Origin of the sequence: Caldanaerobius fijiensis DSM 17918 (genome assembly GCF_900129075.1) — a bacterium.
GTDB classification, from domain to species: Bacteria; Bacillota; Thermoanaerobacteria; order Thermoanaerobacterales; family Caldanaerobiaceae; genus Caldanaerobius; species Caldanaerobius fijiensis.
In genome coordinates this window covers 58,604-116,274 of the sequence record NZ_FQVH01000001.1, presented here as the reverse complement: position 1 = coordinate 116,274, position 57,671 = coordinate 58,604, and the positions used below count along the sequence as shown (strand labels likewise).

Genomic DNA, 57,671 nt, shown 5'->3' with positions numbered 1-57,671 from the left:
GGAGGTGCGAAGATGTACGCAATTATTCAAACCGGTGGGAAGCAGTACAGAGTCCAGGAAGGCGATGTATTAGAGGTTGAAAAGCTAAACGCTGAACCCAATGATGTGGTTGAGTTTAATGAAGTCTTAGCTGTGTCAAAGGATGACAATTTACAAATTGGCAGTCCGTATGTGGAAGGCGCTAAGGTGCAAGCCAGAGTGCTGGAACACGGTAAGGGCAAAAAAATAATCGTGTTTAAATACAAACCTAAAAAGAATTATCGCAGAAAAAAAGGGCACAGACAGCTTTTTACGAGAATTGAAATTCAGAAAATACTTGTCTAATAGCTGATATGATAGAGGTTGTTATAAATAGAAATTGCGATGGAAAGATATTAGATTTTAAGGTTACAGGACATGCTGGATATGGTGAATATGGAAAGGATATAGTTTGCGCAGCTGTTTCCGCTGTTGTGCAAACAGCACTATTGGGTGTAAAAGAACTTACGAGGGCACACGTTGAGAAATCTGTAGCTGAGGGAAAAATTGTTTTTAAGATAATAGAGGTTTCGTTTGAAGATAGGGTGAAGATGGACAGTATACTGGAGACTATGGTACTTGGCCTTAAAGATATTGCTGAAGGGTACGGTAAATACTTAAAGGTTGAGGATAGGAGGTGTTAGATATGATGAATCTTCAGCTTTTTGCCCATAAAAAAGGTGTTGGAAGCTCTCGAAACGGAAGAGATAGCGAGTCTAAAAGGCTTGGCGTCAAGAGAGCAGATGGTCAATTTGTCAAGGCGGGTAACATACTGGTAAGACAGAGAGGTACAAAAATACATCCGGGTAACAATGTCGGAATGGGTAAAGATCACACTCTTTTTGCATTGGTAGACGGCATTGTGTCTTTTGAAAGAAAAGGTAGAGATAAAAAACAGGTAAGTGTTTATCCCCAGGTTGCGACGGTTGAAGGTTAAGCTGTAAATAATATATATTTGTAAAAAAGGCTCTGCTCTCAGCAGGGCTTTTTTTACAAATATTTTTTGAAGCCTAAAATAAGAAAGTGGATGGAAGTGAGGAAGTGAGCGTTTTGGATGATGAAGAAATGATACGCATATACAGGCAGCAGCGGCATGATTTTTTGAATTATATACAGATAATATTGGGATACCTGCAGATAGATCAAAAGGATAGAGCAATTGATTATATACATAAAATTATAGATGAAATAAATGAAGAAAGGAGTATTTTTCTATTAAATACGCAGTCTATTATAAGGCTTTTGAAGCTGAAATACGAACTAAAAAGACGTGGCATAAATTTATCTATAAAGATTGATGATATTGTTGAGGATATAGATGTTGACGCAGTTTCTATAAAAGCTATAGAGGATTATAGTCCAGACGTGCAATTACATATAAAACAAGGTAAAAATGGTATAGAGTATATTTTGAGCAGGAAAGAAGGTGATTAAATGTTTGTAGATGTGGCGGAGATATTTGTTAAAGGTGGCAATGGGGGCAATGGAGTCATTTCTTTTCGAAGAGAGAAGTATGTTCCCATGGGTGGACCTGATGGAGGCGATGGGGGAAAAGGTGGTGATGTGATATTAGAAGTGGATCCGGGTTTAAGGACGTTGATGGATTTCAGATATAAAAGGAAATATGTAGCACAGAATGGTGAGCATGGTAAAGGCAAAAATATGACCGGGAAAAACGGAGAGGACCTGATAGTTAAAGTACCGCCAGGCACAATTATAAAAGATGCAGAGACAGGTGAAGTGCTGGCAGATTTGGTGGCAGAAGGTCAAAGGGCTATAGTTGCCAAAGGTGGCCGTGGAGGAAGAGGAAATGCCCGCTTTGCCAGTGCTACAATGAAAGCACCAAGATTTGCTGAAAGTGGACAACCCGGTGAGGAGCATAGGCTTATATTGGAATTAAAATTGCTGGCTGATGTAGGTCTTTTAGGATTTCCCAATGTAGGTAAATCTACTATTTTGTCTGTTGTGACGGCAGCACGGCCGAAGATTGCAGATTATCCCTTTACTACATTGACGCCGAATCTGGGCGTTGTAGATAGGGGCGAGGATAGCTTTGTTATCGCAGATATACCAGGGCTTATAGAAGGGGCTCATGAAGGAGTAGGATTAGGGCATGAATTTCTAAGGCATATAGAGAGAACAAAGGTATTAGTGCATGTGCTTGATGTATCGGGCTTAAGCGGTCGGGATCCTGTTGAAGATTTTGATAAGGTAAATGAAGAACTGGCTTTATATAGCCAAAAGCTAATGGAAAAGAAGCAGATAATAGCCGCCAATAAACTTGACGTAACAGGAGCTGATAAGGTTTATGAAAGGGTAAAGCGGGAGCTTGGCCTGAGGGGTTACGAGGTATATGGTATATCGGCGGCTACAGGCATGGGGATAAATAAACTGATGGATAAAGTTGTTGAAGTTTTAAAAGAAGAAATCAAAACTGAGCACAAGGAAGATGCCCCGATTGTAAATCAGGTCATAGAAGTAGTATATAAAAAGAAGGAGCGCCCCGAATACGAAATTCACAGAGACGAAGAGGGGAGATATGTCATAGAAGGAGCTTTTGTTGATAGGGTGATGTCCAGGGTAAATACTCAGGATATTGATTCTATAAGGTATTTACAGGCTTCTCTGCAACGGAAAGGTATTATGGATGAATTATTAAATATGGGTATAAAAGACGGCGATATTGTAAAGATAAAAGAATACGAGTTTGAATATAGAGCGTAATAAATTTTTTATATTAATTGCGGGGTTAAAATCCCGCAGTTTTTTATTTTATATGTAAAAAACGGAGAAAATTCAAGAAAATGCAATTAATATTGAGAAAAAAGAAGAAAACACATAAATATTTATTGTTTTTAAGTGAATTTAAGCTTTGAAAATGTTTTTGTTACAAGTTAAAATAGATATAAACAAACATAAATACATAACAATAAACATAAATCAGTGCTATATTGATTATGATTTAATACAAGGGGGGTTGGATAACAATCAAAAAGACGCCAAATTAAAATCAATCTAAAAATCTATAAAAAGTGTTGAAATCAAAAGGGGGACTATGCATGCTATTTAAAAGGTCTAGATTCATGTCTATTGTACTTATTTTAATTGTTGTGTTAAGTTTTACGTTCTCAGGCTGTGGAAGTAAAACAAAAAGCACAAGTATAAACAACAATTCAACAAAAACTTCTCAGGTATCAGACGATGAGAATAGTCCAAAAGTGAATAAGCAGAAAATATTCCGAGAAGGTCAATGTGGTTGGCCAAAACCGCCGTTATATCAAGGGAATCCTTTTGCTTCTGGAGGAATTGGTTGGCCTGCCAGTGCAGCTATTATGGAAGGTTTGTATCAATTTGTAAGGACTTCTGATAAGATTTATCCTAGGTTAGCAGAGAGTATGCCTATCCACGAAGGAAATAAGAGTATAGTAAAAATAAGAAAAGGTGTAACTTGGAACGATGGAAAACCTTTTACAAGCAAAGATATATGGGCATATTATACGCTTAACAATGGAGAATTTATAACCAAAATGTTAAAAGCTATAGAGACACCTGATGATTATACGGTTGTATTTGTCTGGAACGACCCTCAACCGATTGATAAAATAAAAAATCTTTTGATTGCTCAGCCGTCTCAAGGTACGATACCATATCACATATATGGAAAATACGTAGATAAGGCCGCGGAGCTTTTGAAAAAAGGCAAGCCTGCGACAAGCCTGGATAAAAGAGGACCTTTCGGAATTGATCTAGTTGACGATAAACAGTTAAATGATGAGCTTACAAAGAATTGGCAGGCATTTATTAAAGAAAATCCTAAATTACCTATTGGTACGGGTCCATATAAGGTGGAAAAAGTAACTGCATCTGATATGATACTGGTTAAAAGACCGGATTACTGGAATGCAAAGAATGTAAAATTTGATAAGATCATATGCAAGCAGGTCCCTGATTTATCTGGACAATATGCTATGTTAAGGGGTGGACTCTTCGACAGGTATGATGGTACTCAGCCAAAAGATATACTGGAATCGATCTTAGCGGCTAATAAAGATTTAATACATTACAAGATGCCAAACTATTCTGACAGAGGATTTGTTTATAATATTCAAAAACCTCCATTTAACGATGTGAGATTTAGAAGAGCCTTGACGTATGTATTTGATAAGTCAAAGATAAGGGAAGTGGGCAATTATTATGGTATTGAGTCTACAGGTTATTCGATAATGGGTATGCCTCTTCAGTTTGTAGAATGGTTTGTGCCCCAGGATATAAAGGATAAGATGACAAAATTCCGTTATGATCCGGCGGAAGCTGAAAAAGAATTAAAGGCTATCGGTTGGTCAAAAGGAAGCGATGGTATCTGGCGAGATAAAAATGGCAAAATGCATGAGTTCGTAATAGGTGCTAATAATGGTAACTTTTCTATAGTTACATCTGCTGAAGTAAGTGCTGAACAGCTTACGAAATTCGGATTTCCGACTAAAGTAAAGTCAGCCGACTCCTCCATATTTTACGCAGCGGCTCAGGATAAGCATGAATATGACATGTCTGCAGATACGCTAGATGTTTCGTGGGCATTTAATGTACCATGGTGGCCTCTTTCCAATTTTTATTGGGGATATGAGAGCAAAGCTGGTAATTTCCCCAGAATACAGAGCGGCCCACAAGCTGGTAAACTCAATATGGTTTATCCCGGCCCTGATGGTAAAATGGTAGATATAGATAAAATGCTCAAACAAATGCTGTATATGAGTGAAGAAGACATGAATAGAGCTGCCGGCGTATTAACATGGATTGCTAATGAAAATGCTTTTGGACTGGACTGGTTCCAGAATACAACAGGTACATGGTTTAACATGAAGACGGTTAAGATGAAGGGTGGCTGGCCTATGGCAGATCAAATTCAAAAATATAATAGAGATATGCCTATTCCTACGGATCAAAAAGATTTGGATAGGATTATCGAAACAAATATAGGTTTTGGTGGGTTTGAGCTGTTTGTCAATGGAGAATTGATGCCCAATTAAAAATTTATTTATATAATGGAGGAAGTAACCTATCTTTTAGCGTTGTAAGGTGGGCTACTTCCTTCATTATAGCGACAATATATCGCAAAAAGTAGGTACAAAAAAAGACCTTCTTCAGGCCTTTCTACTTCAAACAATTTATAGTCACATTACGATCACAATGGAGGGAGATGGATTCGAACCATCGAAGGCTGAGCCAACAGATTTACAGTCTGCCCCCTTTAGCCACTTGGGTATCCCTCCCTGTTGACGATTTATATATTAACATGAATATATGAATTTGTCAATACGAAAGTTTTTGAATCACGGTATGTTCTTTCCACTTACCATTTTGTAAGCGTATATAATATAAAATCCCGCGGATAAGCCAATCAATGAACATACCCAACCATACTCCAACTACACCCATTTTTAACGGTATTCCTAATATGTAGCCCAATGTGATTCTGAAAACCCACATACCTATAATAGAAGTAACCATTGTATATTTCGCATCGCCAGCACCTTTTAAACCTGCAGGTAAAACAAAAGCCAACGACCATACAGGTAGCCATACTGCATTCCACTTAAGCAGAGTTGCAGCAAGAATTATTATATCATTGTTTTGAGTATATAAAGATACCAGCATTTTGGCAAGCGGAAACGAAAATGCGCCCAATATCGTAAGACATAAAGTTGATAGTTTCGTCAAATACCACATAGAATCTTTTGCCTCATCGCTATTTCCTTTGCCCATATCCTGACCAACAATGGTAGTTGCAGCTATGCTCAATGCTGATCCTGGTATGTTTAACAAACCAGCCACAGAACCGGCTATGTAGTTTGCTGCAATAGATATAGTGCCCATATCTACTATATAAATCTGTGTTATTAATTTGCCCCCATTAAAGAGCAATGATTCTATACTGGCAGGAATGCCTATATTAAATATTGATTTAAGGAGTATAGTATTTAATTTAAATCTTTGCATCTGAGTCAGTTTAATAATTTTTGAACCCCTTATTAAAACTAACATTATTGCAACTGTCCCGACGATCCTAGCACTGGCAATTCCCAACGCTGCGCCCCTGACTCCCAGACCAACGAAAAACATATGTAAGAACAAGAGATTAATTCGTAAACCATAAATTAACAGATAGCTTAAGATCACGTTAATTATATTCATTATAATTGTAATCTTCATAGGAGTTTTAGTGTCACCAGCACCTCTAAGCACACCACTAGCTATAAGTTGTAATGAAATGAGCGGATATGTCAACAGGGTTATGGTCATATATATGTTGGCATTATTTATAACACTTAGTTCTGCTGAACCAAATAGCAATGTAATCATATATCGACGGAAAATCCACATTACTGTTGTAATTATTAAAGATAATAACGTCCCTGAATAAATAGCCTGCTTTGCCGATTCATTGGCATATTTCACGTTACCTTGACCTATGTATTGTGCTACTACTACTGTACCACCTACTGCTAATGCAGAGAAAAATGCGATAAATATGTTATTTATAGAATCAACCATTCCTATTGCTGAGACAGCTTCTTTTCCCAGACGACTAGCCATAATGGTATTTATAACACCCATAGACATTACAAATGTTTGTTCAGTGATAATGGGTATAGTTAGATTTAAAACATCTTTTCGAATTAACATTTTCATGTCTCCTTGATTATCAATAAAATTAAATTAAAAAATTATTTAATTACGCCACTATCATAACGATGCTCTACCTATAATAGGGCTATATAATAAACATGAATATTTTACAATAGAGCATTTAGAACATGACATAGATTAAAATATCACTTTATTTTAAAAAAGTCAACAATTCCAGGGCGCAGTGTTCTTGACATTTGACGATAGATATTGTATACTATAAAAGTCGTTATTGATATTAAGTGATAAGCGAAAACATCGATATTATGGAGGGATACCCAAGTGGCTAAAGGGGGCAGACTGTAAATCTGTTGGCTCAGCCTTCGATGGTTCGAATCCATCTCCCTCCACTATAAAAGAGAAAATAATAAATAGCCCGTACATTACGTGACGGGCTATTTATTATTTCGGTTTATATATTGCATGTTACATCCTGGTGTTTATAAGGTTGCCGGATTCGTACTTCTTTAGCCCCTTTTCAAAGATGATAAAAGCTATGGTTGTATAAAGTAGGACAAACGCCAGAAGGATCAAAATTTTTTCTGTTGAAAATGTCTTTATTATGTTGACGGGGATATATGTGATAAACGCTGCCGGTATTATTGTATACAGTATAAATAAAGTGAGGCCCTTAAAAATTCCCTCAGGATAAATAGTAAAACTGACTATAAATTCTTTTATGGTTTCAGCCAAAAACCCAGCATTACCCAAGTAAAACGAAAAAGAATGGGCTACGACCATCAGCCCTGTGTGTAACAGAGCCCCTGTGATACAAAATAAAGTAAATAACAGAAAGGCCTTTATATTAAACCCCTGCGATATGAAAAAGAGTATATAACCGTATGTTAAATCGCCCCATGCTGATACCATGGTGTTTGAAACCAGGAGATTTACCAGAACGTTTTTAGGCTGTAACAAATATATATCCAGTTCCCCATTTACTATTATATTTGTTATGTTTCTTATATTGCCAAATACTATATGGGCCATACCGTAAGAAGATGAGGCCAAACCCCAGAGGAGTAAAACCTCCTTTAGTCCATATCCTCCCACATTGCCTACTTTTTCAAAAAGCAGCCACCAGAAAACCAGGAAGGCACTGTTGTTTAAAGCCATACCCAGAACCTGCAGTATAAAACTTACCCTGTATTCCATGGCACTGGAAAGGTTCAACAGGAAATACCTAGCAATTAACTTTAAATGGCTTTTAACCTCCGTTAACATTCAAACACCTGCTTCCTAATTTAAATAAATATATAGAAAGAAACATGAAAGTCAGAAGGTATACCAACTGATATGATAAGATTTCTATGGAGATATGGGGGTCGAAACTTACAAGTAATTTGGCTGGGCCATATGTGACGTATGCAAATGGTAATTTAAGGGATATAGCCTTGAGCCAACCTGGAAACATTTCTATAGGTATCAGCATTCCTCCGACTATAAATATTAGCTTGGTGTATATCCAGAAAAAGGCCGTGTTTTCTTCGAACCAGAAAGATGTCAGCGAAAGTGCTGTGGTTATAAAAAAATTTATGGATATACTCATAAACATTGACAGAGCAATTACTGGTAATATAGCTATATTAACTTTTAAAGGGCCTACAAAAGTATAAGTTAAAACACCTGCTGCGATTATGTTCGTTAGTGTTTTCAGTATAATTTCACCCCAGGCGTTAAAGTAATTGTAAAAGATATAGTTATAAGGCTTATTTATGAGATAAGCAATATTACCGTTTTTTACGTCTGTGTTTATGGTTTTAAAGATGTCGGTTTTGGCTAAGGATATGACCTCTGTCATAAATAGATACCAGAGAAGCTGCTTAAATGTAAAACCAGAAATTACACTTTTGTCTTTGTAAATATTTGACCAGAGGTTTACATAGATAAACAGTATAAACATAACAAAAATATTGCCCGATATGAAATTAGTCAAGTATACGAGGTTGTTAGAGATACTTATGCTAAATACTACCCAGTATTTTTTGAACCGATTCATAAGCATCATCTCCTTTATCCGATTGTCTGTATATCATTGATATGACCTCTTCCAGAGGTATATCTTCAATGGTTATATCAGCTACTTTACCTGCCTTCATTAGCTGTGAGACTGCATAATCTATAGATGTGATGGCTGTATCTATTTCAATCTTAAGTGATTGCCCCGAGTCTTTAACCACGTGGAAGTTTTTAAAATCATACTGTGGCTTATCATAATATCGTATACCAACAATTTTTTTACTGAAATAATTGTGTTTGAGGTTTTTTACTGATTCATCCAGTACGATACTCCCGTTGTTGATTATAATAACTCTCTTGCATACCTGTTCGATGTCACCTATATCGTGGGAAGTTAAGAATACTGTGGTTTTTTCCTCTTTGTTCATAAGTCTGATGAGTTCCCTTATTTTTTGCTTTGCTACCACATCAAGTCCTATTGTAGGCTCATCGAGAAAAATAATATCAGGTTTGTGCAGAAGAGAGGCCGCTATTTCACATCTTATCCTTTGCCCAAGAGATAATTTCCTCACGGGTATATTCATGAGGTCCCTAAGTTCAAAGACTTCTGAAAGATATGAAATGCGCTGGTTTAACTTTTTGCTGTCTATTTCGTATATACTGCCCAGGAGTTTAAAAGTATCTATGGGAGGTAAGTGGAACCACAGCTGTGATTTCTGGCCAAATACCGTGCCTATCCTGTAGCTCAATTGACTTCTCTGAGTAATAGGGTTCAAACCAAGAACACTGATACTACCGCTGGTGGGGTTCAGGATACCTGTCATCATTTTTATGGTGGTGGATTTTCCTGCTCCATTTGGTCCAATAAACGCAATAATTTCTCCCTCGTTTACAGTAAAGCTGAGTTCATTGACGGCATTGATCTCCTTGAATTCAGGTTTAAGAATGGACCTGATGCTTCCCTTAAAACCCTCTCTTTTTATTTTTGTTTTAAATACTTTTGTGAGTTTTTCAACTATTATAGCTTCCATCAGCATCCCCCCGTAGAGTAAATAAATTTTAAATATTCTAACACATATGTGAAAAATATGCAACAAAAATTAACGGAATTTTCGCAGTTCACGCAGAATTGCAGTATCTCTACCATTATGGTATCATAATGGTAGATTGAACAATGATTATGATAAAAATTGGAAGGGAGATTTTTTATGCCTGACATTATTTCAATAGGTGAGATATTGATAGACTTTGTTTCAATGGAATCGGGCGTCACGCTGGCTCAATCTCCGGGCTTTTTAAAAGCTGCTGGAGGGGCTCCTGCCAATGTGGCTGTAGCAGTTTCAAAATTAGGAGTGAAATCCGGCTTTATTGGCACGGCAGGAAATGATCCTTTTGGCCGTTTTTTAAAAGATACGTTAAACAGCTACGGTGTTGATACTTGTCATATGGATTTGACGGATGAGGCCAGGACTACGCTGGCATTTGTTTCACTGACAGCGGACGGAGATAGAGATTTTGTCTTTTACAGGCATCCGGGAGCCGATATGATGTTGAGAAAAGAAAAGATTTCTGAAGATTACATAAAATCTGCCCATATATTTCACTTTGGATCCATTTCTTTGATTGATGAACCAGCCAGAACAGCTACTCTTTACGCCATTGATATAGCCAAAAAACATGGTCTTATTATTAGCTATGATCCTAATTTGAGGCTTAATTTATGGCCTGATGAGGAAACGGCAAGAAAGACTATATTGTCGACGTTGAACCTACCTGATATTCTCAAAGTGAGTGAAGTGGAATTGGAGTTTTTGACGGGTATAAGGGATATAGATAGCGGCTTGAAAGCCTTGAAAGATAAAACTTCTGCGTCCCTTATTCTGGTAACGCGAGGTATAGAAGGCGTTGATTATGTATACAGGGGAGAGAGAGGACATGTAGAGACATTCAAGGATGTAAAGGCCATTGATGCCACTGGAGCAGGGGATGCGTTTGTAGCAGGTGTGCTGTACGGCATACATGAGCGCATAAATGAATTTAAGGATGGACATATGACATCTAAAGCTTTACAGGATATTTTGAGAATCGCTAATGCCTGTGGTACTATCACGGTAACTAAAAAAGGTGCAATACCAGCGTTGCCGACAATTGATGAAGTGAAAAGATTTTTATCAGAAAGATTAGAAAGGTGATGCTCAGAGTGCATAGGCGTGAGGCATTAAAAGAGATGCTGGATAAATTAAAAAAATTAATCATATATAGAGGAGTTGCTAATCAACCTTTAGTTAAACATGCAACAGGTATTTTATATGAGCTTTTAAAAGAAAATCCTTCCATCGATGTTATTTATTCTCTCTATGGCAATTTCTATAGTGAAATTATGGAATATGCCATACAAAATCGCGTATCGCGAAACATCTGGAGCAAAATTTTGACGGAATATATAGCTTATGATGAAAATGTGTTTAGCCTCGCATCAGAAATATATGGCATTAGTGCTATAGGTGATCCTCTTGCCAGGGCTGTTTCACAGGAAATCAATGTGTTGCGGTCTTTAAGCCGTATAGATATTGTACGTATCGCAAAAGAATTAGCCGATATAGATCTTCCAGCTCATGAAGGGTGCTTTGAGGAGTTGCCAAAGCAGCGATCTTCGGTAAATAAAATGCTGGCTTTAGCGAAGTTATGGGATTTAGAAGATGAAGGTAAAATCGTTGAATATCTGTCTGATTATTACCGCTTAAATGGATGCGGGATTTTTGGTAAATACACAGCTTTTCGCTGGATTGCAGAAGGTGTCAGAGGACACTTAGAAGGGATTAGCAATGTAGATCCTGTAACCTTTGATGACTTAATAGGATATGAAGAAGAACGAAAGATAATCATCGATAACACCAAAGCCTTCCTTAAAGGTTTGCCCGCCAGCAATGTGCTTTTGTACGGGGAAAGAGGCACAGGTAAATCTTCCACAGTTAAGGCCTTGCTCAATGAATTTAGCAGCCAGGGATTGAGAATGGTAGAGGTAAGCCTGAACGATGTGATGTATTTATCTGATATAATTAACTATGTTAAAAATCGCGGGCTTAAATTTATATTATTTTTTGATGACTTATCTTTTGATGAGACAGAAATGAGATATAAGGAATTTAAATCTATATTGGAAGGCGGCATTGAAATCTTGCCACCTAATGTAATAATATATGCGACATCCAATAGGAGGCATATTGTAAAAGAACTTACCTCGGATAATGAGCTGAATAATAGGGATACAAAGGAGGAAAAATTATCACTGGCTGATAGATTTGGCATAACCGTTACGTTTACGACTCCTGATCAGAAAAAATATCTTGATATTGTACGGGGTCTCGCCCAACGGTATTGCATAGATATGGATTGGAATATATTAAGAGAAGAGGCATTGAGATGGGCTATGTGGCATAACGGCAGGTCTCCACGCAGTGCCAGGCAGTTTATAGATTATATGAGATATAAACTGGCGCAATAAAGTGTCAGTTGCTGGTTTCACGTTAGACATCAGATGAGATATGTGGTATAATAAAAACATGTTTATATTTAAATATGCAAATATTTTTATTTATTTTGGATTATGGGGTTGAGGTAGTTTGGAAGAGATATTGTCTATGGTAGAGATTTTTAAGGCTTTAAGTGATCCGATAAGGCTTAGGATATTAGATTTATTGTTGAAGCAGCAAAAAGGCGATGAATATTGCGTATGCGATCTGGCGGATGAAATAGGTATATCACAGCCTAATGTCTCTCACCATTTGAAGATCTTAAAATCTGCAGGCCTTGTGAGATGTGAGAAATCAGAAGGATGCTCTTATTACGTAGTAAATGCGGAAAAGTTAAGGGAACTATGCCAAAATTTAAATAGGACTTTTTTGGGGGATGAGTATGAGTGCCATTGAAAAAGAAGAGATCCTGAAAAAAAGGTTGAAAGAGATGGGTTCTGTCGCTATAGCTTTTTCGGGAGGTGTTGATAGCACTTATCTGTTAAGAGTGGCTCACGATGTGCTGGGCGATAAGGCTATCGCCGTTACGGCAGTTTCTCCTACATATCCCGAAAGGGAATTTCATGAAGCAACAGCTTATACTCAAAGTATAGGTGTAAGGCATATCATCGTACATTCCAATGAACTGGACAACCCAGAGTTTGTACAAAACCCTGTAAACAAGTGCTATATATGCAAGAAGATCCGGTTTTCAAAATTGATAGAAATCGCTAAAGAAAACGGTGCAAATTATGTTCTGGATGGTTCTAATGTCGATGATGCAGGCGATTTTAGACCTGGCATGAAGGCTGCTGAGGAGCTTGGAGTTATAAGTCCACTTAAAGATGTAGGCATGACGAAGAAAGACATAAGGGAGCTCTCAAAAGCCTATGGTTTACCCACGTGGGACAAGCCATCTTATGCGTGCCTTGCTACCAGGGTGCCTTATGGGGAAGATATTACAGAGAAAAAATTAAGTATGATTGAACAGGCAGAAGAATTTTTGATGAGGTTAGGATATAAGACGTTGAGGGTAAGGCATCATCAAGGAGACATAGCCAGGATAGAAGTTCCGGAAGAAAACATAAAGGATTTTATGAATGATGAGCTTAGAAAGAAAGTAGTGGATGAGCTATCAAAAATAGGTTATAAATATATAGCAATTGACTTAAGTGGTTATAGATCCGGCAACATGAATAAAGGTATAAAAGAGGCGATATTATCATGAATGAAAAGTCATTAAAGGAACTTTTGTTGAAAGTAAAAAACGGGCAGATGACCATAGAGGATGCTATCCAGGAGCTCAAAGTATTGCCTTTTGAGGACCTGGGTTATGCCAAAATTGACTTCCACAGAAATATAAGGACAGGGTATCCCGAAGTGATATTCTGTCAGGGTAAAAGGATAGAGCATATAGTGGGCATTGTACAAAAAATGCTTCAAAGAGAGAATAACATATTGGCGACCAGAGCCACACCAGAAGTATATGAAGCCATAAAAGAAATAACTAACGATGCGGAATACTACGAGCTGGCGAGAATAGTGGTAGTAAAAAGACGAGAACTGGAAAAGACTAAGGGAATTATTTTGGTGGCTACCGGGGGTACTGCGGATATTCCTATAGCAGAAGAAGCGGCGGTGACGGCGGAGGTATTGGGGAATACCGTTGACAGGTTGTATGATGTAGGAGTGGCGGGAATACACAGGCTTTTGATGAATTCAGAAAGGCTGATGCGGGCAAGAGTAATAATAGCCGTTGCTGGTATGGAAGGGGCGCTGGCTAGCGTGATAGGTGGATTGGTAGATTGCCCGGTAATAGCTGTGCCTACCAGTGTAGGATATGGAAGCAATTTTAACGGTTTGTCTGCATTACTTACCATGCTGAACAGTTGTGCCAGTGGAATAGGTGTGGTAAATATAGATAATGGATTTGGGGCTGGTTATCTGGCCAGCATGATAAACAAGATAGGAGAACGGGGGCAAGAAAGGTGAAGGTACTCTACTTTGATTGTTTTGCAGGTATAAGTGGTGATATGACTATTGCAGCTCTGCTGGATCTAGGGCTTGATAAGGACGAATTTTTAAGGAAATTGGGGCTTTTGAACCTGGATGGATATATTCTGGATATAGGCAAAACATCTAAAAACGGCATAAGTGCTACGTATTTTAAAGTTAACCTTTTACATGGTAATGATCGTAATGACACAGATGAGCATGAACACCATATAGATCATGAGCATCATGAAAACGAGCATCATAAACATCATCAAGGCGAGCATGTACATAGAAATTTTGCACAAATAAAGGAACTTATAGAAAACAGCGAGCTGGAAGCGGATGTTAAAGATATGGCAGTACGCATATTTGAAAACCTGGCCCAGGCGGAAGGCAAAATTCACGGTAAGCCTCCTCAAGAAGTGCATTTCCATGAGGTTGGTGCCATAGATTCTATAGTAGATATTGTGGGTACGGCTTTAGCTATAAACATGTTAAAACCTGATATCATATGGTGTTCGCCATTACCCATAGGAGGCGGCATGACTCATAGTATGCACGGAGTTATACCTGTGCCTGCTCCTGCTACGGTAGAGCTTTTAAAGGGTATTCCTGTATATGATAATGGAGTAAAGAAGGAGTTAGTTACACCTACAGGGGCAGCTATTGTGAAAACATTGGCGGAAAAATTTGGCAGTTTACCAGCTATGACGATGGAGAAGATCGGATATGGCGCCGGAACAAGAGATATGGAGATTCCCAATGTATTAAGGGTTATCTATGGTGAGCTGCAGGAGGAAAAAAAAAAACGGCGATGTGATTAGCCTTAATGAGGTAGAAGAACTGGTACTTTTAGAGACCAATATCGATGACATGAATCCCGAATATTATCAGTATGTGATGCAAAAATTATTTGACAACGGTGCACTGGATGTATTTTTGACGCCTATAATAATGAAAAAAGAAAGACCTGCTGTTAAGTTTTCTGTTTTGTGCAAGCTTGATGATATTTCTGTTATGAAAGATATACTGTTTAGAGAGACCACGACCTTTGGCATAAGGATATTGAAGATACAGCGGGAAAAATTAAACAGAAGTTTTACAGAGATAGATACCCCTTATGGGATTGTGAGAGTAAAGAATGGATTTTTAGGAGGAGAATTGATAAAATCTGTACCTGAATATGAAGACGTAAAAAAAGCCTCTATAAATAGTGGCATACCTATAGGTACAGTTTACAATGAAGTGATGTTTAAAGCTAAGGAGAGAAACTACAATGGTTGAATCTGACTACGTACCTGATGAGAGCACATTAGATTTGATAAAAAAGGCTTTTAATGCTAAAAATAATGCTTATGCCCGATATTCTGGTTTTAAAGTTGGAGCTGTGGCATTGACAGGAGATGGATCTATATTTACAGGATGTAATGTAGAGAATGCGTCTTATGGTCTGACGATGTGTGCTGAAAGGGTAGCGCTTTTTAAAGCGTATTCAGAAGGGAAAAGGGATATTAAGACCATCGTGGTGATTGGCGAGACCGACGATCCCATTTCACCCTGTGGTGCCTGTAGGCAGGTCATATTGGAGCTGGCGCCAGAAGCAGAAATTGTATTAGTGAATAGAGATATGACGAAGATTTTGAAATTTAAGACGGCGGAATTACTGCCGTATGCATTTAAATTGTGATAGCTTGCTGTTTAAGGGGCGATAATGGTGTTTGTACCTGAACTTATTCAGAAAAAACGCGATGGCATAAGCCTCACTGCAGAGGAAATAGAGTATCTGGTAAATGGATATGTAAGAGGAATTATACCCGATTACCAGATGGCGGCATTTCTTATGGCTGTGTATTTTAAGGGTATGAGCTATGAAGAAACAACGGCATTGACGTTGTCTATGGCCAGATCTGGTGAAGTAATGGATTTGAGTTCTATAGAGGGCATAAAAGTAGATAAGCACAGCAGTGGAGGAATCGCCGATACCACGACCCTCGTGTTATTACCTCTGGTAGCTTCAGCCGGTGTAAAAGTGGCAAAGATGGCTGGGCGGGGTTTGGGTTATACCGGTGGAACTATAGACAAGCTGGAATCTATTCCAGGTTTTAAAACCCAGCTTACAAAAGATGAATTTTTAAAAAATGTCATGACAGTAGGAGCAGCTATAACGGCGCAATCAGAAAATTTGGTACCTGCTGATAAAAAGCTTTATGCCTTAAGAGATGTAACTGCAACAGTAGAGTCTATACCTCTTATTGCCAGCTCTATTATGAGCAAGAAGCTGGCAGGAGGTGCTGACAAGATATTGCTTGATGTAAAGTTTGGCAAAGGAGCATTTATGAAGACTTATGAAGAGGCGTTGGAGCTGGCAAAGACTATGGTGAAAATAGGATATCTGGCCGGCAAAGAAGTGGTGGCATATGTGACGGATATGGATCAGCCTCTGGGTCTGGCTATAGGTAACGCACTGGAAATAATAGAAGCAGCGGAAGTTTTAAAGAACAATGGACATCAGGATCTTAGGGAACTTTGCGTGAGATTTGGCGCAGAGATGATGGTTTTAGCAGGTATAGAAAAAAATCTGATAAAGGCTCAACATGTTTTAGAGGAAAATATAGATAATGGTGATGCTTTAACGAAATTCAAAGAAATAATAGAAGCACAGAGCGGAGACCCAAGTGTGCTGGATGATTATACAAAATTACCCCAAAGTACCTTTGTGCACAGCCTAGTGGTAGATGAAGATTGTTATATAAAAGACGTAGATGCCTTTAAACTGGGAGTATGTGCAGTGAGATTAGGAGCAGGTAGGGAGAAAAAAGAAGACAAAATTGACCATTCGGTTGGCATCGTCCTGGGAGGCAAAGTAGGAGATAAATTGAAAGAGGGCCAGGCTTACGCTACGATATATGCTAACAGTTATGAAAAACTGGAGGATGCCATAAATATGGTTAAGGATTCTTTCCAGTTTTCTAAGCTTCCTGTACAAAAGAAAAAATTGATTTACGCCAGGATTACCCTGGAAAGTATAGAGGCTTAGTTTTATTTTCACAAAATAGAGTAATTTGCAATAGAATATATTGTAGTCAATCGTTGTTTGAGGAAGTGATTTATATGTTGTGTGCTTCCGATGAAAAAGAGGAAGATGTAAAGCGTGATATATTGTTGCTCATAGTATATTTGCTGGTTTTCTGGTTTAGTATGGGTTTTGCAGGTCCTTCAGAACAACCCTTATTTCCAATAATCGTCCCATAGGTCTTGAGGGGTGAACAAGGTGTTTTCTTCTGAATATATAAATTTGCTCCTAAAAAATATAGCAAAAGACATGAATTTAACAGGTAATAGCCAGAGAGATAAGCTTCACGGCGATGATGATGAAGGTGAAGGTCCCAAAAAAAAGAAGGAAAGCGGTATAAACATAACGACCTCTCAGGCACTGGTGATATTAGGGTTATTAGCCGGAGTGCTAGAACCCATTTCTATTTTAATAGATAGAAATCAGACTGTTCAAATCATCCTTTCTGGTTCGTTAAAACAGGAAACCCAGTTAGAAAAGATTATGGATCAAGTAAGAAAGATGCCTTTTGATGAAGTGATGAGAGCTTTACTTGGACAATGAAATCCATTTTTTTATAAAGTGTACAATCAGAGCTGATACTGGTATTATTATCTGTATTGGAATATGTATATAAACAGGAGTCCATTCCAGGCCTAATTGGATGTGCTGAGGGTAGTTTTTGGCAATCAATATTGAAAAAATTATTATGCCTATGCCAAAAGGTAAAGCCAGATATTTGGGGTCCTTTAATTTTATAAGCTGTGCTGTACCCAGCATAGACGCGTACATAAAAATACTAATTTTAAAAAGACCTCCTAATGCCATGATTACAACGAGTAGTATATCTAAGCGCTCTATAAAGCCTACCTTTATCAGGCGTAATGTTTCCAAAAGGGGGAAGAGGGCAGTAGTTGCAAAATTTATTCCTAATGATGCTATGTATATTATAGTATTTACTGTAAGGAGTATTCCTTCAAATATAATGGCCATAAAAGCGGCTTTTCTAACCTTTGATGGTTCGTTTACAGATGGGTATATCATAGCAAATGTTACAGTTTCTCCAAAAGGAAAAGTGATGAGAAGCCAGCCTGCTTTTATAACGTGGATTATACCGTTTTCAAGGACAGGTTTTAAGTTATCGAATTTTACTACACCAGGAGTAACGAATAATAATGCGTATTCGGTTATAAACACAAATATAGATATAGGCAAAGCTATCTGAGCGGCGCGGGCGAGGTTTTCAAGTCCTGTAAATACGGTATAAGCAATTGCTGACATAAACATTGCAGAAGCTACAATTAAGGGTGTTTCAGGCATTATAGCAATCAATGAGAGTTCAGCAAAATCCCTCAGGACCCTTGCAGCAAGGTATGCGAAATATGTAATATATACGATGCTCAGTATGTACCCTATAAATCTACCGAAGATTTTGGGTAGGTACGTGACTATGGTATCATCAGGGTATTGATAGTATAGAGTAGTGTATATAAGCTGCAATAAAATGCCCGCAGGTATGTATACTAGCATTGCTATCCAGGCATCTTGTTTAGCTTCAGGAGTCAAAAAGAAGAGTATAGTACTGCCTAAAGGATGCAATATCATAGCTGCGAACATTTGATATACTGAAATCTTTGTTTTCAAGTTTATCCCTCCTATCAATATAAAGGTCTGGATATGGTTCCGATTCGTCGCAGGTGAGAATTTACTTTTATCTCTACATCAAGATAAGGAAATATTACATCCCATTTTTTTTCGATTTTTTCCCATATTTTTGGATAGGATTTGTGTATTTTATTGCCAAATTCGAATATATCTGCTTTATACTTTTTTTGTGCTGTATTTAATGCTATCTCAATTTCTCTTTTTATTGCTTCGTCCTGCAGTTTTTCCAGCTGATCTATAATTTTAGGATTTTTCATGGGATCCAGTTTGCCTGTCATTTCTCGTATATTTCCTTCTTCATTTACATTTATCTGCATTATAAGTCTATTATTCTTTATTATGGGCCTAACATTACTACTACTTCTGATTATTTCAAGCGTGATTTTACCCTTATCAGGCGATGGTATTATGATGTCTCCTGCTTTTACCTTCCCTTTTATCCATTGCATGCCTCTGGTTTCTGTTTTGTTCATATAACCGATGAGTTTATCCTTTTTAAATACAGCAGTTCCTTCAATTCTAAAGATTTCACCATTAATTGTCATTATATTTTTTTGCAGTTCCATTACTCCTGCTATAGGGGAAGAAAATTTGCTAGCCAATGCATTGTCAAAATCTACTTTAGAGACAAGGGGAGAAAATCCTATATATAGTTGTCTTGTCATTATATTTTCAATTGCATTGGCAGGGATACTCTCTTCAGGTGTTACAGCTTTTACGATGTCCGAAGCTTTGCCTTTTGCAACAAATATGGGTATATTAGGCCTTGTATCGCGTCCCCTTAAAGCACTGTCTATCAGTATTGATACACCTGACTTTGCCAAATCTTCTCCTATGAGAATAAATTTATCGTGAGCAAAAAGAAGCTTTTTACCTAATTGTGTATATAGATTGTTTATAGCATCAAAAATAGAATCGCCTTTGCTGCTAAAAACGATAACATCTACAGGAGGCTGCTGGCTGCTTTCTTTGCCTCCCATACCAGCGGATGGTTGCTTTTGAGTTTTTAATATCTGTACAGTTACGACGTATTTACCATCGGCTGAATAATCAAAACCCGATGCCACCACTATAGCCAGTTTTTCAATTTCCTGTTTCGCAGCACAACCGGATGTAAATAGTACTAGTATAATTATTATCATTAGATAAATAGGAAAGAATTTTTTCATAGATTATTTCTCCTTTAACTTTTGTTGCGTGGCCTTTTCCTGTTCTTGTTTTATAGAAGATATTCGCGTTATAGTTTGCCTTCTATTATCCCTTTTCCAAGTGATGAGTTTTGGTCTTCTAATTGTCGACCATAAAGGCGCACGTATTGCTATATCAGGCAATTCTTCCATGATTAGAGGTACTATTGGGCCCATGTATGGCACTCCAAATGACCTCATAGATATGAGATTCATCAACATTATAAGTAGACCACAGGTAAGGCCCAGTATGCCTAAAGTTCCACCTAAAAATAGCAATATAAACCGAGGATATGTAAGCGCCATGTTCATCTCCGGCGAAGGTATAGTAAATGAAGCGATGCCTGTAAGAGCTGTTACTATGACCATTGGCGTACTGACCAGTCCTGCTTCAACGGCTGCTTGACCTAAGACAAGAGCTCCAACTACACTGACAGCCTGACCTACAGCCCTTGGCATTCTTACTCCTGCTTCTCTCAATATTTCATAAGCTAACAGCATCATAAAGCATTCCCATAGAGAAGGCAGAGGGACACCAGCTCTGGCTTTTATGATGGTGACCACCAACGATGTAGGCACTAATTCCTGGTGAAATGTCACCAAAGCCACATAAAAACCTGGTAATGTGAGCGATAAAAAAAACGAAAAGTATCTTAGCCAGCGATTTAGTGTGGCTGGAATAAATCTCATATAATAATCTTCACCTGTTTGTATAAATTCTGCAAAAATGGCAGGTACGGTCAAAACCGTCGGAGTCCCATCCACTATTATTGCTATGCGACCTTCCAGCAGTTTACCTGCTGCTACATCCGGTTTTTCCGTTCGGAATATAGTAGGGAAAAAAGACAAAGGATGATCGTCTATGTATTCTTCAATGAAATTGGAATCCAGTACAGAGTCAATATCTATTTTAGATAACCTTTCCTTGACTTCATTTACTATTTTGTGGTTTGCTATATTAGCTAGATAGCTTATTACTACGTCTGTTTTTGTCTGTTTCCCTATTTTAAGACATTCCATTTTTAGATTTACGTTTTTTATCTTTTTTCTTAAAAGACATGTATTTATTCTTATGGATTCTGAAAAACCTTCTCGAGAACCACGAACAACAGTTTCAGTAGTAGGTTCCTCAATGTTTCTACCCGGTGGATTTTTTAGATTGACGTTTAAAGCTTTACTTATGCCGTTTATAAATAAAACCGGATTGCCATTTAAGATAGCTTCTATGGCGTTATCCATTTTTTCATAAATGTCTTCATCCTTTATTCCCAGTAAATATTTAGAATATTTTTCACTACCGGGGTTATACGTATGATCCGCATTTTTATTTGTCAGTCTTTTAATGATAGATTCTTCAATGATGTTTTGTTGTATCATGCCATCTATGTAGATAAGAGCAGCTTTGTAGTTGGGATTATTGGCAATGTTGAATTTCCTTATGACGATATCTGAACATTTATCAAAAATAGTTTTGATATATTTTTCATTGTCATCTAAATTTTTCGCTATGTTAACATCCTTGTTCTCAGTTCGACCCTCATTTTGTCTGCCTGTAAAGAGATTTTTTATAAAATTTAACATATATGTCAGCCCCACCTGGATTTTCAAGAATCCTATTATTAATTATTCTAGGGAATATAAGAATTTTTATACATGTTAGTTAAATAAAAGGATTATATAAATTTTTGTAGAATATATAATTATAGGTAATAGATATCTTATATTTGAGGGGGAGATCAATGTGAAAAAAGTGAGAGTTGGCCTGGTAGGCTGTGGTGGCATAGCTCATTATCATGTGGACCATCTGCTGAAAATGGACGACGTGGATATCGTAGCTGTTGCTGACCCTATAGAGGAGAGACGGGAGGCTATGAAGAAAAAAGTAAATGCGTTTCGTGCTTACTATAGCCATAAGGAACTTTACGATGCAGAAGACGATCTAGATGCTGTATATATATGTATTCCTCCGTATGCTCATACAGATACTGAAACCAGGGCCATTGAAAAGGGCTTTAATATATTTGTGGAAAAGCCTATGGCGCTTAGCATGGAAAAGGCCAATGAGGTAAAAGAAGCTATAGAAAAGAAAGGCATAATTTCTGCTGTGGGATTTCAGGACAGATATCTTGATATCATAGATAAACTTAAAGAGTACCTGAGGGACAGGGAAGTGGGTATAGTGTATGGATCCTGGATAGGTGGAATACCTGGTGTACCGTGGTGGAAGAAAAAGGAGCAATCAGGTGGACAAATCGTGGAACAGAATATACATCTGTTTGATATGCTTAGGTATCTTTTTGGAGAGGTAGATAGTGTCTATTGCAGTGCGAAGAAGGGGCTTGTAAAAGATGTACCGGGATATGATGTGGAAGATTATTCTGCAACTACTATGACGTTTAAAAATGGCGTTGTCGCTACCCTTTTTACGGGATGTTATTTGACCGGTGAAGCGCCAGACAAAGGCAATGGATTGCGCATAATGTGTAGAGATGCAAGGATAGAATATGATTTGCGTAGGGCGGTAAGGTTTATGACAAGATATAGCACAATAGAATATATAACCAGACAAGACCAGGGGATGATAGAGGATCGTGCTTTTATCGAAGCGATAAAATCAAATAATCCCGGATTAGTAAGATCGCCATATGCTGATGCCGTAAAATCTTTGCAGCTCACTTTAGCTGCTAATAAGTCCATTGAAACAGGTTCTGTTGTAGTTATTTGATTGGATCTTGTTTGATCAGGTGTTTATAAAAGGGGGAGTGTATATTATGAAGTTAGCGTGTCAGGAAAACCTTGTAGACGGCAAAAACTTAAAAGAAAAGGTAGCAAAATTAGAATACTTTGGCTTTGACGGTGTAGAATTGTGGGGTAGAGATATAGAAGATAGATTGGATGAGGTGAAAGAATCCTTTAAAGGAAGAAGGATAAGAATAAGTACAATTTGTTCAGGCTACAGGGGATGCCTTCTGGATAGCTCTCTGGAAGAACGCAAAATGGCGATGGATGATATTAAAAAACTGTTGATTTATACCAGCGAGTTGGGAGCCGTAGGATTGATCATGGTTCCGATATTTGGTGCACCGCGGCTTCCGGATTTAAGTCCTTTCATGGGCGTTAGAGAGCTTGAAGAAAAGCTTCTTTTAGAAGAGCTTGATGATTTAGGGGAATTTGCCAGTGAACATGGTGTATATCTTTTACTTGAACCATTAAACAGGTACGAGACCCATTTTATAAAATCTCTCGACGATGGCGCTTCTATAATAGCACAAACCCATAGAAAAGGAATTAAAATGATGGCCGATTTTTTCCATATGAGCATAGAGGAAAGGGATATAGCAGAATCTTTAAAGAATCACATTGATGACATTGCTCATGTACATTTGGCTGATTCTAATAGGCTGTTGCCGGGGATGGGACATACTGATTTTAAGGAACCGTTTAAAGTTTTAAAGCAAGGTGGATATACTGGTTATATGGCACTGGAATGTGGGGTTCCCGGAGATCCCGATATTCTATTGCCAAAAACAGTAGAATTCCTCCACGAACAAATTAACTCTATTTCTTAATAGACAAAAGAAGCTCAAGAGTAATATCTCTTGAGCTTCTTTATTATATAATATCATATAATATCTTCTGCAGCAGGGGAAGCAGGACTCGAACCCGCAACCAACGGTTTTGGAGACCGCTACTCTACCAATTGAGCTATTCCCCTGTGACGTCAACTATTATATCAAATACATATTTAACTGTCAATAGAGTATTTGAAGCTTTTATCTAAGATTCCGGGTATTTATATTTACATGCATTTGCGGACCAAAGATAAGGACGTCTTTTTTCTTTAAATAAATGTTTATAGCGAATAATCTACCGCGATATAAATTTTTCAAACACTTTTGCTTCCTTATACGTTATACAATTGAAGGTGATACAAATGCTATAAACGGGGGATTTTAGATGTCGATAGAACAGCTGTACGAGAAGTTTGAGAAAGACCTCATGAGATTTGCCTGCTCTATAGCCCGGGACGGACATGAAGCTGCTGATCTGGTTCAAGAAACTTTTTTAAAGGCTATGTCCAATATTGAGTTAATAAAAATCCTACCAGAATACAAGCAAAAGGCCTGGCTCTTTACCACGCTTAAACACTGTCTTCTCGATATCCGCCGGCGGGAGAAGACGGTGACGCCATTGGAACAGGAGGATGACATACCGTTTGAAGATGATTTTGATTCAAAAATTCAGTTTCAGAACATATTAGCTTATCTTCCTGAGAGATTGCAGGATATCGTGTATAAGCATTATGTCCTGGGCATGACGAGCAGGCAAATTGCTAAGGTACTTTCTATCCCTGATGCTACTGTAAGATATCACCTTCATACTGCCAGAAAAATAATTAAAAATAAAATGGATAGGAGGTATTAGTTTATGGAAATAGGAAATGTAGGCGTGTTAGACATAAGGGAGGCTACTCTTGAGAGCATAGAGGATATAGAGAAGATAGCGAATGTAGGTATGGTCATATATAGCCCTAATACTAGAGCCTTTTTGACTAAGCTTAATATATTAAACATGGGCACTTCTATAGAGGTACCCGAGGACTACAAATTCTTAAATGGGGAAACAGAGATAACGACCGATTTCTTATCGGGAATTTCAACACCTTTATCTATATGCGTAAATGGTGAACTTTTTATAAAGTCTGATGTCACAGTAGAAAATTTTGAACAAAAAATTGATAAACTTATAGTGAATGGCGAGATATTTTGCCCCAAAAGCCTGCTGCCTATTTTGTATGCTAAGCTACAGGAGGTCAATGGAGAAATCGTATCTTATAATGAAAATGCTTCAATATATAAGGGCAGTCAAACCATAGATAATTCCTTTTTACAGGTACTCAATCCCAAATCCCATGTCATCGTAATGGGTAAGGCTACTATAAATGAGGATATAGATGCTGATCTATTTGATGAGAAAATAGACAAATTGGAAATATTAGGTAAATTAGTTCTTGCTAATCCAAAGCTTTTAGATGCTGTTAACAAAAAGCTGGAGAACAGAGAAAGGACTGCTATAGAAATTTTACAACTCGACGATTTTATAAAAGTGGAAGGCGACGTAACAATTGATTCCTTGTCGATAAGAAAATTCAATAATTCCAAAGTGGCTTTCCAGGATAGTGTGCGGTTTGATGAGGACGTAACTGAGGACTTGCTAAAAAAGCATATACAAAAGATAAGGACAAAAGGAACGATAATATGCAAGAAAGAGTTAAAGAGTGCTATATTAGATCTTTTAGAAGACATAAATGTAAATATACTTACCTATTCTGAAAAATTGATAATAAACCAAAGTGAACACCGTATGACTAAAGAGGAATTGAAGTACCTTTCAAAAGGCCTGACTATAATTAACCACGGCTTACTCCATATGAATGAGGATATACCTCCTGAGATGCTTTTGGAAAAGTTAGAATTTCTAGATAATTTCGGAGAGATCATAGCAGGACCTGAACAGTATGGTGTTATAATGACTAGGGTGAGAACTCAGCAAGGAATGATTCAGAGTACAGAAAACCAAAGTGGTGCTGAACAAGGCAAAAAAAGAATAGGAAATATTGGTTACCTGAAGCTCTGATTGATTATTACTACAAATAGCGAGATTTCTGCCTGACATTTAGGTAAGTGTAAAGCATTGAACTCTTCTCATATTTCACGTATGGGAAGAGTTCAATATATTTTTTGATAAAGCTTGACGATATGAGAAAATGTGGTAATATAAAAAGGAAATGTCGATATAGAAGGGGGAATAATATGGTTACCATATCTGAAAAAGACTATTATGATAAGGTCTATGCCTGCTGGGTAGGGAAGAATTGCGGAGGAACTCTTGGAGGTCCTTTGGAAAGGATATATGGAGAAAAAGAGATGTTTGATGTGTGGTGGTATCCAGAACTGAAGGAGGGTGGTATACCCAATGACGATCTGGAGATACAACTCATATGGCTGAAAGCGCTGGAAGAAAAGGGTCCGGGCATCAAAGCCAGAGACCTGGCAGAATACTGGCTTGACTGCATACAGTACAATTTTGATGAATATGGACTGCACAAAACCAATCTCAAACAGGGTTTGATACCACCTATTTCTGGGTGTTATAACAATTGGTTTAAAAATTGTATGGGAAGTCCGATCCGCTCAGAGATATGGGCATGTGTATCGCCCGGCAGACCAGATATCGCTGCCCGCTATGCCTACGAAGATTCTATAGTGGATCATGCAGGAGGAGAATCGGTATATGGTGAGATGTTTAACGCCGCAGTGGAAGCTGCTGCTTTTTTGATTGATGATAAGGAAAAGCTTTTAGATATTGGTTTATCGTATATTCCCGAAGAATCAAAGACAGCCATTGCTATAAAAAGTGCTATTGAAGCCTATAAAAAAGGATTGGACTGGAGAGAGGCCAGAGAATATGTGTTACAAAATGTTTATAGTCCAATAGCACAGTATTCGCCAGTAAATCTGGGTTTTCAGACAATCGGGTTTTTATATGGTCAGGATTTTGGCGACGCCATATGTAAGGCTGTAAACTGTGGATACGATACTGATTGCACTGGAGCCACAGTAGGCTCTATTCTGGGTATAATGTATGGTACAAAAGCTATCCCTAAGAAATGGTCAGATCCCTTAAGCGATAAGATCACTACAAACGCATCTTGGGGCGGCATTATAAATCTCAAAGAGCCGGATAATCTTGCTGAATTAACTGAAAGAGTCTGCCGAATGGGTAAAAAGGTATTGTCATATTTTGATGCCGATGTTTCTATAGGGCCATTTGCTAAGTTGGATAATTTTAATGAGAAAAAGTTATATGCGCCTGATGACATAAAACAACTGTGGTATGCATCGCCATATAAGGTAGATTACGACTTAAAAACGGTAAAAGCAGGCCTGGACTATAAAGGTAATCCTGTGATAAAGCCAGGAGTCGTGAAAGACATTGAATTGGAAATAATTAATGATCATCCTGTGGCGTTAAAAGCAAAGATAAATATGAATTTACCTGATGGATGGGTATCTCGACCCTCGAATTATGATGTAGAGTTAAAGTCTGGTAAGACCACGGTGAGTTTTGAACTTGAGGTAAACGATGTCAAATATATCGCCCAGATAAATAAAGGGACTATACATATTGATATTGCCGATAGACCTCAGGTTGTCGACATACCATTGGTGTTGTTAGGATGCCGCCGATGGCTTATCTTTAAATCCGATAGCGAAATAAATATAAAAGAACTGGATGATGTTCTGAGCAAAGCTCAGGTAGTTGATTTTGAAGACAACGAGCTGAAAGTAGAACCTTATTTTGAGAATTCAGCAGGTATCCTTTATATGGTTAATTTTACCTACTGTCCTGATGAAAGAGATGGATGGGTAGGTTTGTCCTCTAATTGCAGCTTTAAGCTATGGTTAAATGATGAATATATACATGGTGTAGATACGCCGCGCATACCTAGGCCGAATTATAGTGGTGATGGAAAAAGTTATAGCCAAATAAGGTTAAAAAAAGGATGGAATAAATTCATAATAAAACTTGATAGGAAAGATGAGCCTGTAGAGGCATACTTAACTTTATCTACGCCTGCTCCTTATTATCATGGCATGGTCGATCTCGTTCAGTGTCAATTGCCTTTGAAAATAGGTTAAAGAATATGATAAAAAGGCTATCCTCTGTGTGGGATAGCCTTTTTATTGCTTTGTAAAAATTAGTATATCGTTTATTAAATTTTTGTAGCAATTCAAAATAAATAATTTGCACAATGCTTAAATTTTTTATATAATCAAATGGTAATTAAAGATTCGACAAAATAATTAGACTAAATAATGTAGAAAGGATAGTGATGATATTCGATGTCGAATAATCGTGAAAATTGGGGCTCGAAATTAGGACTTATATTGGCAATGGCAGGTAATGCAATTGGACTAGGTAATTTTTGGAGATATCCATATCTAGCTGCATCTAATGGCGGCGGAGCATTTATGATTCCATATATAGCCGCAATAATTATACTGGGTATACCTATTTTGATGGTAGAATGGAACCTTGGAAGATATGGCGGTAAATACGGTCACGCTACTATTGGGCCTATGATATACCTTCAAGCCAGAGAAGTCATAAAACCTAAATACGCTATAATAATTGGGTCTATCTGCGGGATGTTTGCGTTTATGGTAACAATATTGATAAACTCTTATTATAATCATATAATAGGTTGGACATTGGGCTACAGTTATCTTTCAGTAACTGGTAAATATATGAATAAAGCTGTATCTACAGGAAAGGTGTTTACAGACTATATTCAATCGCCAGGACTTGAAATCACCTTTTGGATAATTGCTTTAGCTTTATTAGGATTAGCTGTGACAAGAGGCATACAACAAGGGATTGAGACATGGTCTAAAATTATGATGCCTGTATTATATATTTTTGGTATAATATTAGCTATAAGATCATTGACTGTTGGAAGTCCTGTAAGACCTGATTGGTCAGCGATAAAGGGGCTTAATTATTTGTGGAATCCAGATTGGAGTAAGCTTTCATGGCAAACCGCTCTTAAGGCTGCGGGTCAGGTGTTTTATACGCTGTCGTTGGGTATGGGAATCATAGAAAATTATGCCTCGTATCTAAAGGCAGATGACGATATCGTCTTGTCGGGAATTACAACAGCGTCTCTCAATGAATTTGCCGAAGTAATATTAGGTGGTACAATAGTTATCCCTATAGCCTATGCTTTTTTAGGACCAGAAGGACTGGGAGCGGGTGTAGGTTTATCGTTTATATCCCTTCCAAACATATTCAGGAACATGGGTGGGGGACAATTTTTCGGGACTCTCTGGTTTTTACTTTTATTTTTTGCAGGATTTACTTCAGCTATAGCCATGTATAATTATCTTACGGCATTGTTAGAAGAGGATCTCGGCGTCAAGAGAAAAGTAGCGGCCTTTGTAGTATTTATGCTGTATGTAATAAGTGGTTTGCCAGTAGGTCTTGAGCCAATTTTAACAAAAACTACAAACCTGGCTTATCTTACGGAGCTTGACAATTGGGTTGGGAGTTACCTAATACTTATATTTGGATTGCTTGAAGTAATAGTAGGCGCTTGGCTTTTTGGAAAGTACTGGCTTGATGAGACGAACAGAGGAGCTTATTGGAAAGTAAAACCGTGGTTTTTTAATATATTTGTAAAAGTAGTATCTCCTTTAATGTTATTGATATTGATTGTGTTTTCTACAAGGGATTATATAAAACAAGGTTACTTTAAATGGATTCCTGGTTTTTTGGAAAAAACGCCTCAGCTTGTGTCCTGGGTTCAGTCAGCAAGGATTGTAATCATTCTTGTAGGTATTATAGGTTTTATTGAATCTTATTTGTCAATAAAGAAAAAATATGGTAAAGAGATAACCAGTGGTGAAAAGTTGATAATTTAACTTTGTGAGTTACTACGCGTGAACATCCAATATCAATATACGGGAGGAAGATTTATATGACTGTAAGCGCAATTGGCTTTATGATTAGCATATGGACAATTATCTTATCATTTTCAGCTATTACCCTTTCTTATCTTCTAAAATATAGTAATGAAAAATAATTGTAGTTTTTTGATATTTTATCAAGGGCTGGTTAGTAAATGATAAAAGGTGATTTTTGTGGATAAAAAAGCTTTGTTTGATATAATTCGAAAACTTAAGGAAGAAATAGAGACGATACCTAATGAGAGTATTAAAAAGAGATGGCTTTGTAAAATAACGGAGATTGAAAACATTTATGAAAATATAGTTATACCTGAAAGTTCAAAAAATGTTTATAATTCTATTATAAAAAATGGTAATGAACTCCTCAAACTTTATAAAAGAGGAGAAATAAAGAATATAATAGAGAAAACTAATTTATATATAAAATATCTTAAAGCGGCATCTTATGATTTTAAGAATGAGGCAGATAAAATAATTTATTATGTGCGGTCCTTTTTGATTATGTCAATACTTTTTTTTGCTTTATCGCCTCAATATTTTGGCTTTTTATTGCCCATGATATTTTTAATTCCCGTGTATATTGGCTTGAGAGGAATAAAAAAAAGATCAAGCCATGCATTTAGGATATCATTGACTCTTGTTCCAGTGAGTATAATGGTAAGTGTAACATGGATTAGATTTTTTATATATGCTTTATCACATTATAGTGAAACTGTAAGGAGTACAGCTACGAATATCAATGTTTCAGCGTCTATAGCTAAGATGTTGGTGATAGTTCCAGGCTTATTAAGTGTTGTTTTGCTTTTTACGACGTTGTTGACAGCTTTTTTGGGATATAGATACAAAGACTATTTTGTCTAAACTATGAAACTTAAAATATTAAGGTAAATCCTGTAATTTTGAGTACCTATGGAGTTGAGAAAAATGCTGTATGATAAAGAAATAAAGTGCCCTTTATGCAGTTTTACGTTTAAGACAAAAAAAGTCGTTATGAGCCGCGTTAGATTGGAGGTCCGTGATACGGATTTTTTAGAAAGATATAGTGGTATGTATCCGTTTTTTTATGATGTCAATGTATGCCCTAATTGTGGATATGCAGCGATGGATAGGCAATTTGATAAGCTAACGCCGGAACAGAAAAAGATAATAAGAAGTGAAGTACAGGAAAAATGGATTCCCAAAGATTTTGGTGGAGAACGATCGATACAAAAGGCTTTAAATGCATATAAACTCGCACTGTATGTTTCGGAGTTAAAAAAGGATGCTGCATATGTAAAAGCGAGTATACTCCATAGAATAGCATGGATATATAGGATAGATGGAGATAAGGAAAGTGAAAACAAATTTATAACTTATGCCATTAAATATTACACTATGGCTTATGAACGGGATAATGTTAATCAAATAAAAGTGGCATATATTATTGGAGATCTGTACAGAAGACTGGAAAATAAAGCAGAAGCAATTAAATGGTTTAATATTGTAATAACTGATCCTATGAAAGAAAGGAATCAATTGATAGTAGAAATGGCAAGAGAAGGATGGCAGGCTTGTAGAAATGAATAAGAATAATTTTACAGACGTATGCAAATTTAGAATAAAATAAAAAGCATTCAACACGGTCTACCCATTTCAACGCCGTTGTTGAATGCTTTTTTATTATAGCACACCAAAGGCAGGTGTGCTATAATCTGAGGAATTAAACCGATCGATTGTCTAAATTATAGCCTTGACCATACCTCCATCGATATTGATAGCTTGTCCGGTGATGTAGCTGGCTTTTTCGGAAGCCAGGAATGCAATCACATTGGCGATTTCCTCAGGCTGTCCGTAGCGACCCAGCGGAATGTTGCTGGAGGCGTAAAATTCAATAGCTTCCTCCTTTGGTTTGCCTAAAATCTTGGAGAGTTGATCTCCCAATTGACCAGGAGCTTCCCATAAGGGGGTACGAATAGGACCAGGGCATACGGCATTGACCAGAATGTTATCCTTGGCGAGATAATTGGCAAATTCTTTGGTAATCATATTCACTGCGGCTTTGATCGTGTCGTAATCTAGCAAACCACCAGGCTGTTTGCCAAACATGGAAGAAACGTTTATAATTCGCCCCCATTTTGCTTTTTGCATGTACGGGACCACTGCTCTCGAAAGACGGATGACAGCAAACAACATTAAATCAATATTGCGTCGGAACTCTTCCTCAGGAAGTTCCATCGGATCACTCATACGGCCTGTTCCAGCGTTGTTAACTAGAATATCAATTCGCCCAAATTCCTTAGCTACTTGAGCCACAAAAGCATCCGTCTCTGCTAATTTTGTAACATCGACTTTTTCAGCGAGAACTTGAACACCTTTTTCTTTAAGTTCAGATGCGGTTTTTTCGAGAGCCTCGGCGTTGATATCGCATATAGCCAGATTACATTCCTCAGCAGCCAGTGCCATAGCGGTGGCTTTTCCGATACCTTGAGCGGCTCCTGTGATTAAAGCTACTCGTCCTTTCAATCCAAGATCCATAATCTTTTCCTCCTTTTGTTTTTAATTCATTAACAGCCCATGCCAATTCTTAGAGAGACGGAAAGACAATTGCTGGATTGTTTTCCCGTCAAAAAAATATGTTCATTAATATTTTTCCCAAGACAAAAATTTTGAAGCCTTGGCTAAGAATAATAATAACACAAAAAAGAGAAATTTTAAACACCTGACCACATATGAGTGAGGATAGACTTCCCAAATGCAACACGCTAAGGTATTATAGATAATAACTGCTTTTTTCATTGTGTAAGTTTTGTGTACTTTTTATGTTAACCTATATAATGATAATGGTTGACATATAGAGCTGGTTAAAGTATAATTTTCCAAGGGGGATAAAGATTGCGTACACCAAAGACAATTAAGAGGGAATATATAAAGCAATTAGAAAGTATCCTAAATTTACAAAACCACTGGGATGATGAAGTGCCAAGTGCCGCCGGGATGACACTAGGATTATCTACATTGTTGCAGAGGGTAGGACAGGGGTATTATATTGTAAGGCAAAAGTTTAATGTCTACAGCCCTTTAAGATACGATGAAGAAGTATACATAGAATCTGATATTGTGCTTAAAAAGAGTATTGGAAAAACAAAATATTTAGCATGTAAGGTAAATATCTGCAGGGGTCATGTAATTTTAGAACTTTTAACCGAACTTTTAAAGAAAGAAAATGAAGGTAAAATTCACCTGGGTTATAGTTCGCGAGAAGATGGAGAATTTTTAAAAAAAATTACCCCATCGCAAATTTATGCTTTCAGTAATTGGAGTGGAGATATAAACACCATTCATTTAACTGAAAAGCCTGTTGCTCAGGGTATGCTGATTCTAATGCTTATTGAAGATTATTTGAAGAGTAAAAATCAGGTTATAAAGAGAGGAAATATCCGTTATATAAAGCCTGTAATGGGCGGTGATTGTGTATATGTTTGCTTAAAAGAATCTAAAGAATTGGAAGGCCATGTAAATGGTGATACTTGTTTTATTTTAAAATACTCAAATTAAAAGGAGGATGCAGCATGATCAAAAAAGTTAGTGTAAGAGATATGATTTATGCTTCAATGCTTGCGGCATTAACTGGAATATTAGGGTATGTAATTATACCTCTGCCATTTAGTCCGGTGCCGATTACTGGGCAAACCCTAGCAATAATGTTGATAGGTCTTGTATTGTCTCCATTTATGTCATTTATGAGTGTGGCGATCTTTTTGCTGCTTGGCATTATAGGAATTCCAGTCTTTTCAGGTGGACAGGCGGGTATAGGGGTGCTGATAGGACCTAAAGGAGGATATTTAATCGGTTTTTTAATTGGAGCCGTTGTTATAAGCTTGATTAGGAAAAACAGTAATAATTTTATAAGAATGGCTATCTCAAGTTTAATAGGTGGAGTGCTGGTAGTATATTTGATGGGTGTGCCGTGGCTGGCTTATATTACAGGAATGAATATTAAAAAGGCATTGCTTGTTGGAGCACTTCCTTTTATTCCCGGTGATTTGCTTAAAATGGTTGTCGCACTTTTTATCGCCAGAAAGATCAACAACCTGTTGCAAAAAGAGGTTGCGAGATGAAGAGTGCATATATAGTAGGAGGGCTTAGAAGCCCTATTGGCAAAACGAATGGTGTTTTAAAAAATTTATTGCCTCATAAGATGGCAGCAATATTGTTAAATAAATTAATTGATAAGTATAACATAAATTGTGGGGCAATAGATAAGGTTATTCTTGCAAATGCTGTTGGTCCAGGGGGCAACATTGCCAGGTTGTCGCTACTTGAAGCTGGATGGAGCTTTAGCATTCCCGGCGTTACGGTGGATTTTCAGTGTGGTGGAGGCCTTGAGGCTGTAAATTTAGCTGCGCACCATATAGTATCAGGTCAGTGTGAAATGGTTATTGCAGGTGGTGTTGAGAGTACCAGTATGGAACCTAAAAGGCAGTATAACAAAAATGATCCCAGGTATAAAGGAGAAGGCGTATTCTATAAAAGAGCGCAGTTTTCTCCAGAATCTATTGGAGACCCTGATATGCTGGAGAGTGCAGAAAATGTCGCCTCTAATCTTAATATATCAAGGCGGGAAATGGATTTATGGGCTATTGAAAGCCACAGAAGGGCGGCTGAGGCAAGTAAGCAGAAATTATTAAAAGACGTTATAGTGCCATTATCGGTTAATGGCACTGTTATTTCTTATGATGAAAGCATTAGGGCTGGTATGTCTTTAAAACTTGCTGAAAAGGCCAGAAGCGTTGTGAGGAAAGGTGGTAGCATCACAGCTGTAAACGCCTGCCTCACCCATGATGGTGCGGCAGTTATTCTTGTGGCTTCAAAGGAAGCTTTAGAAAAGTATGGATTAAAACCTTCTGCAAAAATAATTGAAGCGGTAGATGCCGGCGTTGATCCAAACTTATCGCCACTTGGTGTGATTGCAGCGGTACAAAAACTTATTAAAAAGACAAATGTGAAGATTGATGACATTGATGCATTTGAAGTAAATGAAGCATTTGCAGTAAAAGTGCTGGCATTTATAAAAGAGTTCAACATATCACCAGAGAAGGTAAATATATGGGGTGGTGCCCTGGCGTACGGTCATCCTTATGGCGCTTCAGGGGCAATTATTTTGATTCACCTTTTAGAAATATTGAAAAAGCTAAACAAGAGAATAGGAGTAGCGGCTATTGGTGTTGCAGGTGGACAGGGAGCAGCGATGATGATCGAAAGGTGTGATGCGTAGTTGGATTTTTTTAAAAAAATAGGAATGATAGCCAAAAACGATCCGGACAGATTGTGTATTGTGAAAGATTCAAAAAAATATTCTTATGGCGAGTTTTTTAATGTAGCTAATGATATTGCAGAACGCCTTTCATCTATTGGTTCTGTTATGGATAAAGTGTTAATATATAAAAGAGATTGCCTCGAGCAGTTTTTATATTTCTTTGGTGCAAGTATGGCAGGTAAAATTTCTATACTGTGTCCTCCCACTATTTCAAACAGGAAACTAAATTCCATGATAGAGAAGATACAGCCCAAAATAATAATAAGTGACAATTTCGAGCTGCCAGCGGATAAAAGTAAAGTTCCGTTGCCGGACAAAAAGGATATTTTCCTTGGAGCACTTTCTTCAGGTACTACCGGGGAAGAAAAGATAATATGGCGGGACTGGGCAAGCTGGACTGAGGCCTTTCCTATCCAGAGTAAAATTTTTGGCATTCATGAAAAAAGCATACTGTTTATTCACGGCCCTTTCAGCTACACAGCAAACTTAAACAGCGCACTTCATATACTATCTGAAGGTGGAAGTATTGTGCTTACAGATAAAAATAGGCCGTCAAGCTGGGTTCATGTAATTAAAAAGTATGGTGTCAACGTGGTGTTTATGGTTCCAGCATATTACAGGATGATGGTGAAGTATTTAAACGAACCACTAAAGGATATAGAATCTGTAGTAACAGGAGGTGCCAAGCTTGATTTTGAAACTGCCTGCAGTTTATTTAAGATATTTCCTAACGCAAAAATTACAGAATATTACGGTGCAAGTGAACTAAGTTATGTGACATACAATACTGGTGAAGATATAATAAAAAAGAATTTGAGTGTTGGAAAGCCATTTCCAGGTGTAGAAATTTGGATAAAGGAAGGTGAGGTTTGGGTCAAAAGCCCTTATATAGCGCCTGACTATAGACCCCAGGCTACTGTAGGCGATATTGGATATATGGATTCGGAAGGCTTTTTGTACCTGGAAGGACGCAAAGGAGACGTTATAAATAAGGGCGGACAGAAGATTTTCCCTGAAAGAGTGGAAAGCATCTTGCTAAAAAACCCTAAAATAGAAAATGCGGCAGTTATAGGAGTTGATGATCAACTGAAAGGTCAGGAAGTGCTGGCGATGATAGTAAAGAAAGATAAAAGCCTGACTATTAGTGAAGTTAGAGAGTTTTGCAGAGCGAACCTAGAGGTTTATGAAAGGCCTTCAAAAATTATGTTTGTCAATGATTTGCCGTTAAACAGCAACGGCAAGATAGATAAAAGGCGAATAAAAAGCCAATTCTTACTTGACACACACAAAATTAAAATTTAAAATACGTGCAGAAAGAATTTACAGGAGATGATATAATGAGCCTATTGTATACACCTATCAAAATAAAGGACGTACTTATGAGAAACAGGGTGATGATGTCACCTATGTGCATGTACTCTGCGTCTGCGGACGGTATGCCTAATGATTGGCATCTGGTCCATTACGCCACAAGGGCCGTAGGCGGTGTAGGCCTTATAATGCAGGAGGCCACGGCGGTGGAGAGCAGAGGCAGGATAACGGATCGCGATCTTGGCATATGGAATGATGAGCAGGTACAGGAGCTGAAGAAAATAGTGTCGCTGTGTAAAGGCCATGGAGCTGCGATGGGAATTCAGCTGGCCCATGCAGGGCGCAAGTGCGAGGTGGCTACCGAAGATGTGGTGGCACCAAGCCCCATAAAGGCCGGTGAAAATTATAAGATGCCGAGAGAGCTATCCGTTGATGACATTCGCTGCATTGTCACGTCTTTTGGCATGGCTGCCAAAAGGGCTGATGAAGCAGGTTATGATATTGTGGAAATCCACGCAGCCCACGGTTACCTTATTCACGAATTCTTGTCACCTCTTTCTAACAAGCGGACAGATCAGTACGGTGGTAGCCTTGAAAACCGCGTGAGATTTTTAAATGAAATAATAGATGAAGTTAGAAAATATTGGCCTGATAACAAGCCTTTGTTTGTACGGGTTTCGGCTGATGATTATATACCAGGTGGTATAAACATAGATATGATGGTGGATATCGTGAACCAGATTAAGGATAGAGTAGATGCAATTGACGTGAGCAGCGGAGGCCTGTTAAGCGCCCATATCGATGTTTACCCCGGCTATCAGATTAAATATGCTCAGGAAATAAAATCTCGATGCAATATAAAGACTGTGGCGGTAGGGCTTATAACCGCACCCGAGATGGCAGAGGAGATAGTCTCCAATGAGAGGGCGGATATGGTGGCACTGGGAAGAGAGCTGCTGAGAAATCCTTACTGGGTATTGCAATCGGCAGGTCGCCTGCACACCGATGTTTCCTGGCCTGTACAATACGAGAGGGCAAAGTAATAGTTATTTAAAATAAATTACAAAACCGACCATAGATGGTCGGTTTTGAATGTAGTGATTATTTTTCCCCATTAAAATGGGGAGCTTTTTATTTCTCTAAAAAGTATTTCAAGGTGTCTTTTAGGATTTAAAGCTTGCTGCGTTGAAAGTTTCCAAATGAATGATCTGATAACTTGGCTTCTTACTTCCTTAAAGAGATAGGTATCGAACTGTTTACGCTGAGTAATTTACTTACAGGAAAGACTCACCTAGATAGTGTTAACAATAATTTGGTAGTTCGATTTTGTATACTTTTGCAGGAATTTAATATTTTATGTAGAATATTATTACATATATGGTATTTATAAAGATACTTTAGCATACCTTTGCTTAAAGGGGGTAGTAGGTTGGGACTAATTTACGAAAATTTTACCGAAGAAGAAAGAAACTTGTTTTTGGCATCCATTCTTCATGATATAGGAAAGTACTGGCAGAGGACAAGAGATGATAAAACTAATGAAAAAGTAAAGAAAGTATATAGAGAAATTTATAGAGAAGAAGGTAGTTATAATCCAAGACATCAAGAATGGGGAGCATATTTTTGCGAGACGTACGTAAAAATAAATGAAGTAACTTTAGCTGTTAGAAATCATCATAGACCGGTAACAAAAATGGATTATATTATTGCTATTGCAGATAAACTCTCGGCAGTTGAAAGGGATAATAAGAGGTCAGATGATGAAGAAGATGCAAAACAGCTTATTTCGATTTTTTCCGATATAAAATTAGATGGTTTAGGGGCAGAGGGTGCATATTATAAAAAATTAGTACCTTTGTCTGAATTTACAATGTCTACCCCTGAAATAGACATGAATATTTCATATAGTTATAAACTGTTATGGGAAAGATTTATTGACGATTTTGTCAAAATAGAGAATTTTTCAGATCCGATAGAATTATTAAAGTTTTATCATGTTTTAGAAGAGTATACGTTTAATGTACCTTCAGCCTATTATTATTCAAGGCCTGATATTTCTCTTTGGGCTCATTTAAAGACTACTGCAGCAATTGCATTTTGTCTTTTTAGAGAGTTAGAGGGAAGCAGTGAAAGAGTATATGAGAGAATACATAGTAAGATAATTACACAATCCGTTTTTGAAGATGGAGAAGGGGATCTATTTTGCCTTGTAAAAGGGGATATTTCGGGAATTCAGGATTTTGTGTACGATACAGAAATGGATGGCGCAACGAAATCCTTAAGGGGTAAATCTTTTTATATATCGTATTTAATGGATTTAGTAGCTAAGTATATTTTGATCAATGAAAAGATGCCAATTTGCAATATGATTTATTCTGGCGGAGGGCATTTTTATTTATTGATGCCTGCAAAATTTATAGACAAAATAGATTATTATCAAGGGATTTTGGATCAGATACTTTTTAATGCCCATGGACTAAGGCTCTCCATTTTAATCGATGCTGTTCCTGTAAGTATAGAAGACTTAATTAAAAATTTTTCAGATAAGCTAGATGAAGTTGGTATTAAAATAAATAAAAAAAAGGAGAAAAAATATCTTAGTTTGATATTCAATAATAATTTTAAGTTTTTTGAACCTTATGAAGATAAGGGAGATATATGCCCACATTGTGGTAGACCTTTAATTAGTGATAGATGTGATTTTTGCTTTAGTTTCGAAAAGCTTGGTGAGTCTTTGATTAAAGGTAGTTATATAGTAGAGCAAATAATTAAACCTTTGGAATCCAGTATAAGAACTTATGATGATATTTTTAAAGCATTAGGGTTTAAAATTGAAATCTCAAAAGAACCCAGAGATGGATTTTGCTATGCCTATAAGAAAGATGTATTTAAATTTAGAAATTGCTGCGGGTATATAAGGATACCTTCACATATGAAAGAGGAAGGTGGGAAAATAGTAAATTTTGACGAAATATCTGATATGTCTAAAGGATGTAAAACATGGGGGATTGTAAGAGGTGATGTTGACAACCTTGGAAGGATATTCTATGAAGGGCTTGGGGAAAACAAGTCTATAGCCAGGGTATCGACATTATCATCAGAACTTTCATTGTTTTTTGGTTCTTATTTAGAGAGCCTACTGAAGGATGAATTTGAATATTGTTCAGCTATTTATGCTGGTGGCGATGACTTTTTATTTGTGGGACCTTGGGACAAGCTACCTTATCTAGCTTATGCTATAAGGAACAAGTTTTCAGAATTTACAGGGCATAATAGTGCAATAACCATTTCAATGTCTATAGATATTTCACCAGATCGGAAGTTTCCGCTTTACAAGGTAGCATTAAGTTGTGGAGAACATCTGGAAGATGCAAAATTATATGTAAGAAGTGGTAAGCAAAAAGATTGTTTGGCTTTTGCAGGTTACAATCTTGGATGGGAAGAATTTGAAAAACTAAGCAGAGTGAAATCTATGTTTGTTAGTGCTCTTGAAAAAGGTGTTTCTAGAGCGATTTTGAGCATTATTTACAAAGTTGACGATCAAAAAAAGATGGCTGAAAGAAATGGAGAAATATTTAAATCATGGTGGTTGATTTATCACATCGCTCGATTGGGTGATAGATATAAGAATGCAAAAGACATTGTAAATGAGATAAAAGATGCATTACTTGAAAAAGGAAATTTACTTTATAAACATACTTATCTTGCGTGCCGTTGGGCAGAAATGGAGACAAGAAATGAATAAATGACGGGAGGGGTAGAAATGCCAAATGATGGTATGGGTATAAAAAACAATACAAATAAAAATTTAAATGATATTATGAAAAAAATTAATGATGCCATTGACGCTGAAAAAGATCCTAAAGGTGATGCTTTTTTGTTCTGTGCTCAAGAAACCGGCAGATTGCTTGCTGAGAAAAAGGTGAGTATATCGCAAATTAGAAAGGTCTATAGTGAAGCAAGGAGAATTAAGTACAATGAGGATGGGATTTATAGACTGAAGATTTTAGAGGCTTTGCTTGCATATATGGCAGGGAGATTTAAAGAACTTAAGGAATTTAAAGATATTTTAACAAAAGCGATTGGTGTAGCAGAAAAAAACGAAAAAAATTTTAAGAGATTTATTGAGTTTTTCCAGGCTGTTATTGCTTATCACAGAGCAAATGGCGGAAAGGAATAGTTTGGTGGAGGTGTATTGATAATGGAGAATTTAAAGTTTCAAGGTAAATACATAATAACTACTGATATAGTGGCTAAGACAGGATTACATATAGGTTCTTCTGAGAGCAGCCTTGAAATCGGTGGTGTGGATAATTCGGTTATAAAGGATGCTCAGGGAAGGCCTTATATCCCGGGCAGCAGTTTAAAAGGTAAAATGAGGGCATTGATGGAGTATGCTGAAGGCCTTATAAACCCAGATAATTTAGTTTTTACGGTTGAGAAAAAAGACAACAAAGAAGAAAGTATAAGAATTCACATGTGCGAAAAAGCGGATTGTCCTGTTTGCAATATTTTTGGTAGAAACCACGGAAAACATAATTTTGTCAATGGTAGTTCAAAAAATTTCGATAATGTAATAACTCCTACAAGGTTAATTGTAAGGGATGCTTATTTGATTGAGGAAAGTATTACAGAGGAAATGAAGGAGAATCTTGACTTAGATTGGACAGAGGTAAAGTTTGAGAACAATTTGGATAGGATAACGTCCAACGCAAATCCCAGGCAGACAGAAAGGGTCCCGGCCGGAGCGCGATTTGAGGGACAGTTTATTTTAAATGTGTTAAATGACGAAGGAACAAAGTATTTAAGAAAATTGCTTGAGGCCATGATGTTATTAGAAGATGACTACCTGGGTGGACAGGGAAGTAGGGGATACGGGAGAATCGCTTTTGAAAATTTAAAAATTGTTTTTAGAAGCAAGGAATTTTATGAAGGTACAAAAGACGAAGATATAGTAATCCAAAATTGTGGTTGTATAAGAGAGGTACTAAATAAGTTAAAGTGAGGATGAAAAAATGAGATCATACAGAGTAAAATTGAAATTTAAAGGACCTGTCCACTTTGGGTACAAGGAGAAAATGGATAATGTGACTGAATATATAATTCATTCAGATACACTATTTAGTGGTATCTTAAACTGTTATTTGCTCTTATACGGCAAAAGAAAGGCAGATGAAATTGTAAATAGATTTTTAAGTGGAGATTTGCCATTTAAGTTATCATCAGCTTTTTTATATATAGGTGAAGAATATTTAATTCCTAAACCGATTAATTTGGATTTATCTGATACAGTAGGAGATTTTAAAAAAGCCAAAAAAATTAGGTACGTGCCGTTAGATTATACCTATAAACAAGCCAAAAGTGAGGTTTACATAAAAGGACCTATAATGACAAACAAGAAGTATGATAGGATTTTTAGCATTGATGAAAGGCCCAGGGTGACATTAGATAGAATTGAGCGCAGTAGTAAGATTTATTATTTAAGTAGTTGTACGTTTGGTGAAAATGTAGGATTATGGTTTTATCTAGACGTTTATGACACAGGTATAGAAAAAGAAATACAGGCAGCAATCAGATTGCTGGGAGACGAAGGATTAGGGGGCGAAAGAACATATGGATTCGGTTTATTTTGTGTAGATTTCTGCGAAGAAAAAGCTAATTTTGATTTAGAGTCTGATCAATATCTTCTTCTGTCTTTGTTTTTGCCGTCTGAAAGTGATGATTTAAGTAGTGGTTTAATAAGCTACGAGCTCGCTGAAAGAGGAGGTTATGTATACTCTCCTTTTAGTTCAAACCTGAAGAAGAAAAAGGTAAGGATGTTTTTGGAAGGCAGTGTATTTAAGAAAAAATATAATGGTAAAATTGTTGATGTAACACCGGATAATTTTAATACGCATAAAGTTTTAAGATATGGTATTCCATATTGGAAGCCTATTTTACTTTCTGGTCAGAGGGGTTGATGGAATGAGGTACGAATTGGAAGTGATATCGCCGTTAAATATAGGAAACGGCACAAGGATTAAAGATTTCGAGTACTTTTTTAGGAACGGCAGGGTTGAGTATATAGATATTTACAAGCTTATAAAGGATATTAGCAAAAGCAGTATAAAGGTTGATTATCTCATAAGTAGTTTTGATCGAGTGGGTTTTAGGTGGGATGAGGTAAAAGAGAGGATAGGGCTTAAAAGTTGGGATAAATATATTTCTGTAGTTTTGGAGGCTAGTGGAATTACGAATGTAAGAGGAGAAATTGTCCCAGTAATTAGAAGTGCTGGTAGGCCTTATATTCCTGGGTCTTCGATAAAAGGGGCTTTAAGGTGTTCAATTACAAGAGGTATCTGGAGAGATGTGGGTATGTATTATAGAGAACAAGTAGATTATGCTATTAGAGAGAAAAATAATAATCTTAAGTATAGGTTAGATCCTCAAAAATTAGATGATATAGCTGAAGAAAAGGTGTTTGGGAAACCACATAATTCACCGTTCAGATATCTAAAGATTTCTGACAGTGATATTTTGTCTAATGATAGTCTTAATATATATGAAGTTAAAATAATGAATATATGTAATGATAAAATTAAATGGTTTAGTCTAAATAAAAACCATGATAGAAGCCAAGAAGCATTATCGATTTATATAGAGGCTTTTAAGAGGGGAACTAAGACATATGGCAGTATAAATTCGGGTTTAGATAAAAAAATATACGATAGTTTTATCATAACAGAGGGCAAGATTGTAAATTATGAGATAATAAAGATGCTTAAAACACTGATAGGAGAGGATATAAAAAGATATATAGAAGAAGAGATTGCTTTCTTTATGAAATATGGTCCATCTGAAATTGTAGATTTTTATAAAGATATTAAGATACGGAATGATAAGCTAAAAGAGAATGAAATCATGATTCAAGTGGGTTTTGCCACAGGATATTTAAGCAAGACTATTGGTAATTATCTTAATAAGGGTGTAAAAGACATTGAAAAATTGAGATTGGTTATGCCACGTACTAAGGTGTATACTACGCTATTTCCAAAGACAAGGAGAATCATTTTTAGAAATGGGAAGCCAGATTGCGTGCCAGGATGGATTAAACTGACATTTGAAGGATGGTAAGATGAGCGTTGTTAAGTTAAGATTGGAATTTGATTTAAATGATAATTTCTTTTTTGATAAGGAATATAAACAAGTTTTATCCGAGTACTATTATAATATTATAGGAAATGGATTTTTTGTTTTTTCAGATATAATACCTAAAAAAAAGAAAAATTCTAACGATGGTTTTTGGGCAATAGAAAAAGCTGCATTTGATTTTTCAACGGTATCTACTGAAAAACTATTAAATGTGGCAATGAATGCCATGAAAACCCCTATACAGTTTAAATATGGTTCGTTGAAGATAAAGAAGGTACGTTTTTTGAAAGTGAAGCTAGAAAATAAAGCTTATACTTTGTCTCCAATTATAGTTTTTAAAAATGGTAATCCATTACTGTATGAAGAGAGTCCTGAATATTTCAGCGAAGTTTTAAGGGAGATTTTAATTTTCAAGTATAAAGATTTATTTGGTGGTTATCCTCATGATGACCGATTTGTTTTTTATTTTAAGAGCAAACCTCTTAAGGAAGAAATAAATGGGTTTCCAGTTTATAAAGGTTGTTTTGAGATGATAGGTTCGGAAGATCTTATTGGCCTATCATATAATACAGGACTTGGCAGTTTTAATGAATTAGGTTTCGGAATGATATCAAGTGATTTGTATTTTTGGAAAAAATCAACTGACATAGAATTGAGAAATAATAACGGAAATAGTAGTTGAGGAGGTTTTTATTATGATAAAGTTTTTTTCTTTTTTAGGAACTAACAGATATATCCCATGTAATTACTATCTGGGAGATGTCAGAGTAGAAAATGATAGTTATGTTCAAGCAGCTTTGTTGAAAATACTTCACGTTAACGGTGTTGTACCTTCTAAAATAGTCGTATTTACAACGAAAAAAGCCACTGAACAAAACTGGATGCAAAATGCGTATGATAAAACTCTTCCAGGACTTTACGAGGCGTTGTGTAATCTCGATTTTATACCAAGTGTGATTATTAATAATTTGATAATTCCTGATGGCAATAATGAAAAAGAGCTATGGGAGTTATTTGATATAATAATGGGAGAAATAGATGAAAGAGATGAAATAATATTTGATATAACTCATTCGTTTAGGTTTCTTCCTATGCTAGCTTTTATAGTTTTAAATTATGGACGAGTTGTTAAGAAAGCTCAGATTAAAGCCGTTTATTATGGGGCCTTTGAAACATTAGGTTCAACTAGAGATGTTGAGATGATGCCTATAGAAAAAAGGAACGCACCGATTTTGGATTTGACTCCTTTTATAGATGTTTTTGATTGGACTTTAGGAGTAGACAGATATTTGAATACAGGTGATGTATCGATTATACATCATTTAACTCAAACTAGTGTAAAAGAAATAAATAGCGAAATTTCTGCTATGGATGTTAAAGATAAAAAAGTAATGTTTAGAAATGTAAGTCAATTAAAAATACTGGCTGAAAATATGAAGAAGTTTAGTGATGTTGTATTTACGTGTAGAGGGAAAGAATTAGATAAAACAGCTTTAGAGTTGAAGAAAACTATAGATACCGTGCTTGAAAGTGCCGTTTATACATATCTTAAGCCTTTGTCTCCTGTACTAAACATGTTAAATAATAAATTTGGCAAATTTGGAGAAAATAACTATGATAATTTATTAAATATTTGTGAGTGGTGTTTGGATAATAGAATGTATCAACAAGGTTTAACCTTATTAGAAGAAGGAATTATAAGTTATCTTTGCAATAAAAACGAGTTAAATCAAAATGAACAATCTCATAGAGATATTATAAGTGCATGTAGTGTGGTGTTTCACGGAAAAAAGTTAAAGCAAGAGTATGAAAAGGATAGACGTATTATAGATTCTATAATCCAGAATTCCAAGAACCATGCTTTGTTAAAATTGCTTTATTCAATTGCTTCTGTCAGAAATGATATTAATCATGCAGGGTGGAGAAATAATCCAGGGAGTCCGAGTATTTTTGAGAAACAGCTAAGAGATTTTATAGACAAGGCTCGCTCTATTCAACATGATAATAGTGAATCCGTTTATATTAAGCCTAGACGTATGTTTCTTATAATCTCACATTCCATTACTCCAGAACAGGAGAAAGAAGCAAGGACGCAATTAGGGATTGATGAGTTTGTAATGCTAGAACCAAATCTTTTGGATAAATGGTCAAATATACCGCCTGATGTTCATTTACTGGATGATCATCTAGAAGACGTGTTTAAGTGGATTGATAAAAATGCGTGTGATGGAGATTATGCTCTGGTTCAGGGCGATTATGGAGCTACGTTTATGGTCGTAGATTACTGTATGGCCAGGGGGATAATACCTGTGTATGCTACTACCCAGAGAAAGGTTAAAGAGGAGGTATCAGAAGATAGCATTATTACTACCAGAGAGTTTAAGCATGTTATGTTCAGAGAATATAAAAGACGTGACTAGTTAATTTGAATGAGGGTGTTTACATAGTTACGTAAATATGGTAAAATATAATTTAATGGATATTGAGTCTGTCAACTCTTGAGGTTTTTTGCATCATGTGAGGTTGACGAAAAGTTTATACCATGAGAGGGTATTGAAAACCCTCATTTTATGCATATTTTTTACTGGGGTTTCAATCGGACCATTATGGAATTGAAATAGGGTTTTTTGAAACATGCAGGAAATATTCTCAAGGTTTCAATCGGACCATTATGGAATTGAAATGGTACTCCAGTGGCAACCTTTACTCTTGCGGTGGAGTTTCAATCGGACCATTATGGAATTGAAATTGTTTTAGCTGTCCGAAAGCTGCTGCCGATGTTTCAGGTTTCAATCGGACCATTATGGAATTGAAATACAGGGAGATTCTAGCATGACTGCATATGAGTACATGTTTCAATCGGACCATTATGGAATTGAAATTTCTTTGATAAAAACATAATCATCAAGTTTGCTTCTCAGTTTCAATCGGACCATTATGGAATTGAAATACAGGAAGATCCAATGTGGCCGCTACCATCGCGGCAGTTTCAATCGGACCATTATGGAATTGAAATAATAAATACTAAAACAATAAAAGGAGGTGTAGAGCTGTTTCAATCGGACCATTATGGAATTGAAATTGTATATTAGCAATATCAAAAAAATCTACCTTACTAGTTTCAATCGGACCATTATGGAATTGAAATTCTATTTCAACAACATTATCTTCGTACACATAACTAGTTTCAATCGGACCATTATGGAATTGAAATTCAAATATTCCTCCCTACTGCGCTATGATCAAAAATGTTTCAATCGGACCATTATGGAATTGAAATAAAGAGAGTAATAGAGCCAGGAGCACAATGGGAAATGTTTCAATCGGACCATTATGGAATTGAAATGCGTTCTGCGTGAGACCAAAGTGCCAAGCGTTCTCGTGTTTCAATCGGACCATTATGGAATTGAAATTGGCAATATCAATCCCTGGATCGGTTGGAACTGTGCCGTTTCAATCGGACCATTATGGAATTGAAATAATGACTGAAGGTTTGCATAAAGGTTGTCGAGAAAGAGTTTCAATCGGACCATTATGGAATTGAAATAGTTACTTGAGGAAACGGCAGCTTGAGGAACTAGAGGGTTTCAATCGGACCATTATGGAATTGAAATTGTATTAGATCAAGCGGGCATAGACTGGGACTTTGTGTTTCAATCGGACCATTATGGAATTGAAATCAATCCTAGCCCAGTAACCATCATCCGCTAACTCACTGTTTCAATCGGACCATTATGGAATTGAAATGGGCTAAAGGTTATAACAATATAACAACCGAGCCATGTTTCAATCGGACCATTATGGAATTGAAATCAATATGGGCATTTGTATTTGTCATTCATCACTTTTCGTTTCAATCGGACCATTATGGAATTGAAATCAATATGGGCATTTGTATTTGTCATTCATCACTTTTCGTTTCAATCGGACCATTATGGAATTGAAATATGGCTCGTGTTGGAATCAATATCTTTCCTTTGCCTTGTTTCAATCGGACCATTATGGAATTGAAATGACTGAGAAAACACTTTTTCGAGTGTTTATCCCAGTGTTTCAATCGGACCATTATGGAATTGAAATTAAAAGTTTCACCCCCTTTCAAGATTCTTCTACAAGTTTCAATCGGACCATTATGGAATTGAAATTTGCTGGCAACCTGTATTATTATCCTCAGGTCTCCGTTTCAATCGGACCATTATGGAATTGAAATCAGGTTACAATGAGCGGCATGATTGTGCCGCTCATTTTAGATTAACGACAAGCACCACTTTTTGTGAAAAGTGGTGCTTGTTTTGCGTTTGGATATAATCTGATAAATATTGAATAAAGATCATGCGAAGGTGAGGAATTCTTGCCTTTTTTCCATAGCCATGAAGTTTCAATTAGACTAACACTAACTAATATTATTTCAGTTCAATCATTGTGGAATTGAAGGAATTTTATGCTCAATGTAGAATATAAACTTTAGGATATATCAGTCAATGGAGGATTTATTATGAAAAACATAATGATCTCTTTAATTGGGCGTGGGAGAAAACCAGATGGTGGTAAAGGATATATAAAAACGAGATACAGTTTTGATAATGGTGAATATATAAGCGATGAAACAGCTTTTTTTGGTTCAGCATTATATAGATACTTGGTAGGTAGAGGTTATAATATTGACAAGTGGATTGTATTCGGTACAAACACCTCAACTTGGTCTGAAATTATTGAAGCAATAAATAGCGTTCAACAGGAAAAATTAGAAGAGATGTATTACAAAGTTTTAGCCGAGGAGGAAAATGGAATAACTGACACAACGTTGAAACAATGGGAACGCGATATAAGCAAATTTTTACATGTAAATCTTGTCGCTGTAGATCCTTTAGATTATAAGGCCTATATCAACGAGCTGTTAAATATTATAACTATCGGAGATGAATACAAAATCTTTTTTGACATGACTCATGCTTTTAGACATATGTCTACTGTTTTATCTTTCTCACTGATGTACTTAAAATACCTTCGAGATATTAAAAGCATTGAAGTGTACTATGGGGCTCTGGATATGACAAAAGACGTCGTTAAACCTGTTTTAAAAATTGACTTCATAAATGAACTATTCTCCTTGTCTACATCCTTTGACCTGTATAAAAATTCAGGGTATTTCCCTGAAATATTAAGAGATCTTGGAATTTCAAACAGAGAAAATACATATTTCAAGCTGGAATTAAATAGAAATCCAAGAAATGAGCTGAAAGAAATAACAAAAGAATTAGAGAAAATAGAAGGAAGCGATAACTACAAAAGGGAAACAGCGTTTTGTATAAAAAATCAACTTAGTAGGTTATATGAGTTAAAGTATTTAGACGAAAGGATGGTAGAGAGGGCGAGATTTTTCTTTGACAAAAAGCAGTATTTAAAAGCACTGGTATTGCTTTATGAAGCTCTAATTATTCTGGCCGGAAGGATATATCAGATTCCCGATAAACAAAATTATGAGAAAAGGGAAGAGATCAGAAGAAGGATAAAAGAAGAAATAAGAGGTATTAGAGATAGAAAATTTATTAAAACAGAGAGAGTGGGAGAGGTCTTTAACCTTTTAGAGTATACAAGAAATGCAGCGGTACATGGCTCTGATCCACAAGGTACTCAGGAATATTTAGAGCAGCGTTCGTATTTCGAAAGTTTGTTTAATGAGGCGCTGGACATTTATCACGAGATAGACAACAGTATTAGTTAAATTTAATTTATTTTGGCTATAGCAACAAGTATGAACTGGAGGTATTTTCATGCGCGTAAAGATATGTTTTAGACCGGAAAATGAAATGGAGATTATTGATATTAACTACAACTATTATATAACAGCAATGATATATAATTTATTGTCAAAGTCGAATAAGGCATTTACAGACAAATTGCACGATGAGGGTTATAGATTGGGCTCTAGGCACTTTAAGTTGTTTACTTTTTCCCAGCTCAAAGTAAAGAAATACATCGTGGAGGAATCGAAAATAAAAATCATGGATGATGCTTTGCTATATATAGGATCTCCAAGGCTTGATTTTTTGTATTATTTGTCTGATACCCTTCTTAAAGCAGAAAGAGTTAAAATTGGCGGTGGCTTTTTTATTGTCGATCATGTGGATCTGCTAAAAGATGTAAGGTTTTCAAGAGAGGAGAGATTTTACTGCCTCTCTCCAATAACGACCTCGACTATGGAAGTCATAGGCAATGTAAAAAAGGAGAGAAATGTGGATATAAGGGACAGCAAATTTGTTGACAATTTAAAGAACAACCTTATAAGAAAGTACTATCTGTTGCACAATCGGCTTCCTGAAGATATGAATATAGACATACAGTTTGACAAAGAGTATTTAAACAATACAAGAGGAAAATTGATATGGTTTAAAAACGTGGCCGTAAAGGCTTATTCTGCGCCTTTTACTATAAAGGCGGATCCTGAGATTATAAAAGTGGCTTATGAATGTGGACTGGGAGATAAAAATAGCGCTGGTTTTGGCATGATTGAAATAGACAGAAAAAATAGAGTGGGATTGGAGAATGTATGTGATAGCGGTATATGATGTAGAGGAAAAAAGGGTTGCAAAGATGTTAAAACTTTTCAGACAGTATCTAAACTGGATTCAAAATTCGGTTTTTGAGGGAGAGCTGACAGAAGCGCAGCTTCTGAAATTAGAAAATTCTATAAAAAAGATAATAGATTCCGAAACTGACTCGGTGATAATATTTAAATTCAGGGATCAAAAATGGGCTGATAAAAAAATTATAGGTAAAGAAAAAAATTCTACGTCAAATTTTATATAGTGACATAATATGACCATCTTGTGTGTTATTATTGAAATGTAGCGAAGAACCAAAGTCAGCAGGAGGTGATGGGCGTGTTGATTACTATTGACAGTAGAGATGATGTTTGGCTTAATAACGGTCTTACCAATTTATGCCGAATACTTAAGGAGATAGAGGATCCCAGGATTTTTGAATGTAGCGTATTCCCCGATAGGGTGGAATTGAATATAAAAAATGATGAAGACTTTATAAGGGCTTTAGGACGAAAGATTATTGCCGATAGCGATACATATATTTTTGTCAGAAAGCAAAATGATGATGGCAGCATTGATTGGACGAAGAAGGATTACGTGTGTATTCAGTATGGTAGCAAAGTCAATGGCAGAAATGTTCTGAAAGAGAAGGCGTACACATTAGAAGGTATCCAAGAGTTATTGAAAGCTGTATTGGTTCAATATGGTGCTACGTCCGGCAAAAAGCTTAAAAAAGATGTGTGTATCTTGTGCGGGCAGGAGTATCTTTACCAGAAGCGTTGGGACAAATTGAAACAGGCTGTATACCCCTTTATTACTCGTAACAAATCTATGGCAGGGGTGCGCAGCAACATTGAAGCGGAAAACGCTCCTAAAACGAGACCGGAATATTACGATAATGTATGTCCTATGTGTTATTTGATAGGTGTTCTAGAATGGTGTGACCCTACGCATATTTTTCTCTATAAGGGGGATCGGTCGTTTTTATTTATACCTGAATTATCGAGGCTTGATAGCTTGTTTGAGTTTAAAGAAAAGTATAGGCATAGCCTTGATCCCGATAGGTTTACATCCAGTGTTAGAATAATTATTAAGAGTGGCGAAGAGGAGAAAGAAGGTTATACCCAGGGCGGTAGCAGTTTGATGTTGGCTTTTCTAGAAAAGGCTTTATCCCAGGAGTATAAGGCAGAGAGGATAAGCAGGTTTAAGACTCGGGTGGAGTATTTTAGAAACTGGCTTATGCTGCAGATACCTTCGGGTAATATGAGAGATATAAAGCCCAGGGAAATCGGCATCGACCAGGAGGTTATAGATGTCATCGCAGAATGCATTGAGAAGAGCATAAAGATTTACACTTCTTTTATAAATAATTTATCTGTTGTAGAGTCCGCAAGCCAGGCACCGAAATATGATATGGCTGAAGATTTGAAAGAAAGATGCTCGGAGGCTTTTCTCAGCAATGATTACGATGCCTTTGCAAAGGCATTGGCGCCCAGAGGTAAGCACATGGTGCGTTTTTATAAAGATGCTTATGACAATTTAAATGATTTTGTATATATCTGGAGGTGGAAGAGGATGAAATTGAGTGAAGATGATTTGAAAGTGGTACAGCAGGTGGCGAGGATAATAGCAAGGGTTGCTGAGGACCACTCAAACCTGTTGTTTAAGCTGGATAAGGTTCGAAATCTGACGGATCTTTTGGATCTTCTTAGAGAAGTGGGCAGGAGGTATACATTCCTTGAGGATAGAGAATATTTGAATGCCGCTTCCCTGGCCAAGATTGCGGAACTGTTGGTGAGCAGGGATTGGTCGATTCAGGAATTTAACGATTTTAAGAATACATTAGCTGTATTTAGTTACGCTTATACAGGACAGAATCAATACTTTGCAAAAGCAAATAAATAGGGAGGAGTTAGAGATGGATATGAAGTGCATTGAAATGACATGGTTAAGTAAGACATCCCTTACAAATCTTAACTCAGGAGAAGGGGAAAGCAATCTCATTGATGTGAAGAAGTACAAGTGGAAGGGCGAGGAATACCCTTATGTCAGCGGGCAGGCCATGAGGTTTTACATGAAGGAGGCTATAAGGCGCCTTACGGATTTCAGTAGTTCGTGTATACCCAATGATAAAGGTGAAAGTTGCGGCGATGTAAGTTCATGCGAACTGTGTGACCTTTTTGGATACATGAGTACCATTGAGAAAAAAGAGTCTAAAAAGGGCGGCGCAAAGATCAGGGTATCGCCGGTGAAAGTGGCTCCTGCTATGGGGTTGCTTCCTTTTGATGAGAACAGCACTATTGACTTTCTGACAAGGAAGAAGAGATCTTCTACAGATAGCGGCGATCTCAAAGGAGATATAGTCAATGTGGAGATGGGACTAAACATATATAGGAGTGGTATATCCATAGATGTTTATAAGATAGGGAGAGAAGAGGTAATAAATGAGGATAATGGCCGCAGGACAATAGAGTTAAAAGACTTGGTACCCGCTGATGAAAGGTTAAAGCGAATTATACATGTATTGGATGCGGTGAAAAATATGAGTGACTATTCTAAACAAGCTCGACTATTGACGGATTTCACTCCGGACTTTATATTGTGTTCCCTTCAGCCCAACTATAATCATAGGCTTCAGAAGGCAATCGAAATAGATGAAAGGCAAAATTTAAATACAGATAGGCTAAAAGAGATATTGATTCAGTTGAAAGAGGATGGATCTTATATAGTCGCTGGAGCCATATCGGGTATTGTGAATAATTTAGATGAGGTGAAAGAGGTATTAAGTGAGCTGGGTATTGAGTTGAAATTACCAGGTGAGGCAATAAATGCATTAAAAGAAAAGATAAGGTGATAGCATGAATGGCCTGATGTTTAAAATGTCAGCTCCTTACTTTGCGGCATTCAGAAAGCCTACCTCCAATAGCTCTTTGAGCACGTTTCCTGTACCGCCGTTTACTACTATAAGGGGCATGATATCCAATGCGATGGGTTTGAGAAGGGATGATTTTACTTTGCAGGATATAATGGAGATAGGCGTCGCACCTGTTTATATAGAAAGGCCTGTAAAGGAAAAAGCGCTTATGTTGAAAACGGTTAATAACCCCAAAGATAACATAAAAGCTTTCTGGACTTCGCCGTTCTGGAGAGATTTCATGGTCATGCCTGAATACAAAATATACATAAAAGCAGAGGACGCTTTAATAGATGAAATATATGAAGCACTTATAAACCCTGCAAGGCCGCTTTATATAGGCCAATCGGACGATATGGTCGTGATTGAAGATCTAGAGAAAACCGATGTAGTCAAAGGCCAATCTGACACTGTAAATTCCATTATAGAGGGCCTTTGTGACGGCTGTGAACTGGTAAAGTTGCTCTATAAATTTCGGGACAAAGATACGTTGATTTACACGCCTACAATATCTGTGCCTTATGAATTACCGTATAAGCTAAATAAAGTTATAGAGGGTTATTACTTTAAAAATGATTTTGTTCAGCTGTTTTGAGGTGAAGGGTATGGATATAGCCAAAAGGCATGAATATAATGATAGGGTGTTTTTCCAGACGCTAAAAGGCCACACAGTAGATGGACTGGTGATATTAAAGAGATATTTTGATTCCAATGAAATGACAGTACGGGAATTTTGCCGAAAGTGGGATGTGGACTATAATAGATTTGTCCAGAATACCTTTGAAATAGTGTTGTTTCACGATACGGGGAAATTGATAAAAGAGTTTCAGGAGAATATAAGGATGGGGAAATCGTCAAAAGATTATCCCCATCCCCTTATATCCGTGTATATAGTTATGATGTTACAGGAAGCTGGGATGGATATACTTAGGCCTCTTGACGACAAGTATTGTCCTTTTCCAGACGAAGAGTTTATGGCATTGTGCCAGATTTTATCTCATCATACCCAGCTTTACCAGGGAATTTACGAAAATGTCTCTAATGTACCCCATCTCCTTTATGACGAAATAAACAGGTTTTTAGATGATATTCCTGAAATTATTAGATTGAGTGGATTTGAAGGGATAACCATAAAACCTGTTCATGTAAGGAGTGAACCTATTCCAAAAGATTTTATAGATGAATTTCGGCACATAAAGAACCAGTGGGTTGATTTTTGCAGGAATATGAAAGCTAAGGATAAAGTAAGATTAAAAGCCGTATATAGCTACATGTATTCGCTCTTGCAGCTATGCGATGATTACTCCAGCGCCTATTTTTCAGAATATGTTGAGGAACATAATCCTGATTGGGACATAACTGGTCCCATATTAAGCTATGATGCTGCCGGTAAGTATGTCATTCCATATCCGGAAATCGATAAAAACGCTATAACTGGTGGACGAGATCCAAGGGATTTTCAGAAACGGTTGGGTGATGTTGGTCCTTATGTGATGCTGCTGGCGCCATGTGGAAGGGGAAAGACTGAAGGGGCATTATATTGGGCTGAAAACATGAGAAAACAGCGGTTTATCAATAGGCTTATTTTTGCCATGCCTACCCAGATAACCAGCAACGCCATGGCAGAGAGGTTGAAGATGATTTATGGTGAGGAAAAGGTGGGTGTATACCACGGCAAGAGCCTTTTGTATTATCAGGAGCAATTAAAAGGAGTAAGTGATGAAGATGATATAAAGCTTATAGAGCTGGCTGAAGAACGGAACTTTATGTCAAAAGTCTTTTTAAAACCCATCATGGTTACGACTATTGATCATTTAGTTTTTTCCTTTATACATGGTTTTAGCCAGGCTGATTTTACTCTGGGTAATGTACAAACAGCGTGTATAGTTTTTGATGAAGTTCATTATTATGAGAAGGATACTTTGAGGCATCTCGTCAGCTTGTTTTCGTTGTTACGGGAAATGAAAATACCCCATCTCCTTATGAGTGGTACCTTTCCGGAGTTTCTCCAAAAAAATTTGGAAGAGAATGCCGCGTTAGAAGGAAAAAGCTATGAGATCGTGATAGATGGTGAGGGTCTCAAATATCAGCCTTTTATTGTGAAAAAACACGATGATTGTATAGTGAACAAATTAGAAAACGACTTTGCTATAAATGACAATATAATAGAAGAGATCAGGAGCAATTACCACAAAGGTATAAGGCAGTACATAATCTTAAATACTGTGAGAAAGGCTCAGGAGGTATATAAGAGGTTAAAGGACGTAATAGAGCCATCAGATAATCTAGTATTATATCATTCGCGATTTACAGGCCATGATAGGTCAAAAAAGAATAAAGCCTTGTTACAAGACAGGGATAAAAGGCCGTATGTCCTTGTAAGCACCCAGGCAATCGAAATAAGCCTTGATATATCTTGCGATGTTATGTTTACCGAGCTGGCACCTGCTGATGCCATAGGCCAGAGGGGCGGTAGGTTGAACAGAGGTGCAAAGCATTACTTAAAAGATAATCTGCAGTGTATTTTACATCTATACAATACTGATACGATGAGACCTTATGTCAATTCAAAAAAGGATGAAGATGTGAAGGTGGTGTTAGAAAGGACGTACGCTGGTTTTACAGATAAACCGTATACTTATGCTGATATTAAAGCTATATGCGATATGGCTTACAGAGATTTTAAGCTGGATTATACAGATTTTCTAGCATTCTTTTACGATGGGACTTTGTTCGGCTATAGTTATAAAGAGATTACCCGGGAAGGGGCGGGAGAGGAAGGAAATGTATTTAAGCTTCGAAGCGATGATTATATAATGATCGACGCATATCCATTAGATGTGGTAGGAGATAATGTGGAGAATTGCAGAGATTATGAAAACATTGTTAAAGTGCCGTACTGGTGGTATGTGTCAGCAAAAGATAATTTGTTCAAAAATCTGGAGGATAAATACCATAAATATTTGATATGCAAATTGCCATATTCATTTGAAATAGGGTTTGATGAGTCTAAGCTGAAGGAAGTGATACCTGATTATGGGGCTTTTCTCTAATGAGGTGAAAATTACCGGTATTGAGGTGAACTATTATTTTTACTGCAAAAGGCAGCTATGGTTTTATACCCATGGCCTGGATATGGAGCAAAATTCTGTGGATGTAGAAATCGGCAAAGAAATTCACGATGAGAGCTTTGAAAGAGAACACAAGGAGGTTTTGATAGATGATACTATAAAGCTGGACTTTGTAGGTGAAAATGCAGAAATTCATGAGGTAAAAAAAGGAAAGAGGTTGGATAAGGGTGATAGGTATCAGATACTATTTTATATTTACTACCTTGAGAAAAAGGGAATAGAAAATGTCCGGGCGGTGGTTCACTTTCCGCTGTATAAGAGGAAAGAGGAATTATATTTGACCGATGAAGATAGGAAGGTATTAGAGGAGGCTCTTGCGGAAATAAAAAAGATAAGGCAAGCCAATAAGCCAGATCCTCCTTTGAACAAGTCTGCCTGCAAAAAGTGTAGTTATTATGAACTTTGCCTGAGTTGAGGTGTGCTTATGAAAAGGAATTATTATATAATGAGTAACGGTCGTATATCACGAAAAGATAATACTATATACTTTGAGGGAAGTGAAGGCAAAAAAGCTATACCTATAAACGATGTGGAGTCCATTTATATTTTCGGCGAAGTAGATTTTAATAACAGGGCTATAAACTTCCTGGCACAAAATAACGTGACAGTTCATCTTTTCAATTATTATGGCTTTTATACCGGCAGCTTTTATCCAAGGGAATATTTGCTCTCGGGTTTTTTGGTGGTTAAACAGGTAGAGAAATACCTCAATAATTTCACACGGCTTCAAATAGCCAGGGAATTTGTAGATGCGGCCAGCTACAATATACTTAAAAATCTTAAATATTATAATCGCAAGATAGATCTAGAGGATTACATAGAAAGAATAGAGGTGGAAAGAGAAAATATATCTAAAGTAAATAGCATAAGCGAATTAATGGGAACTGAAGGCAGAATAAGAGATATATACTATGAAACATTTAATTTAATAACTAATGGTAGATTTGAATTTGATAAAAGAGTTAAACAACCGCCGGATAACGCTATGAATGCATTAATATCTTTCGGCAATTCTCTTATGTACACAACAGTTTTAAGTGAAATTTATAATACGCAGTTAAATCCAACTGTAAGTTATCTCCACGAACCAGGTGAGAGGAGATTTTCTTTGAGTTTAGATATAAGTGAAGTTTTTAAGCCGATAATCGTGGATAGGGTTATATTTAAGTTAATAAATGAAGGCATGATAAAAGAGGAACACTTTGATAAAGACCTCAATATGTGTTATTTAAGTGATAAAGGTAGAGCTATTTTTTTAAAAGAATATGATGAAAAGTTAAATACTATAATCCACCATAAAGACTTAGATAGAAATGTAAGTTATAGAAGGTTGATAAGGCTGGAATGTTATAAGTTGATAAAACATATTACAGACGTAAAAAAATATGAAGGGCTAAAAATTTGGTGGTAAAATATTGACATAAATAACTATTCATGATAAACTAAAAGATAATGATCGTTAAAGATGTCAACATCCAAGCTTTTTTACATCACCTGAGGTTGACGATGATTTTATACCATATGAGGGTATCAAAAACCCTCATATATTAAGTATTTTTTACTGGGGTTTCAATCGGACCATTATGGAATTGAGATAACTGCTTGATGAAAAATGTATGCCTGTGAGGGCAAGTTTCAATCGGACCATTATGGAATTGAGATTTTGATATTTCGCTGGAAAGAATACATGGCGATATTGGTTTCAATCGGACCATTATGGAATTGAGATGCTATAAAG

Annotated in this window: 54 protein-coding genes, 3 tRNA genes and 1 CRISPR repeat array; of the genes, 48 read left to right on the top strand and 9 right to left on the bottom strand. The window is 36.8% G+C overall.

Annotation, left to right across the window (positions count from 1 at the left end; translation table 11 throughout):
- The first annotated feature begins 12 nt into the window (after positions 1-12).
- The 6 genes from rplU to BUB87_RS00555 all read left to right on the top strand — a co-directional run bounded on the left by rplU (position 13) and on the right by BUB87_RS00555 (position 5,045).
- On the top strand, positions 13-324 hold the full coding sequence (gene rplU / locus BUB87_RS00580) for a 50S ribosomal protein L21 (protein ID WP_073341142.1): 312 nt from the start codon (positions 13-15) through the stop codon (positions 322-324).
- 8 nt (positions 325-332) lie between these two features.
- Entirely contained in the window at positions 333-662 is a 330-nt protein-coding gene (locus BUB87_RS00575) for a ribosomal-processing cysteine protease Prp (RefSeq protein WP_073341141.1), read from the top strand.
- A gap of 5 nt (positions 663-667) precedes the next feature.
- Positions 668-955, top strand: a complete 288-nt coding sequence (rpmA, locus tag BUB87_RS00570) for a 50S ribosomal protein L27 (protein ID WP_073341283.1) — start codon at positions 668-670, stop codon at positions 953-955.
- 113 nt (positions 956-1,068) lie between these two features.
- Complete coding sequence (locus tag BUB87_RS00565; RefSeq protein ID WP_073341140.1) at positions 1,069-1,452, top strand: Spo0B domain-containing protein; 384 nt, start codon at positions 1,069-1,071, stop codon at positions 1,450-1,452.
- Positions 1,453-2,742, top strand: a complete 1,290-nt coding sequence (obgE, locus tag BUB87_RS00560; protein WP_073341139.1) for a GTPase ObgE — start codon at positions 1,453-1,455, stop codon at positions 2,740-2,742.
- Positions 2,743-3,077: 335 nt separating this feature from the next.
- On the top strand, positions 3,078-5,045 hold the full coding sequence (locus BUB87_RS00555; RefSeq protein ID WP_073341138.1) for an ABC transporter substrate-binding protein: 1,968 nt from the start codon (positions 3,078-3,080) through the stop codon (positions 5,043-5,045).
- 161 nt (positions 5,046-5,206) lie between these two features.
- Here the strand turns inward: BUB87_RS00555 and BUB87_RS00550 are convergent.
- Positions 5,207-5,288: transfer RNA gene (locus BUB87_RS00550), tRNA-Tyr, on the bottom strand.
- A 40-nt stretch (positions 5,289-5,328) separates the two neighbouring features.
- Entirely contained in the window at positions 5,329-6,702 is a 1,374-nt protein-coding gene (locus tag BUB87_RS00545; RefSeq protein ID WP_073341137.1) for an MATE family efflux transporter, read from the bottom strand.
- 271 nt (positions 6,703-6,973) lie between these two features.
- On the opposite strand from BUB87_RS00545, the gene BUB87_RS00540 reads away from it, so the two are divergent.
- A tRNA-Tyr gene (locus BUB87_RS00540) sits at positions 6,974-7,055 on the top strand.
- Between the two features lie 76 nt (positions 7,056-7,131).
- Here the strand turns inward: BUB87_RS00540 and BUB87_RS00535 are convergent.
- On the bottom strand, positions 7,132-7,929 hold the full coding sequence (locus BUB87_RS00535; RefSeq protein WP_073341136.1) for an ABC transporter permease: 798 nt from the start codon (positions 7,927-7,929) through the stop codon (positions 7,132-7,134).
- Between the two features lie 86 nt (positions 7,930-8,015).
- Between BUB87_RS00535 and BUB87_RS14610 the strand changes: the two genes are divergently transcribed.
- A complete protein-coding gene (locus BUB87_RS14610) occupies positions 8,016-8,321 on the top strand; it encodes a hypothetical protein (protein ID WP_234945908.1) in 306 nt (101 codons plus the stop codon).
- 348 nt (positions 8,322-8,669) lie between these two features.
- Here the strand turns inward: BUB87_RS14610 and BUB87_RS00525 are convergent, their stop codons facing one another.
- The gene (locus BUB87_RS00525) at positions 8,670-9,695 is read right to left on the bottom strand and encodes an ABC transporter ATP-binding protein (RefSeq protein WP_073341134.1); all 1,026 of its coding nucleotides are present in this window, start codon (positions 9,693-9,695) and stop codon (positions 8,670-8,672) included.
- A gap of 177 nt (positions 9,696-9,872) precedes the next feature.
- Between BUB87_RS00525 and BUB87_RS00520 the strand changes: the two genes are divergently transcribed.
- The 11 genes from BUB87_RS00520 to BUB87_RS13960 all read left to right on the top strand — a co-directional run bounded on the left by BUB87_RS00520 (position 9,873) and on the right by BUB87_RS13960 (position 17,787).
- Positions 9,873-10,856 carry a PfkB family carbohydrate kinase gene (locus tag BUB87_RS00520; RefSeq protein ID WP_073341133.1) on the top strand — a complete coding sequence of 328 codons (984 nt, stop codon included), beginning with the start codon at positions 9,873-9,875 and terminating at the stop codon, positions 10,854-10,856.
- Positions 10,856-12,169 carry an ATP-binding protein gene (locus tag BUB87_RS00515; RefSeq protein ID WP_073341132.1) on the top strand — a complete coding sequence of 438 codons (1,314 nt, stop codon included), beginning with the start codon at positions 10,856-10,858 and terminating at the stop codon, positions 12,167-12,169. Before BUB87_RS00520 ends, BUB87_RS00515 begins: the two co-directional genes overlap by 1 nt.
- Before the next feature lie 118 nt (positions 12,170-12,287).
- A complete protein-coding gene (locus tag BUB87_RS00510) occupies positions 12,288-12,593 on the top strand; it encodes an ArsR/SmtB family transcription factor (protein WP_073341131.1) in 306 nt (101 codons plus the stop codon).
- Complete coding sequence (larE, locus tag BUB87_RS00505; RefSeq protein ID WP_073341130.1) at positions 12,580-13,404, top strand: ATP-dependent sacrificial sulfur transferase LarE; 825 nt, start codon at positions 12,580-12,582, stop codon at positions 13,402-13,404. The genes BUB87_RS00510 and larE overlap by 14 nt, the downstream gene beginning before the upstream one ends.
- Entirely contained in the window at positions 13,398-14,168 is a 771-nt protein-coding gene (gene larB, locus BUB87_RS00500; RefSeq protein WP_200792729.1) for a nickel pincer cofactor biosynthesis protein LarB, read from the top strand. The genes larE and larB overlap by 7 nt, the downstream gene beginning before the upstream one ends.
- Entirely contained in the window at positions 14,165-14,995 is an 831-nt protein-coding gene (gene larC, locus BUB87_RS00495) for a nickel pincer cofactor biosynthesis protein LarC (RefSeq protein WP_073341128.1), read from the top strand. Before larB ends, larC begins: the two co-directional genes overlap by 4 nt.
- A complete protein-coding gene (larC2, locus tag BUB87_RS00490; RefSeq protein ID WP_084110731.1) occupies positions 14,952-15,455 on the top strand; it encodes a nickel pincer cofactor biosynthesis protein LarC2 in 504 nt (167 codons plus the stop codon). The genes larC and larC2 overlap by 44 nt, the downstream gene beginning before the upstream one ends.
- A complete protein-coding gene (locus BUB87_RS00485; RefSeq protein WP_073341127.1) occupies positions 15,448-15,858 on the top strand; it encodes a cytidine deaminase in 411 nt (136 codons plus the stop codon). The genes larC2 and BUB87_RS00485 overlap by 8 nt, the downstream gene beginning before the upstream one ends.
- 27 nt (positions 15,859-15,885) lie before the next feature.
- Positions 15,886-17,208, top strand: coding sequence for a pyrimidine-nucleoside phosphorylase (locus tag BUB87_RS00480; protein ID WP_073341281.1), 1,323 nt, complete (start codon positions 15,886-15,888; stop codon positions 17,206-17,208).
- A gap of 74 nt (positions 17,209-17,282) precedes the next feature.
- Positions 17,283-17,423, top strand: a complete 141-nt coding sequence (locus BUB87_RS14300) for a hypothetical protein (RefSeq protein ID WP_159432341.1) — start codon at positions 17,283-17,285, stop codon at positions 17,421-17,423.
- A gap of 19 nt (positions 17,424-17,442) precedes the next feature.
- Positions 17,443-17,787: a hypothetical protein gene (locus BUB87_RS13960; protein WP_143156583.1), complete on the top strand. Its 345-nt coding sequence runs from the start codon at positions 17,443-17,445 to the stop codon at positions 17,785-17,787.
- On the opposite strand, the gene BUB87_RS00470 is transcribed toward BUB87_RS13960, so the two are convergent.
- From BUB87_RS00470 to BUB87_RS00460, 3 genes are read right to left on the bottom strand one after another with little or no spacing between them, the layout of a single operon-like run.
- On the bottom strand, positions 17,773-18,867 hold the full coding sequence (locus tag BUB87_RS00470) for a GerAB/ArcD/ProY family transporter (protein ID WP_073341126.1): 1,095 nt from the start codon (positions 18,865-18,867) through the stop codon (positions 17,773-17,775). The two genes, BUB87_RS13960 and BUB87_RS00470, sit on opposite strands and share 15 nt — an antisense overlap.
- Before the next feature lie 14 nt (positions 18,868-18,881).
- Positions 18,882-20,057, bottom strand: a complete 1,176-nt coding sequence (locus BUB87_RS00465) for a Ger(x)C family spore germination protein (protein WP_073341125.1) — start codon at positions 20,055-20,057, stop codon at positions 18,882-18,884.
- Positions 20,058-20,060: 3 nt separating this feature from the next.
- On the bottom strand, positions 20,061-21,656 hold the full coding sequence (locus BUB87_RS00460) for a spore germination protein (RefSeq protein ID WP_073341124.1): 1,596 nt from the start codon (positions 21,654-21,656) through the stop codon (positions 20,061-20,063).
- Positions 21,657-21,816: 160 nt separating this feature from the next.
- On the opposite strand from BUB87_RS00460, the gene BUB87_RS00455 reads away from it, so the two are divergent.
- Both BUB87_RS00455 and BUB87_RS00450 read left to right on the top strand, forming a co-directional pair.
- Positions 21,817-22,800, top strand: coding sequence for a Gfo/Idh/MocA family protein (locus BUB87_RS00455; RefSeq protein WP_073341123.1), 984 nt, complete (start codon positions 21,817-21,819; stop codon positions 22,798-22,800).
- A gap of 46 nt (positions 22,801-22,846) precedes the next feature.
- On the top strand, positions 22,847-23,644 hold the full coding sequence (locus tag BUB87_RS00450) for a sugar phosphate isomerase/epimerase family protein (RefSeq protein ID WP_073341122.1): 798 nt from the start codon (positions 22,847-22,849) through the stop codon (positions 23,642-23,644).
- Positions 23,645-23,717: 73 nt separating this feature from the next.
- On the opposite strand, the gene BUB87_RS00445 is transcribed toward BUB87_RS00450, so the two are convergent.
- Positions 23,718-23,790 (bottom strand) — tRNA-Trp (locus BUB87_RS00445).
- A gap of 242 nt (positions 23,791-24,032) precedes the next feature.
- On the opposite strand from BUB87_RS00445, the gene BUB87_RS00440 reads away from it, so the two are divergent.
- The 6 genes from BUB87_RS00440 (at position 24,033) to BUB87_RS00415 (ending at position 31,171) form a co-directional block, all read left to right on the top strand.
- Entirely contained in the window at positions 24,033-24,500 is a 468-nt protein-coding gene (locus BUB87_RS00440) for an RNA polymerase sigma factor (protein WP_073341121.1), read from the top strand.
- Between the two features lie 3 nt (positions 24,501-24,503).
- A complete protein-coding gene (locus tag BUB87_RS00435; RefSeq protein ID WP_073341120.1) occupies positions 24,504-25,712 on the top strand; it encodes a hypothetical protein in 1,209 nt (402 codons plus the stop codon).
- Positions 25,713-25,888: 176 nt separating this feature from the next.
- Positions 25,889-27,778, top strand: coding sequence for an ADP-ribosylglycohydrolase family protein (locus BUB87_RS00430; protein ID WP_073341119.1), 1,890 nt, complete (start codon positions 25,889-25,891; stop codon positions 27,776-27,778).
- Positions 27,779-27,982: 204 nt separating this feature from the next.
- Complete coding sequence (locus BUB87_RS00425) at positions 27,983-29,560, top strand: sodium:neurotransmitter symporter family protein (protein ID WP_073341118.1); 1,578 nt, start codon at positions 27,983-27,985, stop codon at positions 29,558-29,560.
- Positions 29,561-29,779: 219 nt separating this feature from the next.
- Positions 29,780-30,466 (top strand): hypothetical protein, encoded by a 687-nt coding sequence (locus BUB87_RS00420; protein ID WP_073341117.1) that lies wholly within the window; start codon positions 29,780-29,782, stop codon positions 30,464-30,466.
- Between the two features lie 63 nt (positions 30,467-30,529).
- A complete protein-coding gene (locus BUB87_RS00415) occupies positions 30,530-31,171 on the top strand; it encodes a DUF2225 domain-containing protein (RefSeq protein WP_159432340.1) in 642 nt (213 codons plus the stop codon).
- 150 nt (positions 31,172-31,321) lie between these two features.
- Here the strand turns inward: BUB87_RS00415 and BUB87_RS00410 are convergent, their stop codons facing one another.
- A complete protein-coding gene (locus tag BUB87_RS00410; RefSeq protein WP_073341115.1) occupies positions 31,322-32,119 on the bottom strand; it encodes an SDR family NAD(P)-dependent oxidoreductase in 798 nt (265 codons plus the stop codon).
- A 357-nt stretch (positions 32,120-32,476) separates the two neighbouring features.
- On the opposite strand from BUB87_RS00410, the gene BUB87_RS00405 reads away from it, so the two are divergent.
- The 21 genes from BUB87_RS00405 (at position 32,477) to cas1b (ending at position 57,344) form a co-directional block, all read left to right on the top strand.
- Positions 32,477-33,139 carry a hotdog family protein gene (locus BUB87_RS00405; RefSeq protein ID WP_073341114.1) on the top strand — a complete coding sequence of 221 codons (663 nt, stop codon included), beginning with the start codon at positions 32,477-32,479 and terminating at the stop codon, positions 33,137-33,139.
- A gap of 14 nt (positions 33,140-33,153) precedes the next feature.
- Positions 33,154-33,702: a biotin transporter BioY gene (locus BUB87_RS00400; RefSeq protein ID WP_073341113.1), complete on the top strand. Its 549-nt coding sequence runs from the start codon at positions 33,154-33,156 to the stop codon at positions 33,700-33,702.
- The gene (locus tag BUB87_RS00395; protein WP_073341112.1) at positions 33,699-34,859 is read left to right on the top strand and encodes a thiolase family protein; all 1,161 of its coding nucleotides are present in this window, start codon (positions 33,699-33,701) and stop codon (positions 34,857-34,859) included. Before BUB87_RS00400 ends, BUB87_RS00395 begins: the two co-directional genes overlap by 4 nt.
- Positions 34,860-36,203 (top strand): class I adenylate-forming enzyme family protein, encoded by a 1,344-nt coding sequence (locus BUB87_RS00390; RefSeq protein WP_084110727.1) that lies wholly within the window; start codon positions 34,860-34,862, stop codon positions 36,201-36,203.
- 35 nt (positions 36,204-36,238) lie between these two features.
- On the top strand, positions 36,239-37,255 hold the full coding sequence (namA, locus tag BUB87_RS00385; protein ID WP_073341111.1) for an NADPH dehydrogenase NamA: 1,017 nt from the start codon (positions 36,239-36,241) through the stop codon (positions 37,253-37,255).
- 386 nt (positions 37,256-37,641) lie between these two features.
- On the top strand, positions 37,642-39,957 hold the full coding sequence (gene cas10 / locus BUB87_RS00380; protein WP_073341110.1) for a type III-A CRISPR-associated protein Cas10/Csm1: 2,316 nt from the start codon (positions 37,642-37,644) through the stop codon (positions 39,955-39,957).
- An 18-nt stretch (positions 39,958-39,975) separates the two neighbouring features.
- A complete protein-coding gene (gene csm2, locus BUB87_RS00375) occupies positions 39,976-40,392 on the top strand; it encodes a type III-A CRISPR-associated protein Csm2 (RefSeq protein WP_073341109.1) in 417 nt (138 codons plus the stop codon).
- A gap of 21 nt (positions 40,393-40,413) precedes the next feature.
- Positions 40,414-41,217, top strand: a complete 804-nt coding sequence (csm3, locus tag BUB87_RS00370; protein WP_073341108.1) for a type III-A CRISPR-associated RAMP protein Csm3 — start codon at positions 40,414-40,416, stop codon at positions 41,215-41,217.
- A 10-nt stretch (positions 41,218-41,227) separates the two neighbouring features.
- Entirely contained in the window at positions 41,228-42,172 is a 945-nt protein-coding gene (csm4, locus tag BUB87_RS00365; RefSeq protein WP_073341107.1) for a type III-A CRISPR-associated RAMP protein Csm4, read from the top strand.
- Positions 42,173-42,176: 4 nt separating this feature from the next.
- On the top strand, positions 42,177-43,325 hold the full coding sequence (csm5, locus tag BUB87_RS00360; protein ID WP_073341106.1) for a type III-A CRISPR-associated RAMP protein Csm5: 1,149 nt from the start codon (positions 42,177-42,179) through the stop codon (positions 43,323-43,325).
- A 1-nt stretch (position 43,326) separates the two neighbouring features.
- A complete protein-coding gene (cas6, locus tag BUB87_RS00355) occupies positions 43,327-44,025 on the top strand; it encodes a CRISPR-associated endoribonuclease Cas6 (protein WP_073341105.1) in 699 nt (232 codons plus the stop codon).
- 13 nt (positions 44,026-44,038) lie between these two features.
- Positions 44,039-45,763, top strand: coding sequence for a CRISPR-associated protein Csx20 (gene csx20, locus BUB87_RS00350; protein ID WP_073341104.1), 1,725 nt, complete (start codon positions 44,039-44,041; stop codon positions 45,761-45,763).
- Positions 45,764-45,932: 169 nt separating this feature from the next.
- Positions 45,933-47,553: direct repeats of the CRISPR family, unit length 30 nt; unit sequence GTTTCAATCGGACCATTATGGAATTGAAAT.
- A gap of 285 nt (positions 47,554-47,838) precedes the next feature.
- Complete coding sequence (gene csx2 / locus BUB87_RS00345; RefSeq protein WP_073341103.1) at positions 47,839-49,068, top strand: TIGR02221 family CRISPR-associated protein; 1,230 nt, start codon at positions 47,839-47,841, stop codon at positions 49,066-49,068.
- Positions 49,069-49,117: 49 nt separating this feature from the next.
- Positions 49,118-49,912: a CRISPR-associated endoribonuclease Cas6 gene (cas6, locus tag BUB87_RS00340; protein ID WP_073341102.1), complete on the top strand. Its 795-nt coding sequence runs from the start codon at positions 49,118-49,120 to the stop codon at positions 49,910-49,912.
- Positions 49,890-50,153: a CRISPR-associated endonuclease Cas2 gene (gene cas2 / locus BUB87_RS00335; RefSeq protein WP_073341101.1), complete on the top strand. Its 264-nt coding sequence runs from the start codon at positions 49,890-49,892 to the stop codon at positions 50,151-50,153. Before cas6 (BUB87_RS00340) ends, cas2 begins: the two co-directional genes overlap by 23 nt.
- 74 nt (positions 50,154-50,227) lie before the next feature.
- Positions 50,228-51,793 (top strand): hypothetical protein, encoded by a 1,566-nt coding sequence (locus BUB87_RS00330; RefSeq protein ID WP_073341100.1) that lies wholly within the window; start codon positions 50,228-50,230, stop codon positions 51,791-51,793.
- A gap of 13 nt (positions 51,794-51,806) precedes the next feature.
- On the top strand, positions 51,807-52,742 hold the full coding sequence (cas7i, locus tag BUB87_RS00325) for a type I-B CRISPR-associated protein Cas7/Cst2/DevR (protein ID WP_200792726.1): 936 nt from the start codon (positions 51,807-51,809) through the stop codon (positions 52,740-52,742).
- 4 nt (positions 52,743-52,746) lie between these two features.
- Positions 52,747-53,397, top strand: coding sequence for a CRISPR-associated protein Cas5 (gene cas5, locus BUB87_RS00320; protein ID WP_026487334.1), 651 nt, complete (start codon positions 52,747-52,749; stop codon positions 53,395-53,397).
- A gap of 10 nt (positions 53,398-53,407) precedes the next feature.
- A complete protein-coding gene (cas3, locus tag BUB87_RS00315) occupies positions 53,408-55,855 on the top strand; it encodes a CRISPR-associated helicase Cas3' (protein WP_073341099.1) in 2,448 nt (815 codons plus the stop codon).
- On the top strand, positions 55,839-56,348 hold the full coding sequence (gene cas4, locus BUB87_RS00310) for a CRISPR-associated protein Cas4 (RefSeq protein WP_073341098.1): 510 nt from the start codon (positions 55,839-55,841) through the stop codon (positions 56,346-56,348). Before cas3 ends, cas4 begins: the two co-directional genes overlap by 17 nt.
- A 9-nt stretch (positions 56,349-56,357) precedes the next feature.
- Positions 56,358-57,344 carry a type I-B CRISPR-associated endonuclease Cas1b gene (cas1b, locus tag BUB87_RS00305; protein ID WP_073341097.1) on the top strand — a complete coding sequence of 329 codons (987 nt, stop codon included), beginning with the start codon at positions 56,358-56,360 and terminating at the stop codon, positions 57,342-57,344.
- The last annotated feature ends 327 nt before the right edge of the window (positions 57,345-57,671 follow it).

Coding starts and splice junctions, on each gene's coding strand:
- rplU (WP_073341142.1), top strand. CDS start 13: ATGTACGCAATTATTCAAACCGGTGGGAAGCAGTACAGAGTCCAGGAA.
- BUB87_RS00575 (WP_073341141.1), top strand. CDS start 333: ATGATAGAGGTTGTTATAAATAGAAATTGCGATGGAAAGATATTAGAT.
- rpmA (WP_073341283.1), top strand. CDS start 668: ATGAATCTTCAGCTTTTTGCCCATAAAAAAGGTGTTGGAAGCTCTCGA.
- obgE (WP_073341139.1), top strand. CDS start 1,453: ATGTTTGTAGATGTGGCGGAGATATTTGTTAAAGGTGGCAATGGGGGC.
- BUB87_RS00555 (WP_073341138.1), top strand. CDS start 3,078: ATGCTATTTAAAAGGTCTAGATTCATGTCTATTGTACTTATTTTAATT.
- BUB87_RS00545 (WP_073341137.1), bottom strand. CDS start 6,702: ATGTTAATTCGAAAAGATGTTTTAAATCTAACTATACCCATTATCACT.
- BUB87_RS00535 (WP_073341136.1), bottom strand. CDS start 7,929: ATGTTAACGGAGGTTAAAAGCCATTTAAAGTTAATTGCTAGGTATTTC.
- BUB87_RS14610 (WP_234945908.1), top strand. CDS start 8,016: ATGGAGATATGGGGGTCGAAACTTACAAGTAATTTGGCTGGGCCATAT.
- BUB87_RS00525 (WP_073341134.1), bottom strand. CDS start 9,695: ATGGAAGCTATAATAGTTGAAAAACTCACAAAAGTATTTAAAACAAAA.
- BUB87_RS00520 (WP_073341133.1), top strand. CDS start 9,873: ATGCCTGACATTATTTCAATAGGTGAGATATTGATAGACTTTGTTTCA.
- BUB87_RS00515 (WP_073341132.1), top strand. CDS start 10,856: ATGCTCAGAGTGCATAGGCGTGAGGCATTAAAAGAGATGCTGGATAAA.
- larE (WP_073341130.1), top strand. CDS start 12,580: ATGAGTGCCATTGAAAAAGAAGAGATCCTGAAAAAAAGGTTGAAAGAG.
- larC2 (WP_084110731.1), top strand. CDS start 14,952: ATGGTGAGCTGCAGGAGGAAAAAAAAAAACGGCGATGTGATTAGCCTT.
- BUB87_RS00485 (WP_073341127.1), top strand. CDS start 15,448: ATGGTTGAATCTGACTACGTACCTGATGAGAGCACATTAGATTTGATA.
- BUB87_RS14300 (WP_159432341.1), top strand. CDS start 17,283: ATGTTGTGTGCTTCCGATGAAAAAGAGGAAGATGTAAAGCGTGATATA.
- BUB87_RS00465 (WP_073341125.1), bottom strand. CDS start 20,057: ATGAAAAAATTCTTTCCTATTTATCTAATGATAATAATTATACTAGTA.
- BUB87_RS00460 (WP_073341124.1), bottom strand. CDS start 21,656: ATGTTAAATTTTATAAAAAATCTCTTTACAGGCAGACAAAATGAGGGT.
- BUB87_RS00450 (WP_073341122.1), top strand. CDS start 22,847: ATGAAGTTAGCGTGTCAGGAAAACCTTGTAGACGGCAAAAACTTAAAA.
- BUB87_RS00440 (WP_073341121.1), top strand. CDS start 24,033: ATGTCGATAGAACAGCTGTACGAGAAGTTTGAGAAAGACCTCATGAGA.
- BUB87_RS00435 (WP_073341120.1), top strand. CDS start 24,504: ATGGAAATAGGAAATGTAGGCGTGTTAGACATAAGGGAGGCTACTCTT.
- BUB87_RS00430 (WP_073341119.1), top strand. CDS start 25,889: ATGGTTACCATATCTGAAAAAGACTATTATGATAAGGTCTATGCCTGC.
- BUB87_RS00425 (WP_073341118.1), top strand. CDS start 27,983: ATGTCGAATAATCGTGAAAATTGGGGCTCGAAATTAGGACTTATATTG.
- BUB87_RS00415 (WP_159432340.1), top strand. CDS start 30,530: ATGCTGTATGATAAAGAAATAAAGTGCCCTTTATGCAGTTTTACGTTT.
- BUB87_RS00410 (WP_073341115.1), bottom strand. CDS start 32,119: ATGGATCTTGGATTGAAAGGACGAGTAGCTTTAATCACAGGAGCCGCT.
- BUB87_RS00400 (WP_073341113.1), top strand. CDS start 33,154: ATGATCAAAAAAGTTAGTGTAAGAGATATGATTTATGCTTCAATGCTT.
- BUB87_RS00395 (WP_073341112.1), top strand. CDS start 33,699: ATGAAGAGTGCATATATAGTAGGAGGGCTTAGAAGCCCTATTGGCAAA.
- namA (WP_073341111.1), top strand. CDS start 36,239: ATGAGCCTATTGTATACACCTATCAAAATAAAGGACGTACTTATGAGA.
- csm2 (WP_073341109.1), top strand. CDS start 39,976: ATGCCAAATGATGGTATGGGTATAAAAAACAATACAAATAAAAATTTA.
- csm3 (WP_073341108.1), top strand. CDS start 40,414: ATGGAGAATTTAAAGTTTCAAGGTAAATACATAATAACTACTGATATA.
- csm4 (WP_073341107.1), top strand. CDS start 41,228: ATGAGATCATACAGAGTAAAATTGAAATTTAAAGGACCTGTCCACTTT.
- csm5 (WP_073341106.1), top strand. CDS start 42,177: ATGAGGTACGAATTGGAAGTGATATCGCCGTTAAATATAGGAAACGGC.
- cas6 (WP_073341105.1), top strand. CDS start 43,327: ATGAGCGTTGTTAAGTTAAGATTGGAATTTGATTTAAATGATAATTTC.
- csx20 (WP_073341104.1), top strand. CDS start 44,039: ATGATAAAGTTTTTTTCTTTTTTAGGAACTAACAGATATATCCCATGT.
- csx2 (WP_073341103.1), top strand. CDS start 47,839: ATGAAAAACATAATGATCTCTTTAATTGGGCGTGGGAGAAAACCAGAT.
- cas6 (WP_073341102.1), top strand. CDS start 49,118: ATGCGCGTAAAGATATGTTTTAGACCGGAAAATGAAATGGAGATTATT.
- cas2 (WP_073341101.1), top strand. CDS start 49,890: ATGTATGTGATAGCGGTATATGATGTAGAGGAAAAAAGGGTTGCAAAG.
- cas7i (WP_200792726.1), top strand. CDS start 51,807: ATGGATATGAAGTGCATTGAAATGACATGGTTAAGTAAGACATCCCTT.
- cas5 (WP_026487334.1), top strand. CDS start 52,747: ATGAATGGCCTGATGTTTAAAATGTCAGCTCCTTACTTTGCGGCATTC.
- cas3 (WP_073341099.1), top strand. CDS start 53,408: ATGGATATAGCCAAAAGGCATGAATATAATGATAGGGTGTTTTTCCAG.
- cas4 (WP_073341098.1), top strand. CDS start 55,839: ATGGGGCTTTTCTCTAATGAGGTGAAAATTACCGGTATTGAGGTGAAC.
- cas1b (WP_073341097.1), top strand. CDS start 56,358: ATGAAAAGGAATTATTATATAATGAGTAACGGTCGTATATCACGAAAA.